General features: G+C 69.9%; 45 protein-coding genes and 1 pseudogene (2 of these 46 running past the window's edge). 23 read left to right on the forward strand and 23 right to left on the reverse strand.

Annotation, left to right across the window (positions count from 1 at the left end; genetic code table 11):
• The 3 genes from katE to C7389_RS13875 form a co-directional block, all read left to right on the forward strand.
• Window positions 1-191, forward strand: the end of a protein-coding gene (gene katE, locus C7389_RS13865) for a catalase (RefSeq protein ID WP_133592421.1). The gene continues 1,921 nt to the left of window position 1, outside the view; the window shows 191 of its 2,112 coding nt (coding positions 1,922-2,112); its start codon lies beyond the left edge, outside the window; its stop codon occupies window positions 189-191.
• Window positions 192-630: 439 nt separating this feature from the next.
• Window positions 631-1,773, forward strand: coding sequence for an HD-GYP domain-containing protein (locus C7389_RS13870; RefSeq protein WP_162851744.1), 1,143 nt, complete (start codon window positions 631-633; stop codon window positions 1,771-1,773).
• Window positions 1,774-2,134: 361 nt separating this feature from the next.
• Entirely contained in the window at window positions 2,135-3,241 is a 1,107-nt protein-coding gene (locus tag C7389_RS13875; RefSeq protein ID WP_133592425.1) for a glycerol dehydrogenase, read from the forward strand.
• A gap of 184 nt (window positions 3,242-3,425) precedes the next feature.
• Here the strand turns inward: C7389_RS13875 and C7389_RS13880 are convergent, their stop codons facing one another.
• The 5 genes from C7389_RS13880 to C7389_RS13900 all read right to left on the reverse strand — a co-directional run bounded on the left by C7389_RS13880 (window position 3,426) and on the right by C7389_RS13900 (window position 8,566).
• On the reverse strand, window positions 3,426-4,544 hold the full coding sequence (locus C7389_RS13880) for a choice-of-anchor A family protein (RefSeq protein ID WP_133592428.1): 1,119 nt from the start codon (window positions 4,542-4,544) through the stop codon (window positions 3,426-3,428).
• 150 nt (window positions 4,545-4,694) lie between these two features.
• Window positions 4,695-5,342 (reverse strand): TetR/AcrR family transcriptional regulator, encoded by a 648-nt coding sequence (locus C7389_RS13885; RefSeq protein WP_133592430.1) that lies wholly within the window; start codon window positions 5,340-5,342, stop codon window positions 4,695-4,697.
• Window positions 5,339-5,971, reverse strand: a complete 633-nt coding sequence (upp, locus tag C7389_RS13890; protein WP_133592432.1) for a uracil phosphoribosyltransferase — start codon at window positions 5,969-5,971, stop codon at window positions 5,339-5,341. Before upp ends, C7389_RS13885 begins: the two co-directional genes overlap by 4 nt.
• A 37-nt stretch (window positions 5,972-6,008) precedes the next feature.
• On the reverse strand, window positions 6,009-7,262 hold the full coding sequence (locus tag C7389_RS13895) for a URC4/urg3 family protein (RefSeq protein ID WP_133592434.1): 1,254 nt from the start codon (window positions 7,260-7,262) through the stop codon (window positions 6,009-6,011).
• A 62-nt stretch (window positions 7,263-7,324) separates the two neighbouring features.
• The gene (locus tag C7389_RS13900; protein WP_133592436.1) at window positions 7,325-8,566 is read right to left on the reverse strand and encodes a GTP cyclohydrolase II; all 1,242 of its coding nucleotides are present in this window, start codon (window positions 8,564-8,566) and stop codon (window positions 7,325-7,327) included.
• A gap of 483 nt (window positions 8,567-9,049) precedes the next feature.
• Between C7389_RS13900 and C7389_RS13905 the strand changes: the two genes are divergently transcribed.
• Together C7389_RS13905 and C7389_RS13910 are read left to right on the forward strand one after the other, a co-directional pair.
• On the forward strand, window positions 9,050-9,952 hold the full coding sequence (locus C7389_RS13905; RefSeq protein WP_133592438.1) for an LOG family protein: 903 nt from the start codon (window positions 9,050-9,052) through the stop codon (window positions 9,950-9,952).
• A 335-nt stretch (window positions 9,953-10,287) separates the two neighbouring features.
• Entirely contained in the window at window positions 10,288-11,574 is a 1,287-nt protein-coding gene (locus tag C7389_RS13910; protein WP_133592440.1) for a tetratricopeptide repeat protein, read from the forward strand.
• Between the two features lie 29 nt (window positions 11,575-11,603).
• Here C7389_RS13910 and C7389_RS13915 read toward each other — a convergent pair whose 3' ends face one another.
• Together C7389_RS13915 and C7389_RS13920 are read right to left on the reverse strand one after the other, a co-directional pair.
• Window positions 11,604-13,064 carry a rhomboid family intramembrane serine protease gene (locus C7389_RS13915; protein WP_133592442.1) on the reverse strand — a complete coding sequence of 487 codons (1,461 nt, stop codon included), beginning with the start codon at window positions 13,062-13,064 and terminating at the stop codon, window positions 11,604-11,606.
• A 209-nt stretch (window positions 13,065-13,273) separates the two neighbouring features.
• Window positions 13,274-13,771 carry an NUDIX domain-containing protein gene (locus C7389_RS13920; protein ID WP_133592444.1) on the reverse strand — a complete coding sequence of 166 codons (498 nt, stop codon included), beginning with the start codon at window positions 13,769-13,771 and terminating at the stop codon, window positions 13,274-13,276.
• 182 nt (window positions 13,772-13,953) lie between these two features.
• Between C7389_RS13920 and C7389_RS13925 the strand changes: the two genes are divergently transcribed.
• Complete coding sequence (locus C7389_RS13925; RefSeq protein WP_133592551.1) at window positions 13,954-16,047, forward strand: ATP-dependent helicase; 2,094 nt, start codon at window positions 13,954-13,956, stop codon at window positions 16,045-16,047.
• 179 nt (window positions 16,048-16,226) lie between these two features.
• The gene (locus C7389_RS13930) at window positions 16,227-17,528 is read left to right on the forward strand and encodes a cytochrome P450 (protein ID WP_133592446.1); all 1,302 of its coding nucleotides are present in this window, start codon (window positions 16,227-16,229) and stop codon (window positions 17,526-17,528) included.
• 317 nt (window positions 17,529-17,845) lie between these two features.
• Here C7389_RS13930 and C7389_RS13935 read toward each other — a convergent pair whose 3' ends face one another.
• From C7389_RS13935 to C7389_RS13945, 4 genes and pseudogenes are all read right to left on the reverse strand, one after another.
• Window positions 17,846-19,510, reverse strand: coding sequence for a ShlB/FhaC/HecB family hemolysin secretion/activation protein (locus tag C7389_RS13935; RefSeq protein WP_133592448.1), 1,665 nt, complete (start codon window positions 19,508-19,510; stop codon window positions 17,846-17,848).
• Window positions 19,510-24,189, reverse strand: a complete 4,680-nt coding sequence (locus C7389_RS13940) for a two-partner secretion domain-containing protein (protein WP_246034769.1) — start codon at window positions 24,187-24,189, stop codon at window positions 19,510-19,512. The genes C7389_RS13935 and C7389_RS13940 overlap by 1 nt, the downstream gene beginning before the upstream one ends.
• 156 nt (window positions 24,190-24,345) lie before the next feature.
• Window positions 24,346-24,468 (reverse strand): annotated as a pseudogene (locus C7389_RS25870) (ESPR domain-containing protein); the annotation flags it as partial.
• A gap of 961 nt (window positions 24,469-25,429) precedes the next feature.
• Window positions 25,430-25,876, reverse strand: coding sequence for a c-type cytochrome (locus tag C7389_RS13945; RefSeq protein WP_133592452.1), 447 nt, complete (start codon window positions 25,874-25,876; stop codon window positions 25,430-25,432).
• An 81-nt stretch (window positions 25,877-25,957) separates the two neighbouring features.
• Between C7389_RS13945 and C7389_RS13950 the strand changes: the two genes are divergently transcribed.
• Both C7389_RS13950 and C7389_RS13955 read left to right on the forward strand, forming a co-directional pair.
• Window positions 25,958-26,308 carry a TonB-dependent receptor gene (locus C7389_RS13950; protein ID WP_133592454.1) on the forward strand — a complete coding sequence of 117 codons (351 nt, stop codon included), beginning with the start codon at window positions 25,958-25,960 and terminating at the stop codon, window positions 26,306-26,308.
• 369 nt (window positions 26,309-26,677) lie between these two features.
• Complete coding sequence (locus C7389_RS13955) at window positions 26,678-28,090, forward strand: fused MFS/spermidine synthase (RefSeq protein ID WP_133592456.1); 1,413 nt, start codon at window positions 26,678-26,680, stop codon at window positions 28,088-28,090.
• On the opposite strand, the gene C7389_RS13960 is transcribed toward C7389_RS13955, so the two are convergent.
• A complete protein-coding gene (locus C7389_RS13960; RefSeq protein ID WP_133592458.1) occupies window positions 28,053-28,631 on the reverse strand; it encodes a GNAT family N-acetyltransferase in 579 nt (192 codons plus the stop codon). The genes C7389_RS13955 and C7389_RS13960 overlap by 38 nt on opposite strands.
• 261 nt (window positions 28,632-28,892) lie before the next feature.
• Here C7389_RS13960 and C7389_RS13965 point away from each other — a divergent pair, with 261 nt between their 5' ends.
• A complete protein-coding gene (locus C7389_RS13965) occupies window positions 28,893-30,209 on the forward strand; it encodes an Eco57I restriction-modification methylase domain-containing protein (RefSeq protein WP_133592460.1) in 1,317 nt (438 codons plus the stop codon).
• Here the strand turns inward: C7389_RS13965 and C7389_RS13970 are convergent.
• Window positions 30,158-32,020, reverse strand: coding sequence for a diguanylate cyclase domain-containing protein (locus C7389_RS13970; protein WP_133592463.1), 1,863 nt, complete (start codon window positions 32,018-32,020; stop codon window positions 30,158-30,160). The two genes, C7389_RS13965 and C7389_RS13970, sit on opposite strands and share 52 nt — an antisense overlap.
• 243 nt (window positions 32,021-32,263) lie before the next feature.
• Here C7389_RS13970 and gshA point away from each other — a divergent pair, with 243 nt between their 5' ends.
• The 5 genes from gshA (at window position 32,264) to C7389_RS13995 (ending at window position 38,403) form a co-directional block, all read left to right on the forward strand.
• Window positions 32,264-33,559 (forward strand): glutamate--cysteine ligase, encoded by a 1,296-nt coding sequence (gene gshA / locus C7389_RS13975; protein WP_133592465.1) that lies wholly within the window; start codon window positions 32,264-32,266, stop codon window positions 33,557-33,559.
• An 11-nt stretch (window positions 33,560-33,570) separates the two neighbouring features.
• The gene (gshB, locus tag C7389_RS13980) at window positions 33,571-34,524 is read left to right on the forward strand and encodes a glutathione synthase (protein WP_133592467.1); all 954 of its coding nucleotides are present in this window, start codon (window positions 33,571-33,573) and stop codon (window positions 34,522-34,524) included.
• A gap of 90 nt (window positions 34,525-34,614) precedes the next feature.
• Complete coding sequence (locus C7389_RS13985) at window positions 34,615-35,718, forward strand: FAD:protein FMN transferase (RefSeq protein ID WP_211168564.1); 1,104 nt, start codon at window positions 34,615-34,617, stop codon at window positions 35,716-35,718.
• A gap of 46 nt (window positions 35,719-35,764) precedes the next feature.
• Window positions 35,765-36,958: an amino acid aminotransferase gene (locus C7389_RS13990; RefSeq protein ID WP_133592469.1), complete on the forward strand. Its 1,194-nt coding sequence runs from the start codon at window positions 35,765-35,767 to the stop codon at window positions 36,956-36,958.
• Window positions 36,959-37,506: 548 nt separating this feature from the next.
• Window positions 37,507-38,403 carry a DMT family transporter gene (locus tag C7389_RS13995; RefSeq protein ID WP_133592471.1) on the forward strand — a complete coding sequence of 299 codons (897 nt, stop codon included), beginning with the start codon at window positions 37,507-37,509 and terminating at the stop codon, window positions 38,401-38,403.
• 228 nt (window positions 38,404-38,631) lie between these two features.
• Here the strand turns inward: C7389_RS13995 and C7389_RS14000 are convergent, their stop codons facing one another.
• Both C7389_RS14000 and C7389_RS14005 read right to left on the reverse strand, forming a co-directional pair.
• A complete protein-coding gene (locus C7389_RS14000; protein WP_133592473.1) occupies window positions 38,632-39,675 on the reverse strand; it encodes a GlxA family transcriptional regulator in 1,044 nt (347 codons plus the stop codon).
• A 64-nt stretch (window positions 39,676-39,739) separates the two neighbouring features.
• Window positions 39,740-40,291 (reverse strand): isochorismatase family protein, encoded by a 552-nt coding sequence (locus tag C7389_RS14005; protein WP_133592475.1) that lies wholly within the window; start codon window positions 40,289-40,291, stop codon window positions 39,740-39,742.
• Window positions 40,292-40,514: 223 nt separating this feature from the next.
• Here C7389_RS14005 and C7389_RS14010 point away from each other — a divergent pair, with 223 nt between their 5' ends.
• The 3 genes from C7389_RS14010 to C7389_RS14020 all read left to right on the forward strand — a co-directional run bounded on the left by C7389_RS14010 (window position 40,515) and on the right by C7389_RS14020 (window position 43,641).
• On the forward strand, window positions 40,515-42,152 hold the full coding sequence (locus tag C7389_RS14010) for a Na+/H+ antiporter (RefSeq protein WP_133592477.1): 1,638 nt from the start codon (window positions 40,515-40,517) through the stop codon (window positions 42,150-42,152).
• Window positions 42,153-42,223: 71 nt separating this feature from the next.
• The gene (locus C7389_RS14015) at window positions 42,224-42,859 is read left to right on the forward strand and encodes a histidine phosphatase family protein (RefSeq protein WP_133592480.1); all 636 of its coding nucleotides are present in this window, start codon (window positions 42,224-42,226) and stop codon (window positions 42,857-42,859) included.
• Between the two features lie 155 nt (window positions 42,860-43,014).
• Window positions 43,015-43,641, forward strand: a complete 627-nt coding sequence (locus C7389_RS14020; RefSeq protein WP_133592482.1) for a 2-hydroxychromene-2-carboxylate isomerase — start codon at window positions 43,015-43,017, stop codon at window positions 43,639-43,641.
• 146 nt (window positions 43,642-43,787) lie between these two features.
• Here the strand turns inward: C7389_RS14020 and C7389_RS14025 are convergent, their stop codons facing one another.
• Window positions 43,788-44,390, reverse strand: coding sequence for a hypothetical protein (locus C7389_RS14025; protein ID WP_133592484.1), 603 nt, complete (start codon window positions 44,388-44,390; stop codon window positions 43,788-43,790).
• 87 nt (window positions 44,391-44,477) lie between these two features.
• Between C7389_RS14025 and C7389_RS14030 the strand changes: the two genes are divergently transcribed.
• The gene (locus C7389_RS14030) at window positions 44,478-46,409 is read left to right on the forward strand and encodes an ATP-binding cassette domain-containing protein (RefSeq protein WP_133592486.1); all 1,932 of its coding nucleotides are present in this window, start codon (window positions 44,478-44,480) and stop codon (window positions 46,407-46,409) included.
• A gap of 97 nt (window positions 46,410-46,506) precedes the next feature.
• Here the strand turns inward: C7389_RS14030 and C7389_RS14035 are convergent, their stop codons facing one another.
• Window positions 46,507-47,712 carry a cyclic di-GMP phosphodiesterase gene (locus C7389_RS14035; RefSeq protein WP_133592488.1) on the reverse strand — a complete coding sequence of 402 codons (1,206 nt, stop codon included), beginning with the start codon at window positions 47,710-47,712 and terminating at the stop codon, window positions 46,507-46,509.
• Between the two features lie 209 nt (window positions 47,713-47,921).
• Here C7389_RS14035 and thrH point away from each other — a divergent pair, with 209 nt between their 5' ends.
• The gene (thrH, locus tag C7389_RS14040; protein ID WP_133592490.1) at window positions 47,922-48,533 is read left to right on the forward strand and encodes a bifunctional phosphoserine phosphatase/homoserine phosphotransferase ThrH; all 612 of its coding nucleotides are present in this window, start codon (window positions 47,922-47,924) and stop codon (window positions 48,531-48,533) included.
• Between the two features lie 29 nt (window positions 48,534-48,562).
• Window positions 48,563-49,438 (forward strand): formyltetrahydrofolate deformylase, encoded by an 876-nt coding sequence (purU, locus tag C7389_RS14045; RefSeq protein ID WP_133592492.1) that lies wholly within the window; start codon window positions 48,563-48,565, stop codon window positions 49,436-49,438.
• Window positions 49,439-49,846: 408 nt separating this feature from the next.
• On the opposite strand, the gene C7389_RS14050 is transcribed toward purU, so the two are convergent.
• The 5 genes from C7389_RS14050 to C7389_RS14070 form a co-directional block, all read right to left on the reverse strand.
• Entirely contained in the window at window positions 49,847-50,749 is a 903-nt protein-coding gene (locus C7389_RS14050) for a MarR family transcriptional regulator (RefSeq protein ID WP_133592495.1), read from the reverse strand.
• A 270-nt stretch (window positions 50,750-51,019) separates the two neighbouring features.
• Window positions 51,020-51,715 (reverse strand): OmpW/AlkL family protein, encoded by a 696-nt coding sequence (locus tag C7389_RS14055; protein WP_133592497.1) that lies wholly within the window; start codon window positions 51,713-51,715, stop codon window positions 51,020-51,022.
• A gap of 254 nt (window positions 51,716-51,969) precedes the next feature.
• Window positions 51,970-53,361, reverse strand: coding sequence for an ammonium transporter (amt, locus tag C7389_RS14060; RefSeq protein WP_133592498.1), 1,392 nt, complete (start codon window positions 53,359-53,361; stop codon window positions 51,970-51,972).
• Window positions 53,362-53,375: 14 nt separating this feature from the next.
• On the reverse strand, window positions 53,376-53,714 hold the full coding sequence (gene glnK, locus C7389_RS14065) for a P-II family nitrogen regulator (protein ID WP_133592500.1): 339 nt from the start codon (window positions 53,712-53,714) through the stop codon (window positions 53,376-53,378).
• Window positions 53,715-53,771: 57 nt separating this feature from the next.
• Complete coding sequence (locus C7389_RS14070; protein WP_133592502.1) at window positions 53,772-54,539, reverse strand: TorF family putative porin; 768 nt, start codon at window positions 54,537-54,539, stop codon at window positions 53,772-53,774.
• Between the two features lie 299 nt (window positions 54,540-54,838).
• Here C7389_RS14070 and C7389_RS14075 point away from each other — a divergent pair, with 299 nt between their 5' ends.
• A complete protein-coding gene (locus C7389_RS14075) occupies window positions 54,839-55,087 on the forward strand; it encodes an accessory factor UbiK family protein (RefSeq protein ID WP_133592504.1) in 249 nt (82 codons plus the stop codon).
• A gap of 57 nt (window positions 55,088-55,144) precedes the next feature.
• Here the strand turns inward: C7389_RS14075 and C7389_RS14080 are convergent, their stop codons facing one another.
• Window positions 55,145-55,996, reverse strand: a complete 852-nt coding sequence (locus tag C7389_RS14080) for a GDSL-type esterase/lipase family protein (protein ID WP_162851746.1) — start codon at window positions 55,994-55,996, stop codon at window positions 55,145-55,147.
• A 195-nt stretch (window positions 55,997-56,191) separates the two neighbouring features.
• Between C7389_RS14080 and C7389_RS14085 the strand changes: the two genes are divergently transcribed.
• Window positions 56,192-56,793, forward strand: partial view of a YifB family Mg chelatase-like AAA ATPase gene (locus C7389_RS14085; RefSeq protein ID WP_133592508.1) — the beginning only. Its footprint extends 916 nt past the window's final position; 602 of the gene's 1,518 nt are visible here — the first part of the coding sequence; its start codon is at window positions 56,192-56,194; its stop codon lies beyond the right edge, outside the window.

Consider the following 56,793-nt stretch of genomic DNA (forward strand, 5'->3'; position numbering starts at 1 on the left):
ACTTCGTCGCCGACGCCTATGCCCACTACAAGTTCGTCGCCTACATCGCCCCGGCACGCAAGCTGTTCGACAAGGCCGGCCTGCCCGCCCAACTGGACGACGGCTTCATCCCGCTGGACGCCGGCTCGCCTCCCACCCGCTTCGTCAGCGCCTGCGGCGCGCTGCGGTTCTGGAATCGCAAGGGGGCGTGAGGGGCTTTCACGCGGCACCCTGCGTTCAAGGCCTCCCGCGGTGTATCGAGCCCGCCAGGGTTTTCCCCTCGCGGGAGAGGGGAGGAAGGCGGGCATCCACCGACTGAGCCCCTAATGCACTTCCAGGGCGCGGACTTGCGCCCTCGCTTGCTGGGCTCCGGTGGTGCTCCCTCTCCCCTCGCGGCAGGGTCGGTGACAGGAGAGGGGCGCCCTAGCCTGAGCTGCGTCACCGGCGCCCTTTGCCGGCCCTTGCGCGCCTCAAGGCAAGATTTGCCGGCCGCTCTTGCCGTCCGGGACTTGTTTCGCGCCGGCAGGAGTCGCCGCAAACTCGCCCAAAGCCGCGCCAGCCAATGCCTCGGCGCCTCTGCCGACGCCCGGCAGCTGCTTTGGCATGGAACTCGCAAATGGAAGTGAAACGTGCTCCCACGGCGAGGTTCCCATGCTGTCCACCATCCTCCGACCCGTTGCCCTGCCGCCCGATCTCATCGGCCAGCCCGCGCCCTGCGACCTCTTCGATGCCCGCGGCACCTTGCTGCTGCGTCAGGGCGCCAACATCTCGCTGCGCGCCGAAACCCCGCACCGGCCCTGCACCGTGTTCTGCGAAGCGGAGCAGGCCGAGCGCATCTCCCCGGCCGACCCCATCGGCCGCCTGCGCGAGATCGGCATGGCCCTGGGCCAGCTCGCCGACACCGCGGTGCAGGGCGGCGTGGTGGAAGCGGAGGATTTCCGCGACCTCGCCCGCTGTACCTACGAAGTCTGGCAACTGGATGCCGACGTCTGCCTTGGCTACGTCCGCCTGGTGCAGTTCGACCGTGCCAGCGTCTGCCACGCCGTCCACGCCGCGCTGCTGGTGGCCGAGCTGGCGACCGCCAACGGCCTGCCAGACCACATGGTGGTGGAGGTAATGGGCGCCGCGCTCACCATGAACCTCGCCAGCATGGGCCTGCATGACGACATGGCCGACTTCGTCGGCGCGCCCGACGTCACCACCCGCGAAGCGCTGGACGCCCACCCTGGCGATTCGGTAGCGCTGCTGGTGGAACTCGGCGACTTTCCCGCCAATTGGCTGGCGGCGGTGGCCCAGCATCACGAGAACATCGACGGCAGCGGCTATCCGCTGGGCCTGCGCCGCGGCGAGATCACGCTGGCGGCGCGCATGCTGCGCATCGCCGATGTGCTGGCCGCTCGCCTCAGCAGCCGCCGCGGCCGCACCCCGCGCCACTGGGGGCTGTACCAGGCGCGTGACGTTGCCCATCTGATCGAGCATGTGTTCGGCGCCGACCTCGGCCAGCTCGACCCGACGCTGGTGCGGCTGGTGATGTCGCGCCTGGGCACCTTTCCGCCGGGCAGCCTGGTGCGCCTGTCCAACGGCGAGCTGGCGGTGGTCAGCCGCCGCCGCGCCGGCCAGGGGCCGACGCCGCGCGACGTGCTGTCCTTCATCGGCACCCACGGCCGCCCGCTGGAAACGCCGCGCCTGCGCCAGATCGGCCCGCGAGACGTACGCATCCAGGGCTACGCCCACGACGAGCTGCCGCGCCTGCCGGCCTATGAATGGCCGCAGATGTGGGGTTACCGGCACTGAGTTTTCGCGCCGGGCGCCGGGGCCATCAACCGGGCAACTGAACACCTCACCGCCGTTCAGGCTGAGCCCGTCGAAACCGGCTTCGGCAATGCCCGGCGACAAGCCTGGCTGGAGCGAAGCCGGGCCGCTCGGAGGCGCGATAGTGCCTGTCCGGCAGCGGATTCGATGATCGGCGCAGTGGCGCTGCCCTACTGGCTGGCGAGATCCAGGCTCGGGGCACGGCCCGGTGCCGGGAGAGGGACGCTAACCCTCCCGCCACGCCATCCCGCTCTCCTTGACACCCGTCAACGTGGCCCCGGCTGCGAGGCGGAGACTTTAGTCATCGGGCCCGCGCGGCCCTTGGCAACAAGGAGCAGCCATCATGATCACCACTGCCATCTTCCCCGGACGCTACGTGCAGGGCGACGAAGCCCTGGCCACCCTGGGCGAGGAAGCCGCCCGCCTCGGCCGCAAGGCCCTGCTGGTGTGCGATCCCTTCGTGCTGGACCACCTCGTCAGTGAAGTGCGCGACGGCCTCGGCGGCCGCCTGCCGGCGGTCGAAGTGCGCTTCGGCGGCGAATGCTCGGACGAGGAAATCGCCCGCATCAAGGCCATCGCCGAGCGTGAAGGCGCCGACATGGTGGTCGGCATCGGCGGCGGCAAGGCGCTGGATACCGCCAAGGCGGTCGCCTACGAAATGCAGGCGCGCATCCTGATCGCGCCCACGCTGGCTTCCACCGATGCGCCCTGCAGCGCGCTGTCGGTCATCTATACCCCGGCTGGCGCCTTCAAGCGCTACCTGGTGCTGCCGCACAACCCGGACACCGTGCTGGTGGACACCGGCGTCATCGTCCGCGCGCCGGTGCGGCTGCTGGTCGCCGGCATGGGCGATGCGTTCTCCACCTGGTTCGAGGCGGAGGACTGCCGTACCAAGCGCGGCGCCAACATGACCGGCCGCATCGGCCCGATGACCGCCTACGCGCTTGCCCGCCTGTGCCATGAAACCCTGCTGGAATACGGCACCCTGGCCAAGGCCAGCGCCGAACAGGGCGTGGTCACCCCGGCGCTGGAGCACATCGTCGAGGCCAACACCCTGCTCTCCGGCTTGGGCTTCGAGAGCGGCGGCCTGGCTGCCGCCCACGCCATCCACAACGGCCTCACCGCGCTGCCGCAGAGCCACGGCGCCTGGCACGGCGAAAAGGTGGCCATCGGCGTGCAGGGCCTGATGTTCCTGGCCGACAAGAAGCCGGAGATGATAGATACGGTGTATGACTTCTGCCTGTCCGTCGGCCTGCCGGTGACGCTGGCGGATATCGGCCTGGGCGAGGTCAGCGACGCGGAGCTGCTGATCGCCGCCACCGCCGCCTGCGCGCCGGGCGAGACCATACACAACGAACCGGCCGAGGTGTCGCCGAAGCGGGTGCTGGCGGCGTTGAAGGTGGCGGATGCGGAAGGGCGCAGGCGCAAGATGCAGTGGGCGGTTGCCTGAACTCGAGGGGCTGCGGTTCGGGTCGAAGCAACTGGCCGGCCTGGCTGCAGCGCCCGATGGCGTAATGAAGCAGCGCTCATAACGGCGAAGGCCCCGGGTTTCCGGGGCCTTCGCCGTTTGGGATTGGGCGTGCGCCCAGGTGCTGCCTTGCTGCGTCTGATGACGCTGTTGCCCTTTGCGGGGCTTATCTCTTGCGGGCCGCGGCGGCTTTGTGCTGGCGGGAGAGGGTGGCCATCGCCAGCAGGGCGGTCAGCATCAGGGCCAGGCTGCCCGGTTCCGGCACGTGGTTCTCCGGCGGCAGGTCGGGCGTCGGCGGCGGGACAGGGGTGGTGGGCGGTAGATCGGGGGTTCCCGGCGGCAGATCGCCGCTGAAGGGCTGCAGGTGGATCTCGCCGCGCTGGTCGATGCTGCTCACCACCACCGAGCCTTCGATGTTGTTGTAGTTGGTCAGCGTCGCGTTCGGGGCCAGCACGCTGCCGCCGAACTGGCTGTACAGGGTGATGTCGGTGGCGTTGTAGAAATTCCAGATGACGTGCGAGCCGATGGCCTGGGCGCTGCCGCCGAGGAAGTTGGCGAAGATGCTGATGACCAGGTCGTCGACGTTGAAGATCACCGTGTCGGCGCTGCCGAGGTTGAACTCGAACTCGCCGAGCTTGAACAGCGCGGTGTCTATGCTGGTGAGGTCGAACACCGCCAGGCCGTTGGCGTCCGCCACCGCGTTGAAGGTGGCCTTGTTGCCGTTGACGCTGACCGTGCTGCCGGTGCTGGGCAGGCCGGCCAGCTGCAGCGCCAGGTCGCGCATGGTGCTCTCGATGGCGGCGGTGCTGGGCTGGGTGGCGGCGGCGTAGCTGCGGCCGCCGTTGAAGTTGGTGCCGCTGGTGGAGCCGCCGACGTAGGCGTTGCCACCGTTGAAGTTCACGCTGCTGGCGTTGCCGGCGACGTAGGCACCACCCTTGTTGATGTTGGCGTTGCTGAGGTTGCCGCCGACGCTGATGCCGCCGCCGTTCACGTTCAGGTTGGAGGCGTTGCCGCCCACCACCAGGCCGGCGTACTCGGAGGCTGGCATGTCCTTGGCGTGGAGCACGTAGTCGCCGCCGGTGACGTTGCCGCCGATGTAGGCACGGCCATCCACGTGGGAGCTGGATTTGGCGTTGCCGAACACCACCAGGTTGAACTGCTGCAGCACCTCGCTGGCGATCAGCGGGGCGGCGTGGGCGGAGGCGGTGAAGGCGGCACAGGCCAGAAATGCGGAGCAGGCACGGAAGGCGGTTCGGATGCGGGTGTTGCGCAAGCGGGCGGTCATCGTGGCGTCGTCTTTTGTTTTTTGTCAGATGGCGAAGGCGCTCGGGGGAATTACACCTTCGAGGTATGTCCTCCATGCTAAACGCGCGCGCGCTCTGCTGCCGTGCAATAAGTCACCGCTGAGCTGGATTCGCAAGCATGGGCCGGCGGCTCAGTCCGCCGGCAGGCCGCAACCGCGCAGTACCAGATTGGCGACGTGGCTGCCGGCGCGATCGAGCGCGGCGCGGTCCAGCCGTTTGCGGCCGAGCACCGCGCAAACCTGGGGGGCGAAGTCGGCGTAGGTCTGGGTCAGCGCCCAGATGCTGAAGAAGAGGTGGGTGCTGTCCACCGGCGCCATGCGGCCGGCGGCGATCCAGCCGTCTATCACCCGGGCCTTGTCGGCCACATGGGCGCGCAGTTCCTGGCGCAGGAAGGCGCCGATCTCCACGGCGCCGTGCAGCAGTTCGTTGGCGAACACCCGCGAGGCGTCCGGCCGCGCGGCGGTGAGCTGCATCTTGGCGGCAACGTAGCCGGCGAGCGCCTCGCGCGGCTCGGCCTCCGGCCGGATGCGGTCGGTTTCCGCCAGCCACAGCGCCAGGATGTTGCCCAGCACCGCGCGATAGACCTCGGCCTTGGTACCAAAGTAGTAATGGAGGTTGGCCTTGGGCAGGCCGGCGCGGTCGGCGATGGCGGCCATGGTGGCGCCCCGGTAGCCGGCGCCGGCGAAGACCTGTTCCGCCGCCTTGAGGATGGCGGCCTCCTGGCGCCGCCGCACGCGGCCCTTGGCCTCGGCGCCGGCGGCGGCTTTCTCCACTTTCACTTGGTGCCGAACAGGCGGTCGCCGGCGTCGCCCAGGCCGGGCACGATGTAGCCGTGCTCGTTGAGGTGGCTGTCCACCGCGGCGGTCATCACCGGTACGTCCGGGTGGGCGGCGGCCAGCGCTGCCAGGCCTTCGGGCGCGGCCAGCAGGCAGACGAAGCTGAGGCTGCTGACGCCTTCCTCCTTGAGCCGCGACAGGGCGGCGCAGGCGGAGTTGCCGGTGGCGAGCATGGGATCGATCACGATCACCTGCCGCTCCTCGATGTCTTCCGGCACCTTGAAGTAATACTCCACCGGCTGCAGCGTGGCCGGGTCGCGGTAGAGGCCGATGTGGCCGACGCGGGCGCCGGGCAGCAGTTCGATCATGCCGTCCAGCATGCCGTTGCCGGCGCGCAGGATGGACACCAGGCAGAGCTTCTTGCCGCTGATGACCGGCGCGCGGCAGCTTGCCACCGGGGTGGTGATCTCGATCAGTTCGGTGCTGAGCTCGCGGGTGGCCTCGTACACCATCATGGAGGCGATCTCCCGCACCAGGCGGCGGAAGTTGTCGGTGGTGGTGTCGGCGCTGCGCACGTAGGTGAGCTTGTGCTGCAGCAGCGGGTGGTCGATCACGGTGAGGTTGGGGTTCATCGGTGCGACTCCTGCGAGGCCAGGGAAGGGGAGGGGGTCAGAACACGGTGCCGTCGCTCTCCAGTTGCAGCGGCGGCGGGCCGCCGGGGCGGCGTTCGGCGGCGATGCGGCGGCCGGCGCTCCAGCTGCCGCCCTGCAGCACGCGGGCGAGCGGAAAGGCGGCGGCGGAAACGTCCAGCGCTGCACGCACTGCCTCGGCCAGGCGGTCCAGCCCGGCCACCGTCAGCGCCCGCCATTCGACGATGGGCAGCGCATCCACCGTCCACCGGGTGGTGAAGAAGGCGGGGTGGCGCGGCACGATCACGCCGAAATCCAGCAGCAGGCCGCCGTTGCGGTACTCCGGCAGGCCGGTGAGCGCGTCCAGGCCGGCGATCTCCAGCCCGGCTGCCTGCAGTGGCTCCAGCAGCGAATAGGCCAGCCACTGGGTGAGCTTGTGGAAGGGCAGCAGTTCATCTGCCAGCGCCGGGTGGCGCCAGCAGTCGCCCAGTGGCACGCCGGCGAGGCTGAGGCGGCCGGGCCACACCGGGCCGAGGGCGCGCAGCAGCAACGCCAGCAGTTCTGCGGCGGGCAGGCGGCCGTCCGCGGCAAGGGAGAACAGGTGATCGACCAGATTGCCCAGCCGCGCCGGGCGGCCGAATACCGCTGGCGTGGCCTCCGCCACCTCGCCCAGGCGGTTCAGCAGCGTGGCGCGGCCTTCCAGGCCGAGCAGCGGGTTGCCGCCGCTGACCTGGAACAGCGCACCCAGCACGGCGGCATCGATGCGGCGCAGGGCGGCGGCGTCGCTGCGCAGCGGCCGGCCGGGATCGTCCGACAGGGTGCCGGCGGCGAACAGCGCCAGGCTGGCAACGGCCAGGCCCTCGGAGCGCGCCAGCGGTGGCTGGTCGTCGGCCTCGTGGAAGCGCCAGTCCGGCCCGGCGCCGGCGTCCAGCAGCACGCTGGGAATCACCAGGTCCACCGCCACCCGGGCGCATTCGCGGGCGTCGCCGGCGAGTCCGGCGGTGGCTTGCAGTTCGGCCCAGCGGTCGCGGCCGCCGGCTTCGAAATGGCGCCAGCGGCTGTGGTAAGGCACGGCCAGGTCGGGATAGGCGCGGCGCACGGTGTCCGCCACGTAGGCGGCGCAGGGGGCGAGCTGCGCGCTGTGCCACTCGAACAGCGGCGAGTCGCCGGCCTGCACCCGCGCCATCACCACCGCGCAGCGCTCTCGCACCGCTTCGGCGCGCAGCAGCGCGGCGGCGGGGTGGCCTGCCGGAACCGGGGTGTGCCAGCCGCTGCCTTCGTGGGGAAGATTCATCGGATGCTCCTCTGTTTGCCGGGCGGCGGGTTGGGCGTCTGTTTATCGCCGGTCGGGAAGCTTCATTCGTGCAGCCCGCGGCCTTTGGCCAGCGCCAGTTCGGCCTCCAGCGGCGGCGCGGCGGGGGTGAAGTAGCCGGCGGCGAGCTTGGCGTCGATCTCGACGCGGGCATCGGCGGGGATCAGTGCCTCCGGTATCGGCACCCGCTCCACCACCTCGATGCCGGCCGCTACCAGCGCGCCGTGCTTCATGTTGCTCATGGACGTCCAGCGGTCGATGCGGCGTATGCCCAGCCAGTGGAAGACGTCCGGCATCAGTTCCTGGAAGCGCATGTCCTGCACGCCGGCCACGCACTCGGTGCGCTCGAAGTAGGTTTCGGCGCGGTCGCCGCCGAGCTGGCGCTTGCGCGCGTTGTACACCAGGAACTTGGTGACCTCGCCCAGCGCCCGGCCCTCCTTGCGGTTGTAGATCACCAGGCCGACGCCGCCCTGCTGCGCCATCTCGATGCAGACCTCGATGCCGTGCGCCAGGTAGGGCCGGCAGGTGCAGATGTCGGAGCCGAACACGTCGGAGCCGTTGCATTCGTCGTGCACCCGGCAGGCCACCCGCGTCTGCGGCTGGCCGAGGGCGGCGACGTCGCCGAAGAAGTAGAGCGTCATCCCGCCTATGGGCGGCAGGAAGACCTGCAGGTCCGGCCGCGTCACCAGCTCGGGGAACATGCCGCCGGTCTGCTCGAACAGGGCGCGGCGCAGCTCGTGCTCCTTGATGCCGAAGCGGGCGGCGAGGCCGGGCAAGTACCACACCGGGTCTATGGCGGCCTTGGTCACCCGCACGTCGCCGTTGGCGCACAGGATGTCGCCGTCCGGCTGCAGGCGTCCGGCCGCGATCGCCGCCTGCAGCTCCGGCATGTTGATGTGGGCGGTGGTGACGGCGATGGTGGGGCGGATGTCCATGCCGGCTGCGATCAGCGCGCCGAACTCCTCCGCCACCCGGTGGCCCCAGGGGTCCAGCGACACGATCTTGTCCGGCTCGCTCCACTGCGGGTGCGGGCCGATCAGCGCGGCGGGCGAGGTGTCGGTGAGGTCGGGGCGGTGGTCGCGCTGCAACTGGCCGGCGGCGACCGCCAGCGCGCGGTACACCGAGTAGGCGCCGGCGTGGGTGCCGATGGCGTTGCGCTGGGCGGGCTGGGTGAGGCTGGCGATCAGCGGTCCGCGGTCGCGGGCCTCGGCGGCGCCCCAGCGTATCGCCGGCGCCGAGCCGGCACGTACGCGTGGATGCGAGGTGAGCATGATGTGCGATGACATGATCCCTCCCCGGGGCGAAGCCCCTTGCGCGGGTGGCGGCGGCTGCGGCCACCTGGCGCCATTGTGGCGCGACCGGCGCCTTCCTGCCGGCCTTTCGAAGTTGACCAATTGGTCAGGTTCGGCGAAGCCAGTTCCATGCCAAGGGGGCAAGCGCCGGTTTTTCCACCTGGCGTGGAAAAATGCCGCACTGCGCTGGGGCGGCGGGGCTGACGACGGTCATGTTTTTGTGCAAGGATGGTGCGACGCAAGCGTGTTTGCCGTCGCCTCCGCCAGCTCGCGGCAGGGCGGCAGACCATCCGGCCGGACAGCGCTTCCGGCCTGCCGCGCAAGGAGGCGGTAAGCGGGTGGCATTCGCCTTGCAGTCATTGCTGCCGCGTGCCGGCCGCCTCCGGCGCCCACTCCGCCGCCGGACCCGCCATCCCGGCGCTGCCGGGCACGCTGTCTGCAACACCCCTTTCCCATTACCGAAAGCGAGCGTGATCCATGGACACGAAAAACAAGCTCAAGGCCCGGAATTTCCCTTCGGCGCAGGACGAGGTGAGCGCCGCCGCGCCCAAGCAGCCGTCCCGCTACGACGGGCCGGGTAGCGCCTTCCGCATGGCTTTCGCCGACACCGAGTTCCTGCTGCGCGAGGAACTGCGCCCGGTGCGCATGCAGCTGGAACTGATGAAGCCCGAACTGGTGCAGCAGGACCAGGGCGTGGATTCCACCATCGTCATCTTCGGCAGCGCGCGCTTCAAGTCGCGCGAGGTGTCGGAGCAGATGCTGGCGGCCGCCCGCGCCGCCGAGGATGAGGCCGCCATCAAGCGCGCCGAGCGCCTGCTGCGCATGTCCCATTACTACGAGGAGGCGCGCCGCTTCGCCGAGCTGGTGACGCGTGAATCCAGCGCCCTGGGCGAGCCGGTGATCGTCTCCACCGGCGGCGGCCCGGGCGTGATGGAGGCCGGCAACCGCGGCGCCCACGAGGCCGGCGGCCGCAGCATGGGCATGAGCATCTACCTGCCCTTCGAGGAGGCACCCAACCCCTACATCACGCCGGAGCTGTGTTTCCAGTTTCACTACTTCGCCGTGCGCAAGATGCACTTCCTGATGCGGGCGGTGGCGCTGGTGAGCTTCCCCGGCGGCTTCGGCACGCTGGACGAGCTGTTCGAGGTGCTGACGCTGACGCAGACACGCAAGATCCGCCGTCGCCCCATCATCCTGTTCGGGCGCGAATTCTGGGAGCGCCTGATCAACTTCGACACCCTGGTGGAGGATGGGCTGATCAACCCGGAAGACGTGGAGCTGTTCCAGTACGTGGAAAGCGCCGAGGACGCCTGGGAGGCGATCAAGCTCGCCTACCGCATCGACGATCCGAAGTTCACCGCGCGCCAGATGCGCGCCTGATGCCGGGCCGGGGCGCGGGCGCGCCGGCTTTCGGCAGCCGCCCGCGCCCCTCCCGGTTTCCGGGCGGCGCGGGCCGGGCAATTTTTCCATTCCGCGGCACCATGCAGCGCCGGTGCTGCACCTCGCTTCACCTGCCCGGGAGAACGAACGCGGCCGTCCTGCGCCGCTGACCGGCTGGTTCCAGACCGGGCGGATCGGGCGGATGAAGGGCCGGCTGGCGCTGTCTTCTTCCGCCGCAAGCACCGCATCCGGGCCCGGGCGTATCTGCCAGCATGCGTTCGGGCGGCCGTCATCGCCGGGCTATCATGTCGGCATTGTCTTGCCGATCCGTCCGCATGCCCTCCGACGCCGTCCGCATCGCTCCCTACTGGTCCCGCTTCGGCGATTTCCTGCGCTATCCGCTGCGGCTGGAGGCGCTGGCGGCCTGCCTGGCGGCGGGCGTGTTCAGCGTCGCGCTGGAGTTCTTCTTCTCGCCGCTCAAACTGCTGCTGCAGATCCTGCTGTGGGTGGCGGTGCTGCGCTATGCCTTCAGCGTGCTGGAGCGCACCGCCTACGGCTACCTGGACGACCGCTACGTGCTGTTCGAGTCGCTGCACGGCGGTCGCCACCTGCCTTACAAGCACTTTGCCGCCATCGTCGCCGGCGTGGTGGTCGGCGTCCTCGCCGCCATGCTGGGCGGACCGCACTTCGGCGGGTTGGTGGGGGTGCTGCTGGGCATCTGCTGGCCGGCCAGCATCATGGTGCTGGCGATCACCAACAATCTCGGCTGGTCGCTGTCGCCGCTGCGGCTATGGGCGGTGATGCACGCCATCGGCATGCCCTACCTCGGCCTGGTGGCCTGCCTGCTGCTGATCACCTCCGCCAGCGGCGGGCTGATCTCGCTGCTGGAGCCGGTGCTGCCAACCTGGCTGTTGTGGATGACGGGCGGCGCGGCGGCGGCCTATTTCACCCTCGTCATGTTCCGCATGATGGGCTACGTGATCTACCAGTACCACGCGCCGCTGGGCCTGCAGCCGCGGGTGACGGCGGCCGAGGAAGAGGCGCCGCAGGATGCCGCCCACCGCATCGCCGCCCTGCTGCGCGAAGGCCGCAACCCGGAAGCCCTGGCGCTGGCGCGCGCCGAGGTGGCCGAGCGGCCCGCTTCCCGTGAAGCCAACCAGCGCCTGCACCGCCTGCTGCTGGCGATGCCGGATGAAGCCGCGGCGCTACTGGCGCATGCCCGCGGCTGGCTGCCGGAGCTGATCGCCAAGGACCGTTCCGGTCTGGCGCTGGAAGTGCTGGAGGCATTGTGGCGCAGCACGGCGGATTTCCGCCCGCAGCAGGGCGCTGAAGCGCTGGCGCTGGCCCGGCTCGCCTACGAGCGCCGCCGCTTCGACACCGCCGCCCGCCTGCTCAAAGGCTTCGACCGCCAGTACCCCGGCCACCGGGATACCGCCGCCGCCTACCTGCTGGCGGTGCGCCTGCTGATCGAGCAGCGCCACGATTACGACCAGGCCGAGCGCCTGCTCGCCAGCCTCAAGCGGCGCTTTCCGGAACAGCTGACGGAAGAGGTGGCACGGCAGGAAGCGCTGCTCGCCCGGCTGCGCGCGGTGAGCCGCGCGCCGGAGCGCACTGACGTCTGAGTTCCTTCCCCGGTTACGGAGAGAGCGCTTCAGCGTGCCTCGCCGCCGGCTGCGGCTGGTGTCAGCGCATGGGCCAGTCGCGTATGCCGCAGCGTCAGCAGGCGGCGGGCGCGGCCGAGGTCGCCGGCGTCCCGGCAGGCGTCCGCCAGCCGCCGCAGCGCATCCGCCGCCACCGCCTCGTCGCCGGGTCGGGCCGCCAGCCGCAGCGCCAGCTTTTCGGCGCTGTCCAGGCGCTGGCATTCCAGCAGCCGGCCGAGGATGCGGCCCCAGGCGCCGCCGCTCAGCCGCGGCAGGCGCGGGTGGCTGTCGTTCAGCGCCTCTTCCACCGCCTGACAGCCCACCCTGCGTGGATGGGCGGCGGCGAGCTTCAACAGGTGGATGGCGGCTTCGCTGCGGGCCTGCGGCTGGTGGGCCAGGCGGGCGACGCGCAGATAGGCTTCCGCCAGCCCAGCCTCGTCAGGCAGCAGGCGGATCAGGCGCCGGTAGTCGGCGGCGGCGCGGGCGAACTGCAACTGCGCCACATGGTTCTCCGCCTGCGCCTGCAGCTGGGCGATGGACTCCGCCGCATCCTCCCGCTGCACCGAATCCGCGCTGCGCCAACCGCGTCGCCAGCGGTACAGTCCGACCAGCAGCGCACCGCCGAGGAAGCCGGCGAAGTGGGCGAGGTAGTTGATGTTGGATTCGCTGTCGAAGACGAAGCGCAGCAGCAGTTCCTTCATCACCCACACCGGCAGGATGGCCAGCGCCGGCCAGCGGGCGACGCCGAACACGAAGACGAAGAAATAGAAGAAGGGAATGCGGCGCACGCCGTACAGCACCAGGTAGGCGGCCATTACCGCCGACACCGCGCCGGAGGCGCCCAGGCCATAGCCGGGCTGGGGGAAGAGCAGGTCGGGCACGGTGGCGCACAGGCCACCGAGCAGGAACAGCGCCAGCATGCCCCAGCCGCCCAGCGCCGCTTCCACCGTATAGCCGACGATGAAGAGGAAGGCCATGTTGCCCGCCAGGTGCTCGGTGCTGCCGTGCAGGAACATGTGCGAGACCGCGGTGAGCGGCGTCGGTGCTTCGGACTGCAGCGCGTAGCGGGTGGTGACCAGCTGTTCCAGCAGATCGTCGTAATGTTCGCGCCGGCTGCGCCATTCGTTGTAGCCGGCAGCGGTCGGGCTGATGACCTGGCCGGCGCGCAACCGGCGCATGAAGTCGGTGTCGGCTTCCATCGCCTGCTGGACCGGACCGGCCTTGCGCTGGGCCAGCGTTTGCCGCAGCCGCGCCGCTTCGTCCGCCTTGCCGCGGGCGACGAGGTCCTGCAGGTAGGCGGGCAACTCCTGCCTGGCCAGCCCGGAGCCGAGGTAGTACTGCTGCGCCGCCTGCAGGCGCTGAGCATCCTTGCCCTGCATCAGGAACACGGCCGCGCACAGCACGATCAGCAGCAGCGTGGCGATGGGTGGGCGACGCCAGTCTGGGCGTGCGGGCAGGGGAAGGATGATCATGGGATCACGAGGGGGATGTCGTGCGCATGATTATAGTTGTGCCGGCCGGGGTTGCTGGCGGGCGTTCGGCGATGACTGGCGGCCTGTGGCCGTGGCGGAGAGGGGGGACGGACGTCGCGCATCCTGCGCAACAGACGGTGGCCGCGGCCCGCGGGCAGGGGCGCGCGCCTTGCTTTGGCGGTAGTGCCGAAGGCGCGCCGGCCGGTGCTTCAGCCGCCATGCGCGCCGCGCTCCAGCCAGTCGCCGACGATGCGCGCGCTGAGGGCGAGGCGGCCGAAGTCATAGCCGGCGAGTTCGGCGCGGCTGAGCAGGCGCAGCTCGGCCAGCTCGTGGTTGGGCTGCGGCGTGCCGCTGGCGCGCAGGGCGTAGGCGATGATGAGCTGGTTGCGCTTCTCCAGCGTGTAGTGGCCGATGAAGTCCGCCCGGCTGGCGGCCAGCCCCAGCTCCTCCTGCGTCTCCCGCAGCATGGTCTGCTCCGGCGTCTCGTTGCGCTCGATGAAGCCGGAGATCAGCGAGAACACCTCCGGCGGCCACAGCGCGTTGCGGGCGAGGATGAAGCCGGCCTCGGTCTCCACCAGCCCCAGCACCACCGGGGTCGGATTGTCCCAATGCACGAAGCCGCAGCCGGGCGCCGGACAGGCGAGGCGCTGCAACTCATCGACCTGGCGCGGCGCCAGCGGTGTGGCGCATTGGGGGCAGAAGTTCATGGCGGTGGCGGACCTGGCGGGCGGGAAGGCCGATGGTGCCTCGTCCGGCGGCGGATCGCCACATCGGCGCCAGTGTGGTGGCGCACGGCCGGCCTGTAACGGCGCTCGATTTTCGCTTTCGACTGGATAGAATTACAGCCATGAACGCTCCAGCCCCCGGCGTCGAACTGCGCCCCACCGAGATGCCGGCCCCTGCCGGCGCCCACGCTCCCGCCTACCTGCAAAGCCTCAACCCCGCCCAGCGCGAGGCGGTGGAATATGGCGTCGGCGGCGCGGATGGCGGCACGGCCGCCGGGCCGCTGCTGGTGATCGCCGGCGCCGGTTCGGGCAAGACCAACACCCTGGCGCACCGCGTCGCCCACCTCATCGCCAAGGGCGCCGACCCTGGCCGCATCCTGCTGCTCACCTTCTCCCGCCGGGCGGCGGACGAGATGGGGCGGCGGGTGCAGCGCATCCTCGCCCGCGCCGCCGCCGACCATCCGTGGCTGGCGCAGGCGGGCCTGCAGTGGTCCGGCACTTTCCACGCCGTCGGCGCCCGCCTGCTGCGGGAGTACGCCGGCCGCATCGGCCTGGACCCGGCCTTCACCATCCACGACCGCGAGGATTCCGCAGACCTGATGAACCTCGCCCGCCACGAGGCCGGCCTCTCCAACCGCGACAAGCGCTTTCCGCTCAAGGGCACCTGCCTGGCCATCTACTCGGCGGCGGTAAACACCCGCGCACCGCTGCTCCAGGTGCTGCAATCCGCCTTCCCTTGGTGCGGCGAATGGGAGGCGGAGCTGAAAACGCTGTTCCGCGCCTATGTGCAGGCCAAGCAGACGCAGCAGGTGCTGGACTACGACGACCTGCTGCTCTACTGGGCGCACATGGTGGCCGACCCCGCGCTGGCGGCGGAGGTAGGCGGCCGCTTCCAGCACGTGCTGGTGGACGAGTACCAGGACACCAACGCGCTGCAGGCCGACATCCTGCTCGGCATGAAGCCGGACGGCCGCGGCCTCACCGTGGTCGGCGACGACGCCCAGTCCATCTATGCCTTCCGCGGCGCCACCGTGCGCAACATCCTCGACTTTCCGGCGCGCTTCGAGCCGCCGGCGCACCGGGTGACGCTGGAGCGCAACTACCGCTCCACCCAGCCCATCCTCGCCGCCGCCAACGCCGTCATCGCCCAGGCGGCGGAACGCTACAGCAAGGAACTGTGGTCCGACCGCGAGTCCGCCGCCAAACCGCAGCTGGTGTCGGTGCGGGACGAGGCCGACCAGGCCGCCTTCGTCGTCCAGCGCGTGCTGGCGCGGCGCGAAGCCGGGGTCAAGCTCAAGCAGCAGGCGGTGCTGTTCCGCGCCGCCAGCCACAGCGCCCGGCTGGAAATGGAACTCACCCGGCGCAACATCCCCTTCGTGAAGTTCGGCGGCCTCAAATTCCTCGAAGCCGCCCATGTGAAGGACGTGCTGGCGCTGCTGCGCTGGGCGGAGAACCTGCGCGACCGCGTCTCTGGCTTCCGCGTGGTGCAGCTGCTGGCCGGCATCGGTCCCAAGACCGCCGGCAAGATCCTGGACAACGTCTGCCAGGCCCCCGCCGGCTGCAGCCTGCTCGCCGAGCAGCCGGTGCCGGAGACGGTGCAGGCCGACTGGCGCGAATTCGCCGCGGTGGTGGAGCAGCTGCGCCGCGAGGGCGCGCCCTGGCCGGCCGGCTTCGAACTCGCCTGCCGCTGGTACGAAGGCCAGATGCCGCGGCTGTACGACGACGCCCAGGTGCGCCAGGGCGACATCCAGCAGCTCGCCCGCATCGCCGCCACCTACCCCAGCCGCCAGCGCTTCCTCACCGAGCTGACGCTGGACCCGCCCAGCGCCACCAGCGACGAGGCCGGCGTGCCAATGAAGGACGAGGACTACCTCATCCTCTCCACCATGCACTCCGCCAAGGGCCAGGAATGGAACGCGGTGAGCGTGCTCAATACGGTGGACGGCTGCATCCCCTCCGACATCGCCACCCGCCACGCCAGCGAGATCGAGGAAGAGCGCCGCCTGCTCTACGTCGCCATGACCCGCGCCCGCGACAGCCTGGAACTGGTGGTGCCGCAGCGCTTCTACGTCACCCAGCAGACCGGCCTGGGCGACAAGCACCTCTACGCCGGTCGCAGCCGCTTCATCTCCAACCGTATGCTGGCCAACTTCGAACAGGTGACCTGGCCGGAGCCGCCGCCGGAGCTGAAAGGCACGCCGGACTCCCGCCAGGCGGCGCTGGACCTGGCGGCGCGGATGCGCGGCATGTGGGAGTGAAGGGGGCAAAGGCCGGGTTCCCCCCGTCTCCGCTCGCGGGAGAAGGGCCGGGGGAGAGGGGCAGGTGGCCGCGGGACTGCCACGCAGCCGCCATCGCGATTGCGCCCTCGCGGCCTCGCCCAGCCGGGTCCGGTGTTTGCAGGTAAACGCAAATACCCCCAAGCCCCCGAGGTGCCGCCATGTCCACCGCCCCCCAGGAAACCGGCTTCGACCACAGCCTTGCATTTCTTTCCGATCCCTACCGCTACATCTCCAGCCGCTGCCGCGAGTTGGGTTCCGATCTGTTCGAGACGCGCATCCTGCTGCAGCCGGCCATCTGCATGAGCGGGCCGGAAGCCGCTGCCGTGTTCTACGACCCCGAGCGCTTCCAGCGCGCCGGCGCGGCGCCGGAGCCGCTGCAGGCCACCCTGTTCGGCAAGGGCGGCGTTCAGGGGCTGGATGGCGCTGCCCACCGCGAGCGCAAGGCGCTCTTCATGAAGGTGGTGGAGCCGGAGCGGGTGGCGGCGCTGGCCGGCTTCGTCGCCAGCGAATGGTGGAGCGCCGCCCGGCGCTGGCAGGACGAAGACCGGGTGATCCTCTACCAGGAAGTCGTGCAACTGCTTACCCGCGCCGTCTGCACCTGGGCCTACGTGCCGCTGGCGGAGGACGAGGTGGACAAGCGCAGCCGCCAGATGGCGCGGCTGTTCGACGAAGCGGCCAACTCCGGCGCCGGCCACCTGCGCTCCCGCTACGCCCGCCGCCGGCTGGAGAAGTGGCTGGCACGGCTGGTGGGCGACATCCGCGATGGCCGCTACGCGGTGCCGCGTGGCTGCGCCGCCGAAGCGGTGGCTAACCACGTGGATGCGGACGCCCAACTGCTGCCGGTCGAGATCGCCGCGGTGGAGTTGCTCAACGTGCTGCGGCCGACGGTGGCGGTTGCGGTCTTCATCGTCTTCGCCGCCCATGCGCTGCACGCCCACCCGGAATGCCGCGAGCGCCTGGGCGGTGACGACCCCGACTACGAGGACGCCTTCGTGCAGGAAGTGCGGCGCTGCTACCCCTTCTTCCCGGCAGTGGCGGCGCGGGTGCGGGTGGATTTCGACTGGGCCGGCGTGCACTTCCCCGAAGGCCGGCTGGTGCTGCTGGACCTCTACGGCAGCAACCGCGATCCGCGCGTCTGGGAGGCGCCGGACGAGTTCCGCCCGGAGCGCTTCCTGGACCGCACTCCCGGCGCCTTCGACTTCATGCCCCAGGGCGGCGCCGAGCCTTATGGCAACCACCGCTGCCCCGGCGAGGGCATCGCGGTGACGCTGATGAAGCAGGCGGTGGGCTTCCTCGTCCGCCACCTCGGCTACCAGGTGCCGATGCAGGATCTGCGGCTGGATTTATCCCGCCTGCCAGCGCTGCCTTGCGATGGCTTCATTCTCTCCGATGTACGCGTGCTGGAGCCGCAGGGGCGCGGCCGCACACAGGCGCAGCATCGGCCCGAGGCGAGGTTGTGAGGATTCGGGAGCGCGTGGGCGGCTTGGTTTTCTCTCCTCAGCCCCGGCATAGGCGGGAAAAAGCAAGTACCGCTTCGCGCGCTGGCGGGCCACAGGGCTGGGGCATGGCGAGAGGGGGATAGCGCATGGGACTGAAAGGCAGCCGCCCCTGCGGGGCGCCCCCTCCCCCCGCCCTCCCGCGAGAGGGAGTGTGAACCCGCGGCATGCCATGCTCCCCCGACTCCACCCCCGTGCCGTCCCCCGTACCCCGACCCGATGTTCCGCCTTTGCGCCTTCGCCCTTTCCATCGCGGCGCAGCGAGTCACCCGCTTCAATCCCTAGAACCGCCGTACCACCTGCAGCCACACCCTGGGGCTGCGGTCGCTGTCGCTCTCGGGTCTTTCACCGCCCAGTTTCCAGGCCGCCATGGCGTTGAGCTGCCAGTCGCGGTCGGACCAACTGGCGCTTATGCCGGCGCCGGAGAGCTGGCGGTGGTTGTCGCCCTCGCTCCAGGGTTTCTTGTTGATGCGCACCGCGCCGTGGTCGGCGAAGGCGGCCAGCTGCCAGGCCGGGCTGAGGGCATAGCGCAGTTCCAGGCGGGCGAGCCAGCCCTCGTCGCCGCTGGCTTCGCCTTGCGGGTAGGCGCGCACGCCGTAGGCGCCGCCCAGGCTGAACTTCTCCGAGCTGTCCAGGTTGCCGTCGGCCCACTGGCCCTGCAGCTGGGCGTAGAAGCTGAAGCGCTCGTCCAGCCGCTGCAGCCGCAGCAGGCTGGGGTTGAGCTTGGTGAAGCCGCCGCGGCTGCGGGCGGTGAGGCTGTCCAGCAGGCGCAGCGCCTCGTCGTCCAGCTGCAGCCGGCCGTGGGCGAGTTCGAGGGCGAAGCTGTTTACCCCGCCGCCCAGCCAGTCATCCCGGCTGGTGCCGGAAAGGCTGGCGGTGAGCACTTGGGAGCGCTTGTCGTTGCGGCTGGCGAACAGGCCGATTTCGTCGCGCAGGCGCTTGTCGGCGTACTCCAGTCCGGCGCTGAGGGAGAAGTCGCGGGCGCGCACCAGCGGCTGTGCCAGCTGCACGGCGAAGATGCGGGCATTGCCCCGGGCGTCGAGCATGTCGAAGTCGCGCGCCAGCTGGTAGTCCATGTCCGAATAGGAGAGGCCCAGCCGGGTGCCCAGGGGACCGACCGGCAACTGGTAGGCGGCGCGGTAATAGCGCTGGTCCTCGTCCGAGCCCATGGCGCGCAGCGTCAGCCGGTCGCCCAGGCCTAGCGGGCTGTCCAAGTTCACCGTGGCGCCGAGGCGGTAGGCGCCGGTGTAGCGGTTGCCGAAGTTGTCGGCGTCTATCGCGCCGCTCAGCAGCGGGCCGGGGCGGACCTCCACCAGCAGGTCGGTGGTGCCGACGGTGGCGCCCGGCCGCAGCGTGGATTCCACCTCCACGCCGGGCGTTTCCTGCAACAGCAGGAGGCTGTGCTCCAGCGGCGCGGCGCGCACCGCGTCGCCCGGCCGCAGCGCGGCCAGCGGTGCCACCGCGGCGTTGGAGATACGGCCGTGGCGTTCCACCCGCACTTCGCCATAGTGGCCCTCCAGCACTGCGATGCGCACCATGCCGTCGTCGCCGATGTCCTGCGCAGGCAGGTAGGCGCGGGCCAGCGGGTAGCCGCGCTCGCGGTAGTGGCGGGTGATGCGCCCGGCGCCCTCCTGCAGTTCCGTCAAGGTCAGGCTGCGCTGGCGCAGGTCTGCCAGCAGCGCGAGCAGCTCGCCGCTGGCGATGGTGCTGTTGCCTTCGATGCTGAAACCGCTCACCGGCACCTGGCGGCCATCGTCGGCAGGCGCGGCGGCCGGCGACGCCGGCAGCTCCAGTTCCAGTTGCTGGCGCGGCGGCAGCTGCGGCGGACGTTGCTCGATGTCGCGCATGGACTGGCCGGCGTCCGGCGGGATGGAGGCGGCGTGCGTCAGCGGCAGGCCGAACAGGGTGCCGGCGACCAGCAACAGGAGAAGACGGGGCAGCGGCATCAGCGGCCTCCCGGGGCGCAGTCCCGTGGGTTCTCGCCCTCGCCGGCGCAGCCGCCTCCGCCGCCACTTCCGGGCAGGCGCAGGCCGCCGTCCACGATCTGGTAGGGCGGCGGCAGCGCGGGTACGCGCGCATCGGCCAGGCCGGCGGGCAGCACCGCCTCGCTGCGGGGCTGGTCCGCCTGCTGGGCGGAGGCCTGCGCTTCCTGCACCCCGGCCGGCAGCGCGGTCGGGTCCAGCGGAATGCTGACGTCGCCCGGCCCCACGTCGGCCCGTATCACCCACAGGCCAGGGTTGCGCTGGACGACCAGGTAGTTGCCGGAGGCCAGTTCACCTTCCACGGTGAGGACGTAGAGGCCGGGCGCGCTGCCGGCGTCCAGACCGAAGCTGTTGCGCAGCCCGGCGAGCACCGATTCGTCCTCGCCGGGAGCGAGGTTGTCGGCGCGGAGGCCGGGGTCCAGGAGGCTGCCCTCGCCGGCGGTGGAACTGCCGCCGTTGGCGCTGACGACGATGGGCCGCGGCATTATGGTCAGGCTGGCGCCGCTGGTGCCGGCGTAGAGGATGTCGTAACCCCACTCGCCGGAATACAGATCGTCGCTTATCGTCAGCGTGCCGGCGGCGGTGCTGTAGCTGCCGGCGTCCGGCGTGGCGGCGGTGTAGCTCAGCTGCCCACCGAGGGTAAGTTCGCCCAGGCTGGTGGTGTAGGCCCAGGCGCCGCCGCTGTTGCCGTCGTAGGTGGTGGTGAGGCTGCCGGCGGCGCCGGTGACCGTCAGTGGCGTCAGGAAGGCGCGCAGCAGCGGCCGGCTGTGACCCTCGTAGATGCGCCACAGGCGGCCGCTGCCGCCCTGGGCGTCCACGTTCCAGCCGGCGCCAGCGTAGGTGGCCAGCGATTGTGCCTGGGCGGTGGTGAGGCCGCTGACGCCGGCCTGGCTGCCGCCGGCGGTGGCCTGGGCGCGGCCGCTGGCTTCCATGTCCCAGAAGGAGGCGCTGGCGCTGAAGCTGCCGCTGCCCACCAGGCCGCCGGCGCCGCCGCTGGCGCTCACCGGCCCGGCGGCATACCCGCGGGTGATGCTGCCGGCGTTGGCCAGGCCGGCGAGGCCGCCGACGTTGTTGCCGCCGCTGACGCCGCCGCTGGCGTAGGCATCGCTGATGGCGACGCCGCTCATGATGCCGACCAGCCCGCCCACCGAACTGTTGCCGGCCACGCTGGCGCTGGACGCGGACTGCAGGATGCTGCCACCGGCCTCGCCCACCAGCCCGCCGACGCCGCTGCCGCCGCTGACGCTGCCGCGGCTCCAGGACTGGCTGACGCTGCCGCTGCTGTAGCCGACTAGTCCGCCCAGGTCCGACTTGCTGGCGCTGCCGCTCACCGCCACTTCTGCCCAGCTGCGGCTGAGTTGTCCGGTGCTGGTGCCCACCAGCCCGCCGATGGCGAGGCCGGCGGCGCTGTCTTGCGCCGTCACCGCGCCACGCATGCCGCTGTCCGCCACCGTGCCGCCGCTGAAGCCGGCTACGCCGCCGACCGCGCCGGCGCCGCTGACGGTGCCGTCCACCACCACCTGGCGCACCGCGCCATTACTGAAGCCCACCACCGCGCCAACCACGTTGCCGCCGGCCACGTCCACCTGGGTGAGCACCAGGTTGGCGATGCTGGCGGCGGCGGAGGTGGCGCCGAACAGGCCGACATAGGTGGCGCCCGGCCGGGCGATGCGCAGTTGTTCCACCGTGTGGCCGCCGCCATCCAGCCGGCCGCTGAAGTTGGAGGTGATGCCGCCCACCGGCAGGAAGCCGGCGGCGGTCCACATGCCGGACTGGCTGTAGGCGGGCAGGCTGAAATCCCGCGCCAGCCGGTAGCTGGCCGCCAGGTTCAGCGACATCAGCTGCAGCTGATGGGCGTTGCGGATGTCGGTGGCGTATTCCCAGCGTCCCATCGGCCGGGTGGCGCCGGCATTGCTCCACCAGTCGCTGTTGAAGTCAAAGGCGGCGTAGGCGCTGGATTTATAGGCGTAGTTGGCGGCCCCGGACTGCGCCGGGTCGCTGGTGACGCTGGCCAGCCCGCTGCTGCTGCCGCCGGCGGCGCTGCCCACTGCCGCCAGCACGGGGTTGGTGTAGCTGTCCCAGTAGCTGCTGCCGACCGCGCCGGCACCGTAGGCGCTGCCGTTGTTGCCGACGAGGGCGCCGGCAGTGGCGCCGGATACGCTGCCGGTGGCGTAGCTGAGGCTGACGCTGCCGGCATTGACGCCCACCAGGCCGCCGGCCACGCCGCTGGCGCTCACCTGCCCCAGCGCGTAGCTGCGGCTGATGGCGGCGCCCTCGGTGAGGCCGGCCAGCCCGCCCACCGCATCGCCGCCGCGCACCGCCCCGCTGGCATAGGCCTGGTCCACCGTGCTGCCCTGGCCAGCGCCGGCCGCCGCGTTCTCGCCGATCAGGCCGCCGACGTGCTGCGCGGCGGCGGCGCGCACTTCACCGCTGGCATGGACGCGGTTCAGGGTGCCCTGCCGGCTGGCGCCGAGCAGGCCGCCGACGCCGCGGGCGGCGAGGGCGTCCGGCAGTGTCACCGCCACCTCGGCGCTGCTGTCGCGCACGCTGCCCTGGTTGTGCAGCCCGACCAGGCCGCCGACGTAGTCGCCCTCGCCGCCGACCGTGCCGCTGGCATGAACGCCGGCGATCTCGCCGCCTTCGTAGCGGCCGGCCAGCGCGCCCACCCGGCTGCCGCCGGCGATGTTCACCGCTTCCAGCGTCAGGTTGCGCACGTGGGCGCTGGCGGTGGCATTGCCGATCAGGCCGACATCGGCCCCGCCGGAGCGGGCGATGGCGAGACCGCTGATGCGGTGGCCCAGGCCGTCCAGCGTGCCGCCGAAGTCGCTCAGCGGCATGAAGCCGGCGCCGCCGTTCCAGCCGGCGGTGGCGCTGGCGTCCACATCGCGGCCGAGGGCGAAGGCGGCGCCGGTGCCGGCGGGGATGGCCTGCAGGTCGGCGGCGGAATTCACCAGCATGTAGCTCGCCAGCGGCGCGCCGATGTGGGCGGCGTAGTCGGTGGGCGCGGTGTAGTCCGCCGGGTTGTAGTAGATGCGCACCTCGCCGGCGCCGCCGCTGAAGGCCACCCGCGCGCCGCTGCCGAAGCTCACCGTGCCGGTGCCGTTGCCACCGCTGTCGGCCCGCAGCGTCAGATTGCCGCCGGCGCCATCGCGGCTCACCACTACGCCGGGGGCGAAGACGATGTCGCGGCTGGCGCTCAGCGTCAGGCTCCGGGTGGAGGTCCAGCCGAAGCTGCTGGCCACCGTGATGTCGCCCGCCTGGCTGCCGCTGCCGCCGGTAGTGACGGTGACATCCGCGGTGGCCAGGGCGTTGCTCAGCGCGGTGGTGTTGATCACCGCGTTGTCGCCGGTCGGGCTGAACACACCGCCGCTGGAGCTGCTGTTGCTGGCGCCGGCGGCGGCGATGGTGACGTTGCGCGGGTCCAGCAGCAGGCTGCCGCGCTGGCCGGCGGTGGCGCCCATGTCCACCGCGCCGTCGAAGCCGAGCAGGCCGCGGCTGGAGACTTCGGCGCTGCCGCCGTCGCCGCCCGCGCTACCACCGCGGGCGCTGAGCTTGCCGCGGAAATCGGTGTGCTCCTCCGACCACAGCACCACGCTGCCGCCGTCGCCTAGGTCGATGGCGTCCGCCCGCAGCGCGCTGGCGGCATCCACCGTGGTGTGCCCGGCCCGCGCCAGCTCGCCGCCGCCCTGCCAGTCGCCGCCGACGCGGATGCGGCCGCCACCGGCGCTGCCTGCGGCGTCCACCGTGGCGCCGGCCAGTTCCACGCCGCGGCCGGTGATGGCGATCTCGCCGCCGTGCTCTCCCTCGCCCCAGCCGCTGGCGTCCACCGTGCCGGCCACCTGCGCGCGGCTGCCATCGCCCTCGCCGCCCTGCAGGGAGATGCGGCCGTTCTTCTCGCCCAGGCTGCGCGCCTCGATCACGCCGCTGTTGTTTACCACCGTCTGCAGCAGGGCGTCGCCGGCGGCGGCGGTCATCAGCACGGTGCCGCCGTCGGCCTGGACCAGCTGGCGGTTGTCCGCCAGCGCGCCGGCCAGGCCTTCGTCCACCTGCACCCGCAGCAGGCCGTCGCCGGCGAAGTCCAGGGTGATCTGCCGGCCGGCGGCCAGCGCCACCGTGCCCAGGCGGGCGCCGATCACGCCCTGGTTGATCACGCTGCCGCCCAGCAGCGCCACCGCGCCGCCGTCGGTGGCGGTCATGCGGCCGAGGTTGAGCACCTGCGCCGGCGCGGCCTCGCCGCGGAAGCGGTAGCGGCCGGCGGCGAAGTCCTCGTTGGACAGATCCAGCGTGGAGGCCACCAGCGCGCCGACGTCCACCTGCGCGCCGGCGCCGAAGAGAATGCCGTTGGGGTTGATGAGGAAAACCCGGCCGTTGGCCTCCAGCTGACCGAGGATGCGGGAGCCGTCGCTGCCCAGCACCCGGTTGAGCGCCACCGCATCGGCGCCCGGCTGCCGGAAGGTGACGCGGTTGCCGGCTCCGACGTCGAAGCGCTGCCAGTCGATCGCCAGCTTGCCACTGCGCTGGTCTATCACCAGCTGCCTGCCGTCCGGCGCCTGAATGCTGCCCTCGCCGAGCACCACGCTGCCGCCCTGCGGCAGCTCGGTGGCCTGGGCGGGGGGCTGAATTGTGGCGAGGCCGAGGAGCAAGCAGAGGGGAGAAAGGCGGAGAGAGGGGCGATGCGCCGGCCACCGGCGTGGCGCGCTGCCGACGGTCGAGGCGCCAGCCGCTCGCCCTGCCGCCTGCGCCGCAACATCTTTGAGGGCCGGCGGCGGAGGGCGGCAGATGCCGGTGGCGGCGCTGCCGCGCCCGTTCGCCGGCCGGGCCTTGGACCTTGTCCTGGTTTTGGCGAGTTCGCTGCCTGCCACCCAAGCCCGCCTGCCTGCGTCCCAGATCAGCTTGAATATCCGGTTCATGCCTGCCTCCATCCATCCGTTTCCCGTGCGTGCTCGCCAGCGCAGGGGGCGGGCGCGAGAGCCACGGGAGCAAAACAGAGACCCGGATCGGGGCGGGAGCTGCTAGGTCTTTTTTCCGATGCCCTGCATGGGGAGGGCTGCCGAACCGCCATTCGCTGCGCTTCTCCCGAGCTGCGCAGGAGAACGCGGCCGGCCGGTGCTTTGGGCGGGACGCCCGCCGTTCCGGGCCGGGTGGGCGCTGCGGGTCATTTACGGGAAGAGGCTGAAAAAAATGCCCCTCTCAGCCATAAGGAGTAGCCGTTCCGCGGGTAGGGTTTAAGGCCGTTCTGCAGGGGGTTCCGTGCGAAGGCGGAGAGGAGGAAGGGCTGCGCATCCGCCCCCAAGGGGGCGGGAGCGTTTTTCTCCGCGTGGATTTGTCTGCGAACGGGATGGGCCGGGCATGGGCGGCAAGGCCACGCGGGGGGGGGGGCTGCGGGCTGGTTTTCACCGGTCTTGCCCGCGTCGCTGCCAGTGGGGCGGGACGGGCAGTGAGGCCCTCGTCTGCCGCTCTTCGCATGGGTTCTGGCGGCAAAGCGGAGCACCGCGCCGCCCGGCGGAGCAGTCATGGGACCGAGGCCGAAGGGCGGGCCGGGGCGGAGGGATAGGGCGCTCGGACTTCTGCCGCCGCCACTTTTGGGGCCGCTCTTCTCCTCGGCCCTTGGACGCCCGGGAGAAGGCGTCAGGCCTCCACCTTGCGGAGGTCTAGAACTGCCGCACCGCCTGCAGCCGCGCCCCGCGGGGGGTGGCCGGCGGCAGTAGCGAAGAGGCGGCGGCTGCGCTGGCGAGCCGTGTCGCACTCGGCGGGCGGCCGGTGGGGGGACGCATGCGCCGGCCAGCGGCGGTGCGCGAGCGTGGGCGTCCGCCTGCGAGGGGCGCCGGGCGTCGCCGGAGCGCGCCTGCCGCCAGGGGGCGCCACCAGCGCGGCTTCAACCGCTTACTTGCGGAAATCCCGGTGGCAGGCCTTGCAGCTGTCGTACACCGCGTCGTAGGCCTGTTTCGCCGCGGCCTTGTCACCGCCGGCGGCGGCGCTGGCCAGGGTGTCGGTGGCGGCGATGAAACGCTGGCGCGCGGCCTCGAAGGCCTCGGGCCGCTTCCACACGTCGGCGGTGGATTTGCTCGGCGGGTAGTCGGTATCCGGGCCGAAGTAGCTCCACGGCGCGTCGCGCTGGGCGACCAGGGCCTGGGCGAGGTGGGCGAAGGCCTGCTGCTCGTACTTGTCGTCGCGCAGCATGGTGCCCATGGGTTCGAAGGCGCGGATGAAGCCCTTGAAGGCTTCCTGGCGGTGTTTCACCGGCTGGCCGGGGCGGGTGTCTTCCACTTTTCCGCCACAGGCGGCGAGGGCGAGGCTGGCGAGGATCGGGGGCAGGAGCAGGCGGCGCATTGGCTGGGCATCGGGAGCAAGGTGGGTGGCGCGCGGGTGCATCCGGACGGCGCTGCGACCGGCGGGGAGGGTTTCCGCGATGTGGGCAGGGATTATAGGGGCGCCGTCGGAAGGCTGCTTTTTGCCGGCGGGACGCACGCCGGGGGGCTGGACCCGGGGCCGCCTTCTGTTCCGCTGGCGCAGCCCCGGCCGGCGGGTGTCGTCGCCCAGCCGAGCAATGACGCCACCCCCAGCGCAGCAATCAAGGTCGTCCTGCCCGGCTATGCCCTGTTCAACGCCCTGGCGTGCTACCAAGTGGATGCGAAGACGGATGTGGCGCTCAACGTCAGCAAGCTGTTCGATCGCACCCACTACCGCCGCCACGGCTTCCACGGCGGCGCCATCTTCGGCGATCCACGGCGCATCGCGCTGAGCCTGAACAGCCGCTTCTGAGCGCGGTCCATCGGCCAGGTGCAGTAGTCGCCGCGGCCACCGCCTCCGCCGCAAAGGCAGGGACTCCGCCGGTGCCCCTGCCTTTCCAGGCAAGCCAGCCAGCTCCGGCCCAAGCGCAGCGCGTCCGATGATGGGTTCCGCCGCGATTCCGTTTCCGCGCGCTTTCATCGCACGGCCGTCTCCGGCTGCTCAACCGCCCCGGCGGCAAAGCGCCATCCTCGGCGTCATTCCCGTAAAGCCCGCACAAACGCGCCATCCATCGGAACCTCCAGGCCGCCGGCATGTCCCTGCGCCATGCTCGCGCGGCCGGCGCCTGCCTGTAGCCCCGCGGCGCGGGTGGGCATGCGGTCCACAACAGGAGGAGACCCGATGACAGCAACCCCGCCCGGCGATGCCGGTCCGCCGGCGGCCGCGCCTGCCGCCTTGCCCACGCTGGCCACGCCGGTGCTCTACGCCCTGGTGTTCGTCGAAGGCTACGTCTCGCTGGGCAGTGAAATCGTCGCCCTGCGCCGGCTGGTGCCGCACCTGGGCAGCGCCATTACCGTCACCGCGCCCACCATCGGCTTCTTCCTGCTGGCGTTGGCCCTGGGTTATCAGGCCGGTGGCCGGCCCAGCGACGACTACCTCGGCCGGGTGCGGCGCAACTTCCTGATCGCCGCCGCGCTGATCGCGGTCGGCCTCGCCGGGCCGACGGTGGATGCGCTGTTCGCCCATGTGCAGCCGGCGCCGGTCGCCTACCTGCTGTTCGTCGGCCTGGTGCTGTGCCCGGTGGCCTGGCTGCTGGGGCAGACGGTGCCGCTGCTCACCAACCTGCTGCGCCACGAGCATGTGGGTGCGCGCAGCGGCGCCGCGCTGTACTGGTCCACACTGGGCTCCTTTCTCGGCTCGCTCAGCCTGTCGCTACTGGTGATGCAGTGGCTGGGCGTGTACGCCGCGGTGCTCATCTGCGCGCTGCTGCCGCTGTGCCTGTTGCCCTGGCTGGCCGGCAGCCGCCTGCGCGGCGGCGTGGCGGCAGCCGGCCTGGCCGCGCTGGCGCTGGCGCTGGGCTTCAACCTGGTGCTGCCGCAGCAGGTTGAAACCGCCTACGCCACCTACCGGGTGGCGCCGGTGGCGCTGCCGGGCATGCAGGACCCCAAGGTGTTCTGGATCAACAATTCCGCCGCGTCGTTGATAGACGACAGCAAGCCGCCGCGCTACACCCGCTACATCGAGCGCCTGCGCACCATCCTGCTGATGGACCTGGCCTATTTCGAGCGCGACATCCTGGTGCTGGGCGCGGGCGGCTTCACTCTGTCGCACCGGGAGCAGAGCAACCGCTACACCTATGTGGACATCGATCCGGAGGTGAAGGCGCTGGCCGAGCGCGACTTCCTCGGCGAGCCGGTGCGCGGCCGCTTCATCGCCGGCGACGCCCGCCGCTATGTCGCCGACAGCAGCGAGCGCTACGACGCGGTGGTGGTGGATGCCTACAGCGCGCTCACCAACATCCCCACCCACCTGGTCACCCGCGAGTTCTGGCGCGACACCAGACGGGTGTTGAAGGACGACGGCGTGCTGCTGGTGAACCTCATCCTCGATCCCAGGCTGTCCACGCCCTACGCCCGCAACCTCATCGCCACCATCCAGTCGGAGTACGGCCCCTGCGGGGTGGAGGTGCTGTTCCGCAAGCTGCCGCAGAGCAATGTGCTGCTGCAGTGCTTCGCCGGTCCGCCGGTGGCACCGCCACAGCTCTATACCGACGAGCTCAACCGCGCCGACCTGGATCACCTGCGCGAGCCTTAAGCGGCGCGAGCCTTAGCCGGCGCCGCGCCAGTGGGAAATCCAGCCGCATGGCGATGCGGCCGCGCATGCCGAGCGCGCCCTGCGCTTCCAGCGCCGCCAGCAGCCCGGCGGGGATCTCGTCGCGCTCCAGCAGCGGGCGGAAGCCCAGGCGCTCGTAGAAGGGCGCGTTCCAGGGGAACTGGGCGAAGGTGGTCAAGGCAATGGCGGGCAGCCCCTGGCGCTTCGCCCAGGCGATGCAGCGTCGTACCAGCGCCTTGCCGAGGCCGCGCCGGCCGTGGTCGGGATGCACGTTGAGCTCCGCCAGCAGGGCGAGGCCGTCGGCGGTTTCCACCAGGGCGAAGCCCACCGGCCCGGCGGCATCGGCTGCCACCCACAGGCGGCCTTCCCGCTGCGCCAGCGCCAGCGCTGGCCGCGGCACCACCTTGTCGCGCAGGCCGGGCGGCAGGTCCTCCGGCGGGAAGCGGCGCGCGGCGGCGCGTTCGATGGCCGAGAGGACGTCGAGATCGCGGACCAGGGCACGCCGCAGGGAGTAGTCGTTCATGCGCCTTTTCGGAGGAAGCGGGGAGGGGCGGCCGCTGCAGCCGGGGATGGTACTCCGCCCACGCTACCCTGTTTCCGTGACGGACGTCTGCCGCCGCTGCGAGCGGCGAACTGCCCCGTCTGCCGGCACCGGAGATTGCGTGCGGACGCCGCCGCGTTTATCGTCCGGGGCGCATCCGCCGTCCAGCTCCTCGTCCGCCCGCCTCATGACGCTTCCCGCCGCCCTGTTTCACTCCGCCGCCCGCCTGCCGGGCCGCCGCGCATGAACGACCGCCTGGCCGCGGTGCGCGATGTGGCCGGGCTGGGCCAGGTGTTCACCCCGGACGCGGTGGTGCAGGCCATGCTGGCGCTGCGCCGGCGCCACGGCCGGGTGCTGGAGCCGTCCTGCGGCGACGGCGCCTTCTTCCGCCACCTGCCGGGCGCGGTGGGCATCGAGTTCGACGCCCGCCACTGCCCGCCGGGCGCGCAGGCGATGGATTTCTTCGCCTACCCGGACAGCGAGCGCTTCGACACCATCATCGGCAACCCGCCCTATGTGCGCTGCCAGGACATTCCGGCGCCGACGCGCGAGCGCATCCTGCGCGGCGGCAGCAAGGTGGACTTCGACCGCCGCGCCAACCTGTATCTCTTCTTCATCGAGAAGTGTCTGCGCCACCTGGCGCCGGGCGGCGAGCTGATCTTCATCACCCCGCGCGACTTCCTCAAGGCGACCTCGGCGGTGAAGCTCAATCGCCTGCTCTACGCCAGCGGCTCCATCACCGATGCCATCGAGCTGGGCGACGCCCGGGTGTTCGACGGCGCGGTGCCCAACTGCCTGATCTGGCGCTTCGAGAAGGACCGCCGCACGCGCGAACTGCGCCATGCGGAACTGGGTTCCGGCGACCGCCTTGGCCCGGCGCTGGCTGCGCCCGCCTGGGAAACCCGTTACTTCGTCGAGAGCGGCGGCCACTTGATGTTCGCCCGCGGCGACTATCCGCTGCGGCTGGCGCAGATCGGCTTCGTCAAGGTCGGCGCGGTGTCCGGCGCCGACGACCTCTATGCCGATCCGGCGCTGGGTGCCAGCCGGCCCTTCGTCTGCTCTTCCACCGTGCGCGATGGCCAGACCCGCGCCATGTTGCTGCCGGAAACGGACGCGCCGGCGCCGGTGGCGCTGCTGCCGCACAAGGAAAGGCTGCTGGCGCGCAAGGTGGCGCGCTTCGACGAGAGCAACTGGTGGCAGTGGGGCCGGCTGCATTTCCGCAGCGAGCGCCCGCGCGTCTATGTGAACGGCAAGACGCGGGCGCCGCGGCCCTTCTTCGTCCATGAATGCCCGGACTACGACGGCGCGGTGCTGGCCGTGTTTCCCCGCCGCGAGGAGGTGGCGCCGGCCGAGCTGGCGGCCGCGCTGAATGCGGTGCCCTGGGCCGACCTCGGCTACGTCTGCGACGGCCGCTTCCTGTTCACCCAGCGCAGCCTGGAGCATGCGCCGCTGCCGGCGGAGTTCGCCCGCTTTCTGCCGGACGAGGCGGCGGAGGCGGGCGGCGGGACTCAGATGGTATCGGCGGCCGGGCCGGGCGCGTTGGCGGTGGCGAAGGCGTAGCGGTTCCTGCCCTCCGCCTTGGCACGGTACATGGCGGAGTCGGCGTTGCTCAGCAGCAGATCGGCCTCGCGGCCGTGGGCGGGGTAGAGGGCGATGCCCACGCTGGCCGACACCTGGGCGGTCAGGCCGCCGTCCAGCACCACCTCCCGCGACGCCGCCTCGATGACCTTCAGCGCCACCGCCGCCGCGTCCGCCGCGGTTTCCGCGTCTGGCAGCAGCAGGGTGAATTCGTCGCCGCCCAGCCGGGCCACGGTGTCGCTCTCGCGTACGCAGTTGCGCAGCCGGCCGGAGAGTTCGCGCAGCAGGCGGTCGCCGGCGTCGTGGCCGTGGCGGTCGTTCACCGCCTTGAAGCCGTCCAGGTCAACGAACAGCAGTGCGAACTGGCCCTGCTCGCGGCCGCGGCGGGCCAGCTCCTCCCGCAGGCGGTTCATGAACAGGCGGCGGTTGGGCAACTCGGTCAGCGGGTCGTAGCTGGCCATGCGCTGCAGCTGGGCCTCGGCGTTCAGCTGCTCGGTGATGTCATGGATGATGGAGAGCAGGATGGTGCGGCCGCCGACCACCGCAGGCGAGGTGAAGACCTCGACATCGCGCAGGCTGCCGTTCGCCAGCTTGTGGGTGACGATGAAGCGCCTGGCCTGGTCGTCGGCGGTGGCCTTCACCAGCCGCGCCAGGTCTTCTTCCGGCAGGGTGTTGAGCTGTACCAGCGGCATGCCGATCAATTGGCTGCGCGGGTAGCCGTAGTAGCGCACCGCCGCCGGGTTGGCATCGACCACGCGGCGGCTGCTGGCGTCCACCTGCAGCATTACCGCGCTGTGGTTGCGGAACAGCAGGCTGGCGCGGGCTTCGGAGTCGCGCAGGCGTTTGTTCACGCCGATCATCAGGACGGCCAGGGCCGCCGCCATCACCGCCAGCGACGGCACCGCGACTGAGCTGATCTGGGCGGCGGTGAAGCCGCGCGGCCGGTCACCCAGCCAGTTGCGCTCCAGCGCGCGGCGGCGTTCGGCGGCCACCGTCGGCAGCGTCTTGTCGAGGATGGCGACCAGCTCCGACCAGTCCTTGCGCACGCCGATGGCGCGCGACATCTGCTCGGGCAGCTCCAGCCGCAGGTCGATGTCGTCGAAGTTGCGCACCCGCACGAAATGCGACACCTGGCTGATCGGCCCGATCAGTGCGTCCAGCTCATTGGCGGCCACCCGCTCCAGTCCTTGCTCCAGGGTTTCCACCTGGGTGAGGGTGAGCAATGGTTGCGCCTTCTCCAGTTCCTGGCGCAGCAGCGAACTGCGCTGCACGCCGACGCGCTCGCCGGAGAGGTCGTCCAGGTCTTCGATGTAGGGCTTGCTGTTGCGCATGAACACGCCGAACTTCAGGCGGTACACCGGCTGGGTGAAGAGCAGGTAGGCGCGCCGTTCGCCGGTGGGAATCATGGGCGAGACCACGTCGATGTCGCCATGCTCGGCGGCCCGCAGGGTTTCGTCCCAGTCGGTGTAGGGGTGGAATTCGAAGCGCACGTCCAGGCGCTGACCCAGCAGTGCCATCAACTCGGCATCGGCGCCGCGATGGCCCTGCGGCGTGAGGTAGCTGTATGGCGCGCTGGCTGGATGGGCACCATAGCGGATCACGGCGTGGGCGGCGAGCCAGGCTCGTTCCGCCGCGTTCAGGCGGCCTGCTTCGTCGGCAGCGGCGGCGCCGGCAGGCGCCTGTGCCAGCGCGAGCTGGACGAGCAGGGCCAGCAGGCAGGCGAGCGCCGCCCGCCGGCCGGGGCCGCGGGCCGCCGCGGGGGCGGGAAAAATAATACTTTCGTATCGTGTCACGATGAGCTGCCGACTCTCGAATGTTACCGTTTTGCTTCATGAGGCGAAATGAAGTGCGCGTGACTATGTCATGCCTATGAAGAGAGTCATAGTCAAGCCCAAGTCGTGGCGTCCGCCCATCGGGAATTTCCCCGCTTTGGGTGCAGGGTTTCCGGCCAGCCGGGCGTTTCCGGGCTTTGGTGTAACATCCGCGCACATCAATCGCCGTGGCGGTTCCGGCCACGGCCTTTTCCGAGAACAGCCATGGTTCCCCATCTCACTACCGCGTTGACCGGTCCGCTGCTGGAGCTGGAAAAACAGTTCCTCGATCGCGCCAGCCGCATCGAACAGTGGTTCCGCGTCCAGTGGCAGGATCACCTGCCGCCGTTCTACGGCTCCACCGACCTGCGCAATTCCGGCTTCAAGCTGGCGCCGGTGGATCTCAACCTCTTCCCCGGCGGCTTCAACAACCTCAACGATGCCTTCATGCCGCTGTGCGTGCAGGCGGCCCAGGCGGCCATAGAGCGCATCTGCCCGGACGCGAGCAAGCTGCTGCTGGTGCCGGAGAACCACACGCGCAACCAGTTCTACCTGCAGAACGTGGCGCGGCTGGTGTCCATCCTCAAGCTCACCGGCCTGGACATCCGCATCGGCAGCCTGCTGCCTGACCTGGAAGGCCCGACTACGCTGGAACTGGCCAACGGCTCCACGCTGACGCTGGAGCCGCTGCAGCGGCGCGATGGCCGCGTCGGCCTGGACGGCTTCGACCCCTGCGCGGTGCTGCTGAACAATGATCTCTCCGGCGGCGTGCCGGCCATCCTGCAGGGCCTGGAAGACCAGTGGGTGATCCCGCCGGTGCATGCCGGCTGGCACATGCGGCGCAAGTCCCGCCACGCCGAGGCTTACGACCGGGTGGCGCGCGAGTTCGCCGAAACCATAGGCATCGACCCCTGGCGCATCAATCCGGAGTTCGGCGTCTGCGGCCAGATCAACTTCCAGGAGCGCACCGGCGAGGAGTGCCTGGCCACGCAGGTGGATCAGCTGCTCACCCGCATCCGCGACAAGTACAAGGAATACGGCGTCACCGACGAGCCCTTCGTCGTCGTCAAGGCGGATGCCGGCACCTACGGCATGGGCGTGATGACGGTGAAGGACGCCTCCGAGGTGGTCGGCCTCAACCGCCGCCAGCGCAACAAGATGGCGGTGGTGAAGGAAGGCCTGGAGGTGCACGAGGTCATCATCCAGGAAGGCGTGCACACCTTCGAGACGGTGGAAGGCGCGGTGGCCGAGCCGGTGGTGTACATGATGGACCACTACGTGGTGGGCGGTTTCTACCGGGTGCACACCGAGCGTGGCCGCGACGAGAACCTCAACGCCCCCGGCATGCACTTCAAGCCGCTGGCCTTCGAGACCTGCTGCACCCTGCCGGATTGCAGCCAGGCGCCGGACGCCGCGCCCAACCGCTTCTACGCCTACGGCGTGGTCGCCCGCCTGGCGCTGTTGGCGGCCTCGGTGGAGATCGAGGAAACCGAGCCGGCCGCCGTCGAAGCGGCCGCCTGAGGGAAGCCGCCATGACCCGTGCGCTCAAGATCGCCTTCATCGTCGATCCGCTGGAGAAGCTCAAGGCCTACAAGGATTCCAGCATCGCCATGATGCGGGCCGCCGCCGCCCGCGGCCACGCGGTGTGGGCCATCCAGCGGCCGGCGCTGTCGTGGCGCGACGGCGCAGTGTCCGCTCGCGCGGTGCCGCTGTCGCTGTTCGCCGACGATCACGACTGGTACCGCGCCGGCGAGGCGCAGCAACTGCCGCTGGCCGAGTTCGACGCGGTGCTGATGCGGCAGGACCCGCCCTTCGACTTCGAGTACGTCACCGCCACCTGGCTGCTGGAGCGGGCGGTGCGCGACGGCGTGAAGGTGTTCAACGACCCGCGCGCCATCCGCGACCACTCGGAGAAGCTCGCCATCCTGGAATTCCCGGCGTTCGCGCCGACCACGCTGGTGGCGCGCGAGGCGGCGGACCTGGACGCCTTCATCGACGAATTCGGCGACGTCATCCTGAAGCCGCTGGACGGCATGGGCGGCAGCCGCATCTTCCGCGTCGCCGCCACCGACCCCAACCGCAACGTCATCGTCGAGACGCTGACCGAGGACGGCACTCGCACGGTGATGGCGCAGCGCTACCTGCCGGAGATCAAGGACGGCGACAAGCGCGTGCTCATCATCGGCGGCGAGGTGGTGCCCTTCACCCTGGCGCGCATTCCCAAGGCCGGCGAAACCCGTGGCAATCTCGCCGCCGGCGGCCGCGGCGTGGCGATGCCGATCACCGCCCGCGAACGCGAGATCGCCGAATCCCTGGCGCCCATCCTGTGGCAGCGCGGCCTGCTCATCGTCGGCCTGGACGTGATCGGTGGCCATCTCACCGAGATCAACGTCACCAGCCCCACCTGCATGGTGGAAATCGCCGCGCAGATGGGCTTCGACGTCGCCGGGCTGGTCATCCAGCGGCTGGAGGCGGCGCTGGCTTGAGGCCGGCGTGCGGTGCGCCGGGCATCCTCCTTCCCGCTGCCGCCGCAGGCAGCCGCCAAAGCCGGGGAGGGCTGCGCTAAGATTCGTCCGATGAATCCGCCCGCCCCCCCGTCTGTCCGGCAGTCCCCGCTTTTTCCGCTGCGCTTCCCTTTCTTCCTGGCCTCCTCCCTGTTGCGCCTGTTCGGCCTGTTGCTGGCCGCCAGCCTGCTGGCCGGCTGCGCGCGGCCGCAGGTCTTCCACCAGGAGTCCTACGTCTTCGGCACCCGGGTGGATGTCGCAGTCTATGGCGAGGACCAGGCCCAGGCGGACGCGGCGATGGCGGCGGTGCTGGGCGAGTTCGACCGCCTGCATCGCGCCTACCACGCCTGGGAGCCGTCCGAGCTCACCGCGCTGAACGAAGGCCTGGCACGCGGCGACACCGTCACCGTGTCGGACGAATTGGCCGCCATGCTGAAGGACGCCCAGCGCTTGGCCGCCACCGGCGACGAACTCTTCGACCCCGCCCTCGGCCGCCTGATCGCGCTGTGGGGCTTCCACACCGACACCTTCGTGCCGCAGCGGCCCGACATGGACAAGGTGCGCGAGCTGGTGGCGGCGCGGCCGCGGATGTCCGACCTCGTCATCGACGGCAACAAGGTTTCCAGCCGCAACCCGGCGGTGCAGCTGGACCTGGGCGGCTACGCCAAGGGCTACGCGCTGGACCGCGCCATCGCCATCCTGCGCGACCAGGGCGTGCACAACGCACTGGTGAACATCGGCGGCAACGTCATGGCACTGGGCGCCAAGGGCGACCAGCCCTGGCGCATCGGCATCCAGCACCCGCGCGAGCCGGGGCCGTTGGCCACCCTGCCGCTGTACGACGGCGAGGCCATCGGCACCTCCGGCGACTACCAGCGCTACTTCGAGCTGGATGGCGTGCGTTACGCCCACCTGCTGGACCCGCGCACCGGCGAGCCGGCCCACGCCACCGAGTCGCTCACCGTGCTGATCACCCCGCGGGCGGACGCCGGCACCCTGTCCGACGCCGCCAGCAAGCCGGCCTACATCGCTGGCGACGGCTGGCGGCAGCAAGTGCGCAACTTCGGCATCGAGCACGCGCTGCGGGTGGCCGCCGACGGCCGCATCGAAGTCACCCGCGCCCTGCGCGCCCGGCTACAGCTGCCCTCGGGCATCGACATGGCGGTGGTGGACTAGCACGCCGTCCGCCCGCCTTCCCACCGTTCTTTACGCAGAGACCACCATGTTCCAGCACATCGAGCCCTATCCCGGCGATCCCATCCTGACCCTCAACGAGAACTTCCAGAAGGATCCCCGCGCGGACAAGATCAACCTCAGTATCGGCGTCTATTTCGACGACGAAGGCCGGCTACCGGTGATGGGCGCGGTGCGCGAGGCCGAGAGCGGGCTGCTGGAGCGCATCGTGCCCAAGCCCTACCTGCCGATGGAAGGCGCCGGCGACTACCGCAGGCTGGTGCAGGAACTGCTGTTTGGCGCCGACCACGCCGCGGTGCGCGGCGGCCGCATCGCCACCGCCCAGACCCTGGGCGGCTCCGGCGCGCTGAAGGTGGGGGCGGACTTCATCAAGCGCTACTTCCCCAAGGCCGAAGCCTGGGTCAGCGACCCCACCTGGGACAACCACCGCGCCATCTTCGAAGGGGCCGGCCTCACGGTGCATAGCTACCCCTACTACGCCCCGGCCACCGGCGGCCTGCGCTTCGACGCCATGATGGCAGCGGTGAACGCCATGCCGGCCGGCAGCGTGCTGCTGCTGCACGCCTGCTGCCACAACCCCACCGGGGTAGACCTGTCGCCGGCGCAGTGGGCGGAGCTGATCGCCGCGGTGAAGGCGCGCGGCCTGCTGCCCTTCCTCGACATCGCCTACCAGGGCTTCGGCGACGGCCTGGAGGAAGACGCCCACGCCCTGCGCGCGCTGGCCGATGCCGGCGTCTGCTTCTTCGTCGCCAACTCCTTCTCAAAGAACTTCTCCCTCTACGGCGAGCGTTGCGGCGGCCTCAGCGTGGTATGCGAGGATGCCGAGGCGGCGGAGCGGGTGCTTGGCCAGCTCAAGGCCACCGTGCGCCGCAACTACTCCAGCGCGCCCATGCACGGCGCCCGCATCGTCGCTGCGGTGCTCGGCAACCCGGCGCTGCGCGCCAGCTGGGAGGCGGAGCTAGCCGGCATGCGCAGCCGCATCAAGGCCATGCGCGAGCGCCTGCATGCCGGCCTCAGCGCCCGCCTGCCCGGCCGCGACTTCGGCTACATCACCGCCCAGCGCGGCATGTTCAGCTACACCGGCCTGAGCCCGGCGCAGGTGGACCGGCTGCGGGATGAGCAGGGGGTGTACCTGGTGCGCTCCGGACGGATGTGTACCGCCGGGCTCAATGGCAGCAATGTGGAGGCGGTGGCGGCCGCGATGGCGGCGGTGCTGGGGTGATGGAGGTGGGCTTGGTCAGGCAGGCGCGAGGGGGCAGGCGGGTCCGTTAGGGGCGCAAGGCGTTTTTTTCCCTCCCGCGAGGGGGAGGGGCAAACCCGCCGGACCGGCTGCTCGTTGAACGGATTGCGGCCAAGGAGTTGGGAGGATGCGGGTGCCGGAACTATCCTGCCGCCCTCAGTCCCGGCCTTCAGCGTCCGCTCCCCAATCACCTCCATTCGCCCTGCGCCTGCCAAAGGGCTGCCTTGCGCACCGGTCCCAGCCTTGGCCCAAGCCCTGCTTCCTATGTGAGCTTCCGGCCAGCCCTCGGTCTCGAATATCCGCCGGGGCTGAGCGCCCGGCAAGCGTCGTACCCCTTGAAGGCAAGCCCGATGGCCTCCCCCCCCGGGCGCGCTGCGCCCAGGTCCCAAAAGAGCCAGGGCGCTCCGAGGGCACTGTCCCAGCTTCGCCGCAAACAGGGCTTCATTGCCCCCCAACGCTTCACCTTCCAATAACGGACGCAGTCCCGATAACAGTTGTCCTACCCCATCACAAGCACGAGGAGACCACCCATGCCCCCCAAGACCCATCTCGACCGTTTCGCCGTCGGCCTGCTGGTGGTGCTGTGCGCCATCTGGGGCGTGCAACAGGTGGCGATCAAGCTGGCCAACGCCGGCATCTCGCCGGTGCTGCAGGCCGGTCTGCGCTCCATCGGCGCCACCGTGCTGGTGTGGGCCTGGGCGGCGTCGCGGCGGGTGAACGTGTTTGATTTCCGGGATGGAACACTGGCGCCCGGGTTGCTCGCCGGGCTGCTGTTCGCGGGCGAATTCGCGCTGATCTTCGGCGCGCTGGAATTCACCAGCGCCTCGCGCGGGGTGATCTTCCTTTACACCGCGCCTTTCTTCGTCGCCCTGGGTGCGGTCTGGCTGCTGCCGCAGGAAGCCATGCGGCGAGCACAGTGGGTGGGCATGGCGCTGGCCTTCGCCGGGGTGGTGGTGTTGTTCGGCGAGAACCTGCTGCTGCCGGGGGGCGACGCCTGGATAGGCGACCTGATGATGCTGGCCGCCGCGCTGCTGTGGGGCGCGACCACGCTGACGGTGAAGGTCTCGGCGCTCAGCCGTGCGGTGCCGGAGAAGACACTGCTGTACCAGCTGGCAGTGTCGGCGCTGGCGCTGCCCTTCCTGTCGGCGGGGCTGGGCGAGCCGGGCATCTTCGCGCCGACGCTGCAGGTGTGGGGCAGCCTGCTGTTCCAGACGGTGGCGGTGGCGGGGGCCAGCTATCTCGGCTGGTTCTGGCTGGTGCGCCACTACCCGGCGACGCGGCTGTCTTCCTTCTCCTTTCTGACGCCGGTGTTCGGCGTGCTGGCCGGCGGCCTGCTGCTGGGTGAGCCGCTGACGCCGCCGGTGTTCATCGCGCTGGGGCTGGTCGGCGCCGGCATCTGGATCGCCAACCGGCCGGCGAAAGGCTGAGGCTGGCCGGGCCTTTTTGAGGATCAGCCTGCAGCCGGGCGGACCCGGCTGTTCGCCCGAACCCGCGGGCGACGCGGTGCTGGCTGGTGCGGCCCGGGCTTGCCGCAGCGCATTGCCGGAAACGGGTTCAGGCGGGGCTCTTCCTGGGCTCGCCGGGCGCTTCAACTCTCGGCGGCGGAGCCATTCCCTGCCGAGGCGATTGGCGGGCTGGCGCGCCGGCCCCCTGGCTCAATCCGTCGCAACTCCTCTACGCCGCCGCCGGCTTGCGCCCGGCGGCTCGTGTTCCTGCTGCGCCCAGGCGCGGCGGAAGCTGCGGGCGGAGGTGAAGCCGGCCTGTTCGGCTACCCGCTCCAGCGGCAGCGCGCTGTCTTCCAGCAGGCGGCGGGCGAGTGCCAGCCGCAGCTGCTGCTGGTAGGCAGCGACGCCCAGGCCGGCGTGGCGTTCGAACAGGCGGCTGAGGTGGCGCGGGCTGACGTGTACCGCCGCCGCCAGTTCGGCCACCGGCCAGGTACGCGCCGGATCGCGGGCGATTTCGTCCTGCGCCTTGTGCACCGCCGGGTGCAGGTGGTTGCGCCAGGCCAGCCAGGGCGACAGCTGCGGGTCGTGGCCGCTGCGCCGCACCCAGATCACCATGTCGCGCGCTACCCGGGCGGCCAGCGCGGCGCCGAAGTGGCGCTCCACCAGGTGCAGCGCCAGGTCTATGCCGGTGGTGATGCCGGCGCTGGTGGTGACCGGGCCATCCTCGACGAAGATGCGGCCTTCCTCCACCGTGGCGTCCGGCGCTGCCGCCCGCAGCTGTGCTTGCAGGGCGTGGTGGGTGGTGCAGCGGCGGCGGGCCAGCAGGCCGGCCTCGCCCAGCAGCAGCGCGCCGGCGCAGACGCTGGCGACGGCGGTGCCGCGGCCCACGCGCTCCGCCAGCCAGCGCACCACCGCGCGGGTGTGCGGGTGGCCGAGGTTGGCCGCGGTGTCGGCCATGCCGCCCACCATCACCAGGGCACCGGCCGGCAGCGCGGCGGGCAGCGCCTCCAGCCCGCCCATCTCCAGGCCGATGGAGCAGGCCAGGCTGGGCACGGCGGCGCAGCTGTACAGCCGCAGCGGCGCGCCGTGGGCGGCGGCGAGGCGGAAGACTTCGGCCGGGCCGGCGTAGTCCAGCAGCAGGAATTGGGGGGTGAGGGCGAAGTAGATGGTCAGCCCAGCGGCGCCCGCCCTCGGTTCGGCGAGGCGGCGGGAGGCGGCCGAATCGGCGGTGGGGCTGCGGGTGGGGTCGTCCATCGTCTGTCCTGGCCTGTGGGCCGGCCGCGCCCCGGCGGGCCAGCCTTGTTACTTTGTCGCTCGGTCAGGCGCCGACTCCCGCCAGCGCGCCCGCCACATCGGTGATGCGGGCGAAACGGCCGGCCAGCACCAGCTCGACGCCGTCCTTGATCTCCTGCGGACTGTAAACCCGTCCGCTGCCGGCGTGGGTCATGGCGAAGGTCAGCGTGGCTTCGGTGACGAAATCCACCGTGTAGCCGGTGTCGCCCGCCAGCCGGGCGGTGGTCTCGCAGCACTGTTCGGTGCGTATGCCGGCGATGATCAGGCGGGTGATGCCGCGGCGGCGCAGCCACAGGTCCAGCCCTGTGTCGGTGAAGGCGTTGTGGGTGTGCTTGCGGAAGCTGGCGGCGGGCCCGGCCGGCAGCCAGTCCAGCGGCCGCACCAGGCCGGATTCCTCGGTGAAGGGGCCGGCGGCGCCGACATGGAAGATGTGCACCACCGGCACGCCGCGTTCGCGGCAGCCAGCCTCCAGCCGCAGCAGGGCGTCGCGGAAGGCGGGTACATCGTCTTCGCGCCAGAAGGGCGCATGGCGGAAGGACTCCTGGACGTCGATGATGATCAGGGCGGTGTCGGACATGCTGTGGCTCCGGTGAGGGCGGGATGGGACGGATGCTAGAGGCCGTCTCCGCCGCTGGTAAGGCGGGCTGCGGACCGGAAGCGGACGAAAACGGACAAGGCGGCGGGGCCTGGCGACGCACGCCATGCCGGATGGCAGTGTGAGCAGTTGTGCGCGGCGGCGTGCGGCGGGGCCCGGCAGGCTAAAATTCCGCCCTGCCGCTGGGGCTGACGATGGAACGGGAATGCATTCGATAGAAGTGGTGCTGGCGATGCTGCTGGCGGTGGTAGGCAGCGGTTATCTGGTCCGGGTGGTGCCCATTTCCCTGCCGCTGCCCTTGATACAGATCGCGCTCGGCGCGGTGATCGCCGGGGTGTTCGGTCACGGCGTGGTGTTGGACCCGGAAATCTTCTTCCTGCTGTTCCTGCCGCCGCTGCTCTTCCTCGACGGCTGGCGCATTCCCAAGGTGGGCCTGTTCCGCGACAAGGCAGTGATCCTGGAACTGGCCTTCGGCCTGGTGGTGTTCACCGTGATCGGCGCCGGCTTCCTCATCCACTGGCTGATCCCGGCGATGCCGCTGCCGGTGGCCTTTGCGCTGGCGGCCATCCTGTCGCCCACCGATCCGGTGGCGGTGTCGTCCATTGCCGCACGCGCGCCCATTCCCAAGCGGCTGATGCACATCCTGGAAGGCGAATCCCTGCTCAACGACGCCTCCGGCCTGGTGTGCTTCCGCTTCGCGGTGGCGGCGGCGATGACCGGCTCCTTCTCGCTGGCTTCGGCCTCGGTCACCTTCCTGTGGGTGGCCTTCGGCGGGCTGGCGATCGGCGTCGGCGCCACTTGGGGCATCAGCCTGGCGCAGCGCTGGCTGTCGCGCCAGTTCGGCGAGGAAAGCGGCTCGCCCATCCTGGTGAGCCTGCTGATTCCCTTCGGCGCCTACCTGGCGGCGGAGCACCTGCAGGCCTCCGGCATCCTCGCCGCGGTGGCCGCCGGCATCACCATGAGCTACGTCGAGCTGAGCGGCCGCGCGCTGGCCACCACCCGGGTGCAGCGCGCCGCCGTGTGGGACATGCTGCAGTTCTCCCTCAACGGCATCATGTTCGTGCTGCTGGGCGAACAGCTGCCCGGCATCCTGCGCGGCGCGGTGGCGACGGTGGAGGAAACCGGCCACCTCAACCCCTGGTGGCTGGCGGTGTATGCGCTGGTGATCATGCTGGTGCTGGCGCTGCTGCGCTTCGCCTGGGTGTGGGTGTCGCTGCGCTGGAGCCTGTTCCGCGCCTACCGCCGGGGCGAATCGCTGACCAGGCCGGACGTGCGCCTGCTGCTGGCCACCTCGCTGGCCGGGGTGCGCGGCGCCATCACCCTGGCCGGCGTGCTGACGCTGCCGCTGATGCTGCCCGACGGCTCGCCCTTCCCGGCGCGCGATCTGGCCATCTTCCTGGCGGCGGCGGTGATCCTGGTGTCGCTGGTGGCCGCCAGCATCGGCCTGCCGCGCCTGCTGCGCGGCCTGGAACTGCCGGACGAGCCGGCCGAGCGCAGGGAGGAGGATTTCGCCCGCCGCGAGGCCGCCGCCGCCGCCATCGCCGCGGTGGAGAAGGCGCGCCACGGTCTGTGTGGCGACAGCGCCATCGAGGCGGATCTCTACACCAACGCCGCGGTGCGGGTGATGGCCAACTACCAGCACCGGCTGGAGGACGGCAATGTCGCTGGCGTGGATGCCGCCCGCCTGCGCCAGGCCGACCAGGCGGAGGTGGCGCTGCGGCTGGCGGGGCTGCAGGCGGAGCGCGAGGCCATCTTCCGCCTTGCCCGCCGTGGCCAGATCTCGGACGAGATCTCGCGCAAGCTGGTGCGCCAGATCGACCTGGTCGAGTCGCGCTACCGTTGAGCCCACGGCTTGCTGACGCTTATCTGCGCCGCTGCGATGAACGCGCGCAGGCTGGAGCCGCTTCCGAACCCATGACATTCCCGACCGACACCCTGCGCGTCCGCTTCTTCCGCCACGGCGAGAGCGCCGCCAACGCCGGCCTGCCCAGCGACGCCCCCGCCGCCATTCCGCTGACCGACCACGGCATGGCGCAGGCGGCGGAGATCGCCGGCGGCATCGGCGCGGCACCCGATCTCATCATCACCTCGCCCTTCCTGCGCGCACGGCAGACGGCGGCGCCCACCATCGCCCGCTTTCCCGGCATTCCGGTGCTCAGCCTGGCGATCCAGGAATTCACCTACCTGAGCCCGGCACGCTGCGCCGGCACCACGGTGCACCAGCGCCGGCCGTGGGCGGATGCCTACTGGCAGGCGGAAGACCCGCAGCGGGTGGAGGGCGAGGATGCCGAGAGCTTCAGGCTGTTCCACCGCCGGGTCACCGGCGCGCTGACGCAGCTCGCCGACTACCGCCAGCAGGGCCGGCGCGACATTCTGGTGTTCGGCCACGGCCAGTTCCTGCAGGCCACCCGCCTTTTCATCGCCGGTCAGCTTTCCGCTGTGGATGGCCCCACCATGCGGCGCTTCCGCCAGATCGACCTGGGCACACCGATTGCAAACGGACAGGGCTTCGCCGCCCTGCACGACGACGCCGGCTGGCGATTGGGCTGAGCGGCGCCGAGACTCGGCGGCGGCGGGCGCCGGCTATGGCGTTAGGATGACGGTCCGCGAGCAGCACGGCTGGCGGGCGCGCGGACACGGCGCCATCATGCGCCTGCCCTGCCGGCAATCGGCCGATAGCCGTTTCTCCCCTGGAGGTATGCCTCATGCAAGGTCCGGTCATGGAGTTCTGGTACGAGTTCGCCAGCCCTTATTCCTATCTGGCGGTAATGCGGGTGGAAAAAGCGGCGCAGACCGCCGGCGTGCGGCTCGCCTGGCGCCCTTTCCTGCTGGGGCCGGTTTTCCTGGCGCTGGGCTGGAACGACTCGCCCTTCAACATCTATCCGCCCAAAGGCCGCTACATGTGGCGCGACATGGAGCGCTCGGCGGCCAAATACGCGCTGCCCTTCCGCCTGCCCAGCCGCTTTCCGCGCAACGGTCTGCTGGCGGCGCGGGTGGCGTTGCTGGGAGCCGGCGAAGGGTGGGTGGGGGCCTTCTCGCGGGCGGCGATGACGGCGAATTTCGCCGAGGATAAGGACATCGGCGATCCGGCGGTGATCGCCGACCTGCTGCAGCGCATGAACCTGCCGGCGGCCGAGCTGCTGGCGCGCGCCGGGAGCGAGGAGAACAAACTGGCTTTGCGCCGGCAGACCGAGCAGGCGACCGAGGCCGGGCTGTTCGGCGCCCCCAGCTTCATCGCCGGCAAGGAGCTGTTCTGGGGCAACGACAGGCTGGACGATGCGCTGGCCTGGGCCTGTCAGGCGGGGGCCGCCGAAGGGGGCGTTCCGGGTTGAGCGCGGGGCGAGGTCCGGGACAGGGCTGCGGCGACGGAGGCGCGGGCGCGCAAGAGAGAGCGGCGCTGAGGCGCATCTCGCTCGCGCTCCCGGCGTTTTCCCCGCTGCGCCTGGATAAGCGCCCGCGTGTGATGGCGCGGTTTTGCTCAGCGACCGTCGGCGTCGCGGGCTTTCTTCTCTTCGTAGTCGCGGATGCGCTCTTCGTAGCGGGCGCGATCGCGGGCAGCCTGGTCGGCGCGGTCGGCGGCCTCGGCGGCGGCTTCGCCGCGCTGGCGGCTGCGGGCGCTGTCGGCGGCGCTGCGGGAGGCGGCGGCATCCTGCTCCGCCCGGCGGGCGGCGGCGTCGCGCTCGGCGCGGATGCGCTCGGCTTCGCTCGCCGGCTGGATGGTGACATCCGGCGAGGGCGCGGCCGCTTCCCGGGGCGGCTTGGCCCCAGGGCTCTCGGCGGCGATGCGCTGCTTCTCGGCGAGGTCGATGCGGCGGGCCTCGGCCTCCAGCTTGCGCGCCTCGGTCACCGTGTCCAGGCGGCGCTGCTTCTCCTTGTCGATGCAGGCATTCACCAGGAAGCGGCGGTAGCACTCCTGTTCCGCCGTGGTGTAGGTCGAATCCGCCTGCGCGCGCAGCTTCTTGGCTTCCGCCTTCAGGCGCGAGATCTGCTCCGCGGGCGTGCCGGCGGTGGAAGAATCCTGGGCGGAGGCCAGCGGGATGATCAGGGCGAGCAGCAGGGCGGGAACGAGGCGTGTGGACATGCGGCGACAGGGCTGCGGAATAAGGTTGCGGGGCGGCTTGCGCGGGATGCGTAGAATACCGCCTTTGTTTGTCGACAGCTTCCGCCCGTGATCAGTTTTCGCAACCTGCGCCTCGCCCGTGGCGCCAAGACCCTGGTCGAGGGTGCCACCCTGCAGATCCACCCCGGCTGGCGCGTCGGCCTCACCGGCGCCAATGGCAGCGGTAAATCCAGCCTGTTCGCGCTGCTGCGCGACGAGCTGCACCAGGAGCAGGGCGATCTCGAAATGCCACCCGGCTGGGTCGTCGCCCACGTCGCCCAGGAAACCCCCGGCCTGCCGCGGCCGGCGATCGAGTATGCGCTGGATGGCGACATCGAGCTGCGCAAGGTGGAGGCCGAGCTGGTGGAGGCCGAGGCCGCCCACGCCGGCGAGCGCATCGGCGAGCTGCACGCCCGCCTGCACGAGATCGGCGGTTACGCCGCCCGCTCCCGCGCCGCCGCGCTGCTCGATGGCCTGGGCTTCTCCGTTGCCGACATGGAGCGGCCGGTGGCCGATTTCTCCGGCGGCTGGCGCATGCGCCTCAACCTCGCCCAGGCGCTGATGTGCCGCTCCGACCTGCTGCTGCTGGACGAACCCACCAACCACCTCGACCTGGACGCGGTGATCTGGCTGGAGCAGTGGCTGCGCGACTACCCCGGCACCCTGCTGCTGATCTCCCACGACCGCGAGTTCCTCGACGCCTGCGTCACCCACGTCGCCCACATCGAACAGCAGAAGCTCACGCTGTACAGCGGCGGTTACTCGGATTTCGAGCGCCAGCGCGGCGAGCGCCTGGCGCAGCAGCAATCGCTGTACGAGCGCCAGCAGCGCCAGATTGCCCACATGGAAGACTATGTGCGCCGCTTCCGCGCCAAGGCTACCAAGGCGCGCCAGGCGCAGAGCCGCATCAAGGCGCTGGAGCGGATGGAGCGCATCGCCGCCGCCCATGTGGATACGCCCTTCAGCTTCGGCTTCCGCCCCAGCCCGGCGGCGCCGGACCCGCTGCTGCAGATCGAGGACGGCGCGGTCGGCTACGCCGGCAAGACGGTGCTGGAGCGCATCGGCCTGGTGCTGCGGCCAGGTGAGCGCGTCGGCCTGCTGGGCCGCAACGGCGCGGGCAAGTCCACGCTGATCAAGCTGCTCTCCGGCCAACTGGAGCTCGCCGCCGGCCGCCGGCTGGAAGGCAAGGGCCTCGCCATCGGCTACTTCGCCCAGCACCAGCTGGAAACCCTGAGGCCGGATGAGTCGCCGCTGCAGCACATGCTGCGCCTGGACCCGGCCACCCGCGAGCAGGAGTTGCGCGACTACCTCGGCGGCTTCGACTTCCGCGGCGACGGCAACGGCGGCACCTCCACCCCGGCCACCGCCGCCTGCGGCCCCTTCTCCGGCGGCGAGAAGTCGCGGCTGGCGCTGGCGCTGCTGATCTGGCAGCGGCCCAACCTGCTGCTGCTGGACGAACCGACCAACCACCTCGACCTGGAAATGCGCCACGCCCTCACGCTGGCGCTGCAGGACTACGACGGCGGCATGGTGCTGGTGTCACACGACCGCGCGCTGCTGCGCGCCACCTGTGACCGCTTCCTGCTGGTGGACGACGGCCGGGTGCAGCCCTTCGACGGCGACCTGGACGACTACCGCGACTGGCTGGCCGCCCGCCGTGCCGCAAGCGCGGCTGCCGCCCAGGACCCGGCCCGCGGCGCCGACAAGGCCAGCCGCAAGGCCGAACGCGAACAGGCCGCCGCCGACCGCCAGGCGCGGCTGGCAGCGCGCCGGCCGCTGGTGAAGGAACTGGACCAGATCGAAAAGAAGCTGGCCGGCTGGCAAGGCGAAAAGAAGCTGCTGGACGCCCGCCTGGCCGATCCCGCGCTCTACACCGGCGCCGAAGCCGCCCAGCTGCAGACCCTGCTCAAGCGCCAGGCCGAACTGTCCGGCTGGATAGACGAGGCGGAACTGCGCTGGCTGGAGATTTCGGAGGCGCTGGAAGGCTTGCCGGCGGATTGAGGGCAGCGGGGGCCTGGTATCCCAGGCGCCGCTTCCCCTTCCCTGCAAGGGCGGAAGACGGAGTACGCCGTCACGCCAGCACTTCCTTCCCAAGCACTCAGGCCGTCAGCCAGCGCGCCGGGTCTATCCCCCAGCTCTCGAATGCTTCATGGCCGACGATGCGTTCCTGCTGCACCCGGCGGAGGTCCACCACCTCCGGCTCCAGGTAGTGGCCCTTGCTGTGGTAGATCACCTTCACCGTGGGTTGCAGCAGATGTTCCGGATGCTGCTCCTGCACCACCGCCAGCCGGCCGCTCTCCAGGCGCACCAGTGAGCCGGTGGGGTAGATGCCGATGGCGCGGATGAAGGCCTGCACCAGCGTCGGTTCGAAGTGGAACTTGCTCCACTCCAGCAGCTTGCGCAGCGCCTCGGTGGGCGGCATGCCCTTGTGGTAGACACGGTCGGAGGTAAGGGCGTCGTACACATCCACGATGGCGCCCATGCGGCCGTAGAGGCTGATCTCCTCGCCCTTGAGCTTGTTCGGATAGCCGGTACCGTCGAAGCGCTCATGGTGTTGAGCGGCCACGTCCAGCGCGATCTGGCTGATGCCCGGCGTGTGCTGCAGGATGATCTTGCTCTGCACTACGTGGGATTTCATCTTGTCGAACTCGGCGTCGGTGAGCTTGGCCGGCTTGTTCAGGATGCAGTCGGGCACCTTGGCCTTGCCGACATCGTGCAGCAGGGCGCCGACGGCGATCTCGTGGATGATGTCGCGCGGCAGTTCCAGTGCGCGGGCGAAGGCGGTCATCAGCGCACAGACCGAGACCGAGTGCAGAAAGGTGTACTCGTCGTGGGTCTTCAGCCGCGCCAGCGGCAGCAGCGCGTCCTGCTGGCGGAAGATGGAATCGATGATGCGCTCCACCACCGGCTCGATCTGCTCCATCTCGATCTGCCGGCCCAGGCGGATGTCGCTCATCATGCTGCGCACGATGCGGTGGGCCTGCCGATGCAGGCCGCGCGCCTGGCGCATCTCCTCCGCCACCGAGGGCGGCGGCTGCACATCCGGGCCGGCGGCGGCGATGGCCTCGATCTGCGCATCCACCTTGCGGGCCTGCTCCTCCGCCGAGGTTCCGCCGTCCACGTCGGCGCCGCGCGAAGTGTCGATGTAGATCTCGTGCACGCCGATGGCGCGCACCTCCTCAAGGGTTTTCTCGTTCTTTACCGCGAAGTGGTTGAGGGCGAAGTTGTGGTCGAACCAACCACAGTTGAGGTCGTGCACATACATGCCCGGCCTTAGCTTGTCGATGGGTATGAGCTTGATCATGGGAGATGCGGGCGGGGGAGGGGCGGCCTGGGGCGGGCCTTGGGGGCGTTTGCGAGCAGTATGGAAGCTGGCCTTCGGCGTTTCCACCGGGGAAATGCCCGGATACGGGCATCCTCCACGGCGGCCGCCAATCTCCTCGGCGGATGGGGCGAGGGCGGCTGCGGCTGCTAGAATCGCGCCTTTGCCCTCTCGTGCCACAGGAGCGTCTGGTGAGAATCGTCTGTCTCGACCTTGAAGGTGTGCTGGTCCCGGAAATCTGGATCGAATTCGCCGAACGTACCGGCATCCCGGAACTGCGCCGGACCACCCGCGACGAGCCGAACTACGACACCCTGATGAAGTACCGCCTGAACATCCTGGCGGAGAAGAAGCTGGGCCTGCCCGACATCCAGGACGTGATCGCCAGCATGGGCCCGATGGCCGGCGCGCGCGAGTTCCTCGACAGCCTGCGCGAGCAGTACCAGGTGGTGATCCTGTCCGACACCTTCTACGAATTCGCCCATCCGCTGATGCGCCAGCTCGGCTGGCCGACGCTGTTCTGCCACAGCCTGGAAGCCGGTGCCGACGGCATCCTGGTGAACTACCACCTGCGTATGCCGGACCAGAAGCGCGAGGCGGTGAAGCGCTTCAAGGAACTGAACTTCAAGGTGGTTGCCGCCGGCGACTCCTACAACGACACCGCGATGCTGGGCGAAGCCCACGGCGGCATCCTGTTCCATCCGCCGGAAAACGTGGTGCGCGAGTTCCCGCAGTTCCCGGTAGTGCGCGACTACGCTGCCCTCCGCCGCGAAATCGACCTCGCCTTCGAACGCAACGCCTGATCCTTCCCGCCGTCCCCAGCCGTACTCTCATGCACCGCGAACGCTTCTACACCCTCTCCGCCTCCTGCCCCGACCGCGTCGGCATCGTCGCCCGCGTCTCCGGCTTCATCGCCGAACACAAGGGCTGGATCCTCGAAACCTCGCTGCACGCGGAACCGCCGGGCGAGGGCGAAGAGGTGGGGCGCTACTTCATGCGCATCGAGATCAAGGCTTCCTCGTTGCCCTTCCATCTCGCCGAGTTCCGCGAGCGCTTCCGCCCCATCGCGGAAGAGTTCGACATGGAGTGGAAGATCAGCGATTCCGCGGTGAAGAAGCGGGTTGTGGTGCTGGTGTCCAAGCAGGAGCACTGCCTCTATGACCTGCTGGCGCGCTGGCAATCGAAGGAGTTGGACATCGAGATCCCCTGCGTGATCTCCAACCACGACACCTTCCGCGGCTTCGTCGAATGGCACGGCATCCCCTTCCACCATGTGCCGGTGACCGCCGACAACAAGGCGGCGGCCTATGCCGAGGTGCAACGCCTGTTCGAGGACGTGGGCGGCGACGTGATGGTGCTGGCGCGCTACATGCAGATCCTGTCGCCGGAGCTGTGCGGCGCCTACCCCGGCCGCATCCTCAACATCCACCACAGCTTCCTGCCCAGCTTCGTCGGCGCCAGGCCCTACCACCAGGCCTGGACCAAGGGCGTGAAACTGATCGGCGCCACCTGCCACTATGTGACCGCCCAGTTGGACCAGGGCCCCATCATCGAGCAGGACGTGATCCGGATCGACCATTCCGACTCGGTGGAAGACATGGTGCGCTACGGCAAGGACATCGAAAAAACCGTGCTGGCCCGCGGCCTGCGCTACCACCTGGAAGACCGGGTGCTGGTCCACGGCAACAAGACCATCGTGTTCCGCTGAGTTTTTTGCCGGCCTTCGGCGCGGACAGGGTAGGCAGAAAAGGAAGAGGCCCGGCGCGTGATCGCGTGCCGGGCCTCTTTTCTTGCCGCCGGCCTGCAGCGCTATGCCAGCGTTCGCCGCGCAACGCCGGCGCCTGCCTGATCTCCCGGCGCACCTCGAACAGCGCCGGATCATCCGGGCCGCGCGGGCGCGGCAGGTCCATCTCCACCGCTGCCGAGAACCCTCGGCGGCGCCTATTTCACGGAGTGCCGATGACGCTCCATCTGCTGCGCCACGTTGTCTTCCCGTCAGCGGCTATCCCGCCGGCCGCTACGGCATACGCATCATGTTCAAGGCGGCGGTGGCGCCTTTTGCGGCAAGCTGGTCGGAAGCTGAGCGGGCATGCCGGCTGAGGGTGCCAGCGCGACTTCACTCCGGGATGGGCTTGAATGTGGTGCGGGCCAGCGGTTCCAGCCGGGTGTTCAGGGTATGCAGCAGGCCCAGCAGCTGCTTTTGCTGACTCCTGCCGAGCGGCGCCAGCAACTGGCGGTAGGCGCGCTCCACCCGCGGTTCGGCCTGGTCCCGCAGGGCGCTGCCGGCGTCGGTCAGCGAGATGGCGAGGCCGCGGCGGCTTTGCTCGGTGGCGGCTCGGAGCACCAGACCGCGGGCCTCCAGCCCGCGTAGCAGGTGGGAGATGGTGACCTTGTCCATGCCCAGCGCGCGGGCCAGGCTCGTCTGGTCGTAGCCGGGGCGGGCATAGAGGGCGGTAAGCACCGAGAACTGGGCGGGCGTCAGCTCGATATCGGCGCATGCGCTCTCGAAAATGGCCACCGAGATCTGATGGGCACGACGCAGCAGGAAGCCGGGGCGGGCATAGAGGTTGGTGATCCGCTTGCGCCTGGTGTCGCCGCTGCGGCCGGCAGCGGGGCGTTTCCGCGGCTGGGGATTATTGACGCTCAGCCCGCCTTCCAGCCTCAGATCCGCCGGCAGGTGGAGGGAGTGCAGGCGGGCGCAGCCGGCCTGTTGGGCACAAGCGAGGGCAAGGGCGTCGTCCAGATCCAGGCCATGCTGGCGTGCGAGCAGGCGGGCGTTATCATAGGTGCCGGTGTCCGGGGTGACGACCTCGAACAGTTCGGCAATCAGGGCGGCGAATTCGTCGATCTCCTCCCAACTGCAGTCCATGTCGGCGCGCAGGGCCTGGATGGCGCGGTTCAATGTCGCCTGGCAGGTAAAACCGCCGCGTGCGACCAGCCGCCTTGCCTGTTCCGCACAGGCTTCGTCCGGCGCCAGCAGTTCCAGCTGCATCGAATGGTCGAAGAAATCCTGGCTCATGCCGGGTGGATGGACGGGCAGCGGCCGTGCTGGCAACAACGCTGGGGGAAAGCGGAGGAGCGCTGCCTGGCAGCGGTGTCCGGCTGGGCTGCAAGAAGACCCATGGCGGTGGGGGAGGAGAGAGCCGCGCCCGGGGGCTGGCGCGCATTCCTATAGGCTGGATGCATGGCCGGCGGATGATCCCATGGCGGCTTCGCCAGGGTCAAACCCGGCGCAGGAACGGCGCGGAGCCGCCAAAAGGGCTCCGCGCGGTCCGGGTGCTGAGGTAGATCAGAACTTGTAGCCGAGGCCGACCATGTACACCCAGGGATCGACGTCCACGTCGACCTTCACCTTGCCCAGTGCGTTGTGGTTGACGCTGGCGGTGGTGTCGATGTCGATGCGCCAGACCGCGGCGTTGAACATCAGCTTGTCGGTGATCATGACGTCCATGCCGACTTGCAGCGCGAGGCCCCAGGAGTTCTTCAGTTTCAGGTCGCTGAAGCCATTGGCCTTCTGGCGGCTCGTCAGCTTCTCGTCGAAGAACCAGGTGTAGTTCAGGCCGGCGCCGACGTAGGGCTGGAAGCGGGACTTGGAGTCCAGCGGGTAGAACTGCAGGCTGACGGTGGGCGGCAGGTGCTTGGTTTCGCCGAAGCTGCCGTCGATGGTGCCGGCGGGGACGCCGAGTGCGGCATCCACGCCCTTGATGCCGATCTTGTGGGTGAAGGGCGTGGCGGCCAGCAGTTCGATACCGATCTTGTCGGTGATCATGTAGGTGCCGGTGAGGCCCAGCTGGGTATTGTCGTTCAGGGTCGCCTTGGTGCCGTCAACGGCGGTGCCGTTGATCTTCAGGCGCGAGCTGTCTTCCACCGGACTCACGTTGGCGGCGCCTGCGCGAATGAAGATGTCGCCGGCTTCGTGAGCGTGGGCGAGGGGAGCGGACAGGGCAAGCGCGGCCAGGGACGCAGTGAACAGTTGTTTACGCATGGACTGACTCCAGTCGAATCGAACGGCCGATGTTGGCCGGCGCTCATGCTAGGCAGCCGCGGGATATCGATATTGACTTGGCTCAATTGCCACTTAATTCGTAGGGTTATGGCGACAAAAAATAGAGGACTTGGTTCCGGTAGTACCGAATCGCATTGCGTGGGGAAGGCCGCGCTTCCCATCAGCCAATAAAAAAGGCGCCCCGAAGGGCGCCTTGGATGGAACCGGAGGAGAGGCCGGCTCGGAGAAGCTGCTTAGTGGTGGTAGGCGGTTTCGCCGTGGGACGTGACGTCCAGGCCTTCGCGCTCTTCCTCTTCCGGCACCCGCAGGCCGACCAGCAGATCGACGATCTTGTAGGCAACGAAGGAGACCACGGCGGACCACACGATGGTGAAGATCACGCTCTTCACCTGGATGGCGACTTGCGCGCCGATGGCGAAGTCGTCGCCCTTCACGCCGCCGAAGGCGGAGGAGGCCAGCACGCCGGTCAGGATGGCGCCGACGATGCCGCCCACGCCGTGGACACCGAACACGTCGAAGGCGTCGTCCGCACCCAGCATGCGCTTCAGGCCACTCACGCCCCACAGGCAGACGAAGCCGGCGATGAGGCCGAGGACGATGGAGCCCATCGGGCCGACGAAGCCGGCAGCCGGGGTCACCGCGACCAGGCCGGCAACCGCGCCGGAGGCCGCGCCGAGCATGGAGGGCTTGCCCTTGAACAGCGCTTCACCGGTGATCCACGCCAGGGTGGCGGCGCCAGTGGCCAGCACGGTGTTGATGAAGGCCAGGCCAGCGATGCCGTTGGCCGCACCGGCGGAGCCGGCGTTGAAGCCGAACCAGCCCACCCACAGCAGGGAGGCGCCGATCATGGTCATCGTCAGGGAGTGCGGGGTGAAGGCTTCCTTGCCGAAGCCGACACGCTTGCCGAGCACATAGGCACCCACCAGGCCGGCGACACCGGCGTTGATGTGGACCACGGTACCGCCGGCGAAGTCCAGCGCGCCATCGGCACCCAGCAGGCCGCCGCCCCAGACGATGTGGGCGATGGGCACGTAGCTGAAGGTGAACCACAGCACGGAGAACAGGATCACCGCGGAGAACTTGATGCGCTCGGCGTAGGAGCCGACGATCAGCGCGGTGGTGATCGCCGCGAAGGTGGACTGGAACACCACGAAGACGAGCTCGGGGATGGTGGGCAGCATGCCGGACATGGTGTCGGCGGTGATGCCGTTCAGGAAGATCCGTTCCAGGCCGCCGATGAACTTGCCTTCACCCGAGAAGGCCAGGCTGTAGCCGTAGATGCACCACAGGACGGTGATCAGGGAGAAGATCACGAAGACCTGCATCAGCACCGACAGCATGTTCTTGCTGCGGGCGAGGCCGCCATAGAACAGGGCGAGGCCGGGGATGGTCATCAGGATGACCAGCATGGTGGAGGTGAGCATCCAGGCGGTGTCACCCGTGTCGAGCTTGGGCTCGGCGGCGGCAGGTTCTTCGGCCGCCGGGGCCTCTGCGGCAGCGGCCGGTGCCGCAGCAGGCGCTTCGGCTGCCGGCTCGGCGGCTGGCGCCGCGGTTTCCTGGGCGTAAACGCCGCCCGCAAAGCCGACGGTCAGCGCCGTCAGCAGGATTGCAAATAGTTTTTTCATTCCCTTGTTCTCCCTTACAGCGCGTCGGCGCCTGTTTCACCAGTACGGATACGGATGGCCTGCTCGAGGTCGAAGACGAAGATCTTGCCGTCACCGATCTTGCCGGTCGAAGCGGACTTCTCGATCGCTTCGATCGCCTGGTCGAGCAGGTCGTCGCGGATGGCCGCCTCGATCTTCACCTTGGGCAGGAAGTCGACGACGTATTCCGCGCCGCGGTAGAGCTCGGTGTGGCCCTTCTGGCGACCGAATCCCTTGACTTCGGTGACGGTGATGCCCTGGACGCCGATGGCGGACAGGGCCTCACGCACCTCGTCGAGCTTGAATGGCTTGATGATGGCGGTGATGAACTTCATATTGCTTCTCCTTTTGCCCGGCCGGGACGACGCTCGTCCCGTATCCGGAGTTGATGGTCAGAAGGACTTGGTTACCGAGAAGATGTAGCGGGCGTCGGCGTCAACCGAGTCCTTGTGGCTGATGTCGGTATCCACGTAGTGCAGGCCGAAGTCTACGCCCCAGTAAGAGGCGGTCACGCCCAGCTTCCAGTCGTAGTAGGACTTGCCAGGGCCGGTGATCATCTGGTGGCCGTAGTGGCCATCGAGGCTGATGCCATCGGCGACCTCATAGGAGGCGGACAGGTCGAAGTACTGGCTGCCCTTGGAATCCGGCGCGCCGAACAGGTCGGTGAAAGCGTGGGAGTACTTGAAGGACAGGAACTTCCAGGACAGGCCCACGTAGCCTTCCAGGGTGTTCGGGTTCTTGAGGCCGGTCCCTGCCTTCCAGGCGCTGCTATAGCTGCCCGGGTAGTAGTACTGCAGCAGGCCGACATCAAGCCCGAAGTCGCCAAACTCCTTCGAGTAACCACCGTAGAAATCTAGTTCCAGGCTGCTACCGGAAGATGAACTGAATGTCGAATCCTCTTTTCTTGCGGCATGCTCCACGTCGCGCAGCCAGGAGATGCTGGAGCCCCAGGTGCCGAGGTAGAAACCGCTGGAATGCTTGAAGTCGAACCCACCCTGCAGAGCCGGGCCTTCGTCGGTCTGGCTGATACCGCGATAGGCGTAATCGCTGGTCAGGCTGACGTTGGCACTGAACGGGCTCTCCTCCTGGGCATGGGCGACACCGGTGCCAATCAGTTGCATAGAAGCGAGGACTGCGATTGCGAGACTGCTCTTGCGCATGGCTTTTATCTCCTAGTTGAACGGGTGGTGTTTTTCGCAGGGGGAGCTATGCACGCGCCGTGCCAGCTCGGGGAAAAGCCGCTGAAATAAGGGCTTGCAATTAGATGGGGAACGCATGCGAGCAGAATCTTGCACTGCGGCGCGGGGCGGGGTGAAAACCGCCAGGGTTTATGCACTTTTTTGGTGCATTGAAATGTAAGGTAAGCACCAAAAAGGCCGATGCGGCGCCAGCAGCGGCTTTCAGCCCCATCGCGGTGCTAGACTTTGGCGTTTCCCGAACATCCGGATCCTCTGCGGCCATGACTACTCCCCGTATCCTCGACGAGATCGGCGCCAAGCTCTCCGAACTGGCGGCCGGCAACCCTGCCCGCGACATCGAAAAGAACGTCCGCGCCGTGCTTACCGGCGCTTTCGCCAAACTGGACCTGGTGACCCGGGAGGAATTCGAAGTCCAGCGCGAAGTCCTGGCACAGACCCGCAAGCGCCTGGAGGAGCTGGAGGCGCGCGTGGCCGCGCTGGAAGCCGAGCGGGCCGGCGGCGGCGTCTGAGCCGGCGCAGCGCCTCCTTTCCCCCGGTTGCGCCGGGGGCTTCCCCGGCGTGGTTCATCAGGTCAGCACCCGCTCTATCGCTGCTGACAGGCGGGCAGCCAACTTGCGGTAGCCTGCCGCATTCGGGTGGATTTCGTTCAGCCAGTCGCCGCTGTTGCCGCGCGCGCCGGCGGCGGCCGGCTCCAGCGTGCCGCGGGTGTCCACCACATGGAAGGCTGGCAACTCGCGCTCCAGTTCCAGCAGCACATCTCCCAATAGATCCAGCAGATGCCTCGCCAGTGCCGGCCATAGCGTCTCCGGCACCTTCCTCTCGACGAAGTTGGGCATCAACCACGGCTGGGTGACCGGCACGAAGAGGAAATTGCCCGGCGCCGGCCGCGCCGTCGGGTAGTCATAGGTATGGGCGATGACGGGCTTGCCGGCATTGACGCTGCCAGGCGCATCCCGCAGCGCGACAATTTCTTCCATGCCCTGGCGGATGCGGGCGCGAAAGCGCGCCAACTCCTCCGGGTCTATGCAGTCCTTCACCGGCGTGTCGGCAGCGGGTGATTGCACCACCAGCTTATCCACCTTGTTCACCAGATCGTTGCCGCCGGCGCTGAGCAGGATGGCGTCCCAGTCCGACGCCCAGTTCGGATGCGCCAGGCGGCGCGCGAACTCCTTGTTGCCCGCCACCTGCGCCATGTTGCTCAGGGTGTCGCCCGGGTAACCCAGGTTCAGCAGTACAGAAGGCCGTGACAGGCTGAGCTCGTACAGATAGCTGGAAGAGGGAATGGCCCCGATGGTGAACCACGAATCCCCTTCGGCGAGGAAGCGCCAGGTGTAGGCCTGCTTGTCGTCCAGCCGGGATTGCGCATCTTCGTTGTTGAGGTTGGTCGCCTGGATGACGTCCACCGCGTATCGGGCCATGTTCCTGCATCTCCTGTGTATGCCTGCCCCGGATGAGGCAATGACACAGGAACAATAGAAGCTATACGCCATGATGTCGATGGCGTTTTGCGGTGCAGCGCAGCTGGCGGCCCAGACGGCGCGACTGGGGTTTCCCGCGGTTATGGCCGGATTAGCAATTTGGCATAATCCGGGCTTTCTGCCAGGGAGTGCCGAATGTCGCTTGCGTTGGTCCGTGCCAGGGCCGTGGATGGCCTGGCGGCCCCGGAGGTCATGGTGGAGGTCCATCTGGCGAACGGCCTGCCCACCTTCAGCCTGGTCGGCCTGCCGGATACCGAGGTGCGCGAGGCGCGTGACCGGGTGCGGGCTGCCATCACCACCTCCTGCTTCGAGTTCCCCGCCCGGCGCATCACCGTCAACCTCGCGCCGGCGGATCTGCCGAAGGAGGGCGGCCGTTTCGATCTCGCCATCGCGTTGGGCATCCTTGTTGCGTCCGGCCAGGTGCAAGGCGCCCGCCTCGACGAGTACGAGTTCTGCGGCGAGTTGTCGCTGGATGGCAGTCTGCGGGGCGTGCGCGGGGTGCTCGCCGCCGCGCTGGCGGCTGGCCGGGCAAGGCGCAACCTGGTGGTGGCAGCGGACAATGCCCACGAGGCGGCGCTGGCGCGGACGGTGTGCGTGCGGCCGGCTGCTGGCCTGCTGGCGGTGTGCGCCCACCTCAACGGTCATGAGGAATTGCCGCTGCAGGCGCGGCCCCCCGCCCAGGCAGGAGAGGGCGAGAACGGGCCTGACCTCGCCGACGTGCGCGGCCAACTGCAGGC

It is taken from the genome of Azoarcus indigens (genome assembly GCF_004361735.1).
GTDB lineage: Bacteria > Pseudomonadota > Gammaproteobacteria > Burkholderiales > Rhodocyclaceae > Azoarcus > Azoarcus indigens.

Excerpts from the sequence above, each read along its gene's own strand:
- C7389_RS13870 (WP_162851744.1), top strand. The coding sequence starts at position 631 with ATGCTGTCCACCATCCTCCGACCCGTTGCCCTGCCGCCCGATCTCATC.
- C7389_RS13875 (WP_133592425.1), top strand. The coding sequence starts at position 2,135 with ATGATCACCACTGCCATCTTCCCCGGACGCTACGTGCAGGGCGACGAA.
- C7389_RS13880 (WP_133592428.1), bottom strand. The coding sequence starts at position 4,544 with ATGACCGCCCGCTTGCGCAACACCCGCATCCGAACCGCCTTCCGTGCC.
- upp (WP_133592432.1), bottom strand. The coding sequence starts at position 5,971 with ATGAACCCCAACCTCACCGTGATCGACCACCCGCTGCTGCAGCACAAG.
- C7389_RS13895 (WP_133592434.1), bottom strand. The coding sequence starts at position 7,262 with ATGAATCTTCCCCACGAAGGCAGCGGCTGGCACACCCCGGTTCCGGCA.
- C7389_RS13900 (WP_133592436.1), bottom strand. The coding sequence starts at position 8,566 with ATGTCATCGCACATCATGCTCACCTCGCATCCACGCGTACGTGCCGGC.
- C7389_RS13905 (WP_133592438.1), top strand. The coding sequence starts at position 9,050 with ATGGACACGAAAAACAAGCTCAAGGCCCGGAATTTCCCTTCGGCGCAG.
- C7389_RS13910 (WP_133592440.1), top strand. The coding sequence starts at position 10,288 with ATGCCCTCCGACGCCGTCCGCATCGCTCCCTACTGGTCCCGCTTCGGC.
- C7389_RS13915 (WP_133592442.1), bottom strand. The coding sequence starts at position 13,064 with ATGATCATCCTTCCCCTGCCCGCACGCCCAGACTGGCGTCGCCCACCC.
- C7389_RS13920 (WP_133592444.1), bottom strand. The coding sequence starts at position 13,771 with ATGAACTTCTGCCCCCAATGCGCCACACCGCTGGCGCCGCGCCAGGTC.
- C7389_RS13925 (WP_133592551.1), top strand. The coding sequence starts at position 13,954 with ATGCCGGCCCCTGCCGGCGCCCACGCTCCCGCCTACCTGCAAAGCCTC.
- C7389_RS13930 (WP_133592446.1), top strand. The coding sequence starts at position 16,227 with ATGTCCACCGCCCCCCAGGAAACCGGCTTCGACCACAGCCTTGCATTT.
- C7389_RS13935 (WP_133592448.1), bottom strand. The coding sequence starts at position 19,510 with ATGCCGCTGCCCCGTCTTCTCCTGTTGCTGGTCGCCGGCACCCTGTTC.
- C7389_RS13945 (WP_133592452.1), bottom strand. The coding sequence starts at position 25,876 with ATGCGCCGCCTGCTCCTGCCCCCGATCCTCGCCAGCCTCGCCCTCGCC.
- C7389_RS13955 (WP_133592456.1), top strand. The coding sequence starts at position 26,678 with ATGACAGCAACCCCGCCCGGCGATGCCGGTCCGCCGGCGGCCGCGCCT.
- C7389_RS13960 (WP_133592458.1), bottom strand. The coding sequence starts at position 28,631 with ATGAACGACTACTCCCTGCGGCGTGCCCTGGTCCGCGATCTCGACGTC.
- C7389_RS13965 (WP_133592460.1), top strand. The coding sequence starts at position 28,893 with ATGAACGACCGCCTGGCCGCGGTGCGCGATGTGGCCGGGCTGGGCCAG.
- gshA (WP_133592465.1), top strand. The coding sequence starts at position 32,264 with ATGGTTCCCCATCTCACTACCGCGTTGACCGGTCCGCTGCTGGAGCTG.
- gshB (WP_133592467.1), top strand. The coding sequence starts at position 33,571 with ATGACCCGTGCGCTCAAGATCGCCTTCATCGTCGATCCGCTGGAGAAG.
- C7389_RS13985 (WP_211168564.1), top strand. The coding sequence starts at position 34,615 with ATGAATCCGCCCGCCCCCCCGTCTGTCCGGCAGTCCCCGCTTTTTCCG.
- C7389_RS13990 (WP_133592469.1), top strand. The coding sequence starts at position 35,765 with ATGTTCCAGCACATCGAGCCCTATCCCGGCGATCCCATCCTGACCCTC.
- C7389_RS13995 (WP_133592471.1), top strand. The coding sequence starts at position 37,507 with ATGCCCCCCAAGACCCATCTCGACCGTTTCGCCGTCGGCCTGCTGGTG.
- C7389_RS14000 (WP_133592473.1), bottom strand. The coding sequence starts at position 39,675 with ATGGACGACCCCACCCGCAGCCCCACCGCCGATTCGGCCGCCTCCCGC.
- C7389_RS14005 (WP_133592475.1), bottom strand. The coding sequence starts at position 40,291 with ATGTCCGACACCGCCCTGATCATCATCGACGTCCAGGAGTCCTTCCGC.
- C7389_RS14010 (WP_133592477.1), top strand. The coding sequence starts at position 40,515 with ATGCATTCGATAGAAGTGGTGCTGGCGATGCTGCTGGCGGTGGTAGGC.
- C7389_RS14015 (WP_133592480.1), top strand. The coding sequence starts at position 42,224 with ATGACATTCCCGACCGACACCCTGCGCGTCCGCTTCTTCCGCCACGGC.
- C7389_RS14020 (WP_133592482.1), top strand. The coding sequence starts at position 43,015 with ATGCAAGGTCCGGTCATGGAGTTCTGGTACGAGTTCGCCAGCCCTTAT.
- C7389_RS14025 (WP_133592484.1), bottom strand. The coding sequence starts at position 44,390 with ATGTCCACACGCCTCGTTCCCGCCCTGCTGCTCGCCCTGATCATCCCG.
- C7389_RS14035 (WP_133592488.1), bottom strand. The coding sequence starts at position 47,712 with ATGATCAAGCTCATACCCATCGACAAGCTAAGGCCGGGCATGTATGTG.
- purU (WP_133592492.1), top strand. The coding sequence starts at position 48,563 with ATGCACCGCGAACGCTTCTACACCCTCTCCGCCTCCTGCCCCGACCGC.
- C7389_RS14050 (WP_133592495.1), bottom strand. The coding sequence starts at position 50,749 with ATGAGCCAGGATTTCTTCGACCATTCGATGCAGCTGGAACTGCTGGCG.
- C7389_RS14055 (WP_133592497.1), bottom strand. The coding sequence starts at position 51,715 with ATGCGTAAACAACTGTTCACTGCGTCCCTGGCCGCGCTTGCCCTGTCC.
- amt (WP_133592498.1), bottom strand. The coding sequence starts at position 53,361 with ATGAAAAAACTATTTGCAATCCTGCTGACGGCGCTGACCGTCGGCTTT.
- glnK (WP_133592500.1), bottom strand. The coding sequence starts at position 53,714 with ATGAAGTTCATCACCGCCATCATCAAGCCATTCAAGCTCGACGAGGTG.
- C7389_RS14070 (WP_133592502.1), bottom strand. The coding sequence starts at position 54,539 with ATGCGCAAGAGCAGTCTCGCAATCGCAGTCCTCGCTTCTATGCAACTG.
- C7389_RS14075 (WP_133592504.1), top strand. The coding sequence starts at position 54,839 with ATGACTACTCCCCGTATCCTCGACGAGATCGGCGCCAAGCTCTCCGAA.
- C7389_RS14080 (WP_162851746.1), bottom strand. The coding sequence starts at position 55,996 with ATGGCCCGATACGCGGTGGACGTCATCCAGGCGACCAACCTCAACAAC.